Origin of the sequence: Pseudomonas sp. KCJK9016 (assembly GCF_046231795.1) — a bacterium.
Classification (GTDB): domain Bacteria; phylum Pseudomonadota; class Gammaproteobacteria; order Pseudomonadales; family Pseudomonadaceae; genus Aquipseudomonas; species Aquipseudomonas bananamidigenes.
In genome coordinates, this window is sequence record NZ_JBJJMM010000021.1 from 54748 (window position 1) to 102600 (window position 47853).

A 47853-nucleotide genomic window follows, 5' to 3' on the forward strand; every position below is an offset into this window, starting at 1 on the left:
GGCGATTTGCGTCTGGGCACGGCCGAAGGTCCGGCGCTGCACTTGCTCGACCTGCCATACGAACTGGATCGCGACCGCGAAATCCAGCGTTGATCGCAGTTTTGTTGCAACACCCTAGAGAAATGACATGAGTGAGCTGGCGGATAAGGTCCAACAGGATTTGGTTGAGGCCATCGATAACGATGACCTGGTTCTGCCAACGTTACCGGAAGTGGCCCTGCAGATTCGCAAGGCCGCCGAAGACCCGGACATCAGCGTCAGCGACCTGAGCAAAGTGATCGGCCGCGACACGGCACTGTCCGCGCGACTGATCAAAGTGGTCAACAGCCCGTTGCTGCGCGCTACCCAGGAAGTCACTGATCTGCACACCGCGATCACCCGACTGGGTGTCAACTACAGCAGCAACCTGGCGATCGGTCTGGTGATGGAACAGATCTTTCACGCCCGCTCCGAGGTGGTGGAACAGAAGATGCGCGAGGTGTGGCGCAGGAGTCTGGAAATCGCCGGTGTCAGCTACGCCCTGTGCCGCCGTCATACCCAACTCAAACCTGATCAGGCTGCATTGGGCGGGCTGGTGCACCAGATCGGCGTGCTGCCGATCCTGACCTACGCCGAAGATCACTACGAATTGCTGTCCGATCCGGTCAGCCTCAACCACGTGATCGATCACATTCATCCGCTGATCGGCGACAAATTGCTGCAGGTCTGGGAGTTCCCCGAGCGACTCGTGGCGTTGCCGGGGCTGTATCAGGATCTGAAACGCGAATCGCCACAGGTCGACTACGTGGATCTGGTACAGGTGGCCAGCCTGTATTGCCACAAGGACAGCGATCACCCACTCGCCCGGATCGACCCGCTCAGCGTTCCAGCCTTTCGCAAGCTCGGAATCGACATCGACAACAAGGCATTGTGCGCGGATCTGGAAGAGTCGCGGTCGATGTTCTACTGAGTCTCAGCCCGCAATAAAACTCACCCGCACCTTCAGCCCCGCCTGCTCACCATCATGCAGCGTGATCTGCGCCAGATGCGCGCGGCAGATTTCCCCGACGATCGCCAGCCCCAGCCCGGAACCGGCAACCTGCTGATTGCGCCGGTAGAAACGCTCGAACACCCGATCACGTTCATCCTGCGGAATGCCCGGGCCGTCGTCCTCGACTTCAAGCACCGCCGGTGACAACACCCGCAGAATGACGTTGCCCCCCGACGGCGTGTGGGCCAGCGCGTTATCCACCAGGTTGCTCAGCAGCTCGTTGAGCAACGTCGGCTCGCCGCGCAACCACACGGGCTCATCGGCCTCAAGTGCCAGAGCGACACCCCGCGCATGGGCCAGCGGTGCCATGGCCATGCCCAGTTCCCGGGCCAGTTGGCTGAGGTCGAGCAATTGTGCGCCACCCTCGGCAATCGCCCGGGCACCGTTCTCCACCCGGGCCAGCGACAGCAACTGGTTGGCCAGATGGGTCAGGCGATCGGTGCTTTGTGCCGATGATTCCAGTGTCTCGCGCCAGGTCTGTGGCTCGCCGGAGCGCAGCCCCAGTTCAAGACGGGCCTTGAGCGCTGCCAGCGGTGTACGCAGTTCGTGGGCCGCGTCGGCAATGAATTGCGCCTGCCGCTCGAACTGCCCGCGCAGGCGTTCGGTAAAGTGATTGAGCGCCCGCACCAGCGGCCACAATTCGTGCTGCACTTCCACCAGCGGCAAGGGCCGCAGATCATCCGGCTGGCGCTCTTCCACCGCCGTGCGCAGACGCTCGATCGGCCGCAGCGCCGCGCTGACCGCAAACCACACCAGAAGCAACGCACCGATTGCCAGCATGCCGAGCCGCAGCAACGTGTCTGCCGCCAGGCTGCGGGCCATGCTGACGCGCGCTTCATCGGTTTCGGCGACACGGATTTCCGCCATGCCATTCATGTTCGGTTCGGTCACCGCTTTCAACAGGCTGACCACGCGCACGTTCTGACCTTGATAGGTCGCGTTGTAAAACCTTGCCAGCGCCGGGTAACTGTCGGTTCGCGGTGTTCCCGGCGGCGGGCCGGGCAGGTTTTCATAACCGGAAATCAGTTTCTGATGGATGTCGTTGACCTGGTAATAGATGCGCCCGGCGCTGTCGTAGGCGAAGGTGTCCAGCGCCACGTAGGGCACATCGGCACTCAGGCTGCCATCACGTTGAGACAGACCCGCGGCAATGGTTCGGGCCGACGCCAGCAGCGTGCGGTCATAAGCGGTATCAGCGGCTTCGCGACCGTTCCAGTAGGCGCTCAAGCCACTGGCCAGCATCAACACCACCAGCAGCAGCGCGAGGTTCCACAACAATCGCCAGCGCAGGCTGCTGGGCTTATGCATCGCGGCTTTCCAGCAGATACCCCAGGCCCCGGAAAGTTACGATGGCCACCGCATGGCCGTCGAGTTTCTTGCGCAGGCGATGCACGTAGATTTCGATGGCGTCGGGACTGGCTTCCTCGTCGAGACCGAACACCTGCGAGGCCAGTTGCTCCTTGCTCATCACCCGCCCGGGACGGGCAATCAGTGCCTCGAGCACAGCCTGCTCGCGGGACGTCAGGGTGAGTAACTCTTCGCCGAGGGTAAAGCGCCGGGTCTCCAGGTCATAGGCCAGCACACCACAGCGCTGCAAGCGCTCACCGCCGAGCACACTGCGGCGCAGCAGAGCTTTGACCCGAGCCTCGAGTTCCGTCAGTTCGAAAGGTTTGGCCAGATAATCGTCAGCCCCGAGATTGAGCCCGTGGACCCGATCCTTGACGTCGCTGCGAGCGGTCAACATCAGTACCGGCAGGTTTTTGCCCCGGGCCCGCAGGCGCGCCAGCACTTCAAATCCGTCCATGCGCGGCAGGCCGACATCAAGGATCGCCATCGCGTATTCCTCGCTGCCCAGCGCCAGATCGGCGGCCACGCCATCGTGCAACACATCCACGGTCAGCCCCGTGCTCTTGAGCGCCTGGGCAACGCTTTCGGCCAGTGGCAGATGGTCTTCGACGAGCAGAACACGCATGGATCTCTACCTCATTCAGGGATGGCCGGCGCCATTCTTTGCCGCGGAGTTTACAGCCGCAACCGCCGCTGTGAAGCCCGAAAACGCGTTAAAGCCCGCTGAAAGGTTAGCGAAAGGTTTGGCCGATAGAGTCGGGTTACGGAATGTTTCGGCTTCCGTCGCTGCTGCCACACAGCGAGACGCAAAACGCCTCGAAGCGTTTTCGACCAATAAGAACAATAAACGGAGTACCCCTCGCATGCCGTCCTTGCAGACCAAGGCTCATACGCCTGTCCGTCCGTCCCGTTTCAGCCACACCGCCCTTGCCAGCGCCGCCGCCCTCGCCGGTTTTGCACCGATGAGCTACGCCGATTTCATCGAAGACAGTTCCGCCACCTTCGAAACCCGCAACATGTATTTCAACCGCGACTTTCGCGACGGCACCAGCGCCCAGCAGTCCAAGCGCGACGAGTGGGCCCAGGGGTTCATGCTCAACCTGCAATCGGGATACACCGACGGCACCGTAGGCTTTGGTGTCGATGCCCTGGGCATGATGGGCATCAAGCTCGATTCAAGCCCGGACCGTACCGGTACCGGGCTGCTGCCGACCCACGATGACGGGCGCGCAGCGGACGAATACTCCAAGGTCGGCCTGACCGGCAAAGTGAAGATCTCCGCCACCGAACTGAAAATCGGCAGCCTGATTCCGGAACTGCCGATCCTCAAGCCGAACGACGGGCGCATCCTGCCGCAGACCTTCGAAGGTGGTTTGCTGACCTCCAAAGAAATCAAGAACCTGACCTTCACCGGTGGGCGCCTGGAGAAAGCCAAAGACCGTGACAGCACCGATTTCGAGGACATTGCACTCAACAACAAGAACGGCCGTTTCGCCGGCACTGTCGCCGGCAAACACTTCGACTTCGCCGGCGTGGACTACAAGTTCACCGACAAGATCACCGGCAGTTACCACTTCGCCCAGCTCGACGATGTCTACAACCAGCACTTCTTCGGACTGGTCGCCTCACGGCCACTGGGCCCGGGCACCTTTGCCACCGACCTGCGTTTCGCCGTCAGTGACGATCAGGGTGCAGCCCGGGGCGGCAAGATCGACAACCGCGCCCTCAACGGTCTGGTCAGTTACGCACTGAGCGGCCACAAGTTCACTGCCGGCTATCAGCACATGTCCGGCGAAAGCGCCTTCCCCTACGTCGATGGCAGTGATCCGTACCTGGTCAACTTCGTGCAGATCAACGACTTCGCCGGCGCCGAAGAACGCTCCTGGCAAGCGCGCTACGACTTCGATTTCGCCAGGCTCGGCATCCCAGGCCTGAGCTTCATGAGCCGCTACCTGAGCGGTGACAACATCAAGCTCAAGAACGGCGATGAAGGCAAGGAGTGGGAGCGCAACACCGAGATCAAATATGTCGTACAAAGCGGCGCCCTGAAGGACGTTGCCGTGCGCCTGCGCAATGCCACTTACCGTTCCAACTACTCCGCTCGCGATGCCGATGAAGTGCGTCTGCTGGTGAGCTATAGCGTTGCCCTTTGGTAATTCAGTACGTCCATAACAACAACTCCCAAGGAGACATCGATGAACTTATCACTGCGTAAAGTCGCTCTGGCCGCTGGCGTCATGCTGTTCGCCGGTCAACTGATGGCAGAACCGAAACGCCCGGAATGCATCGCCCCGGCCTCCCCCGGCGGCGGTTTCGACCTGACCTGCAAACTGGCGCAAAGCGCGCTGGTCAACGAAAAACTGCTGACCAAACCGATGCGCGTGACCTACATGCCCGGCGGCGTGGGCGCAGTGGCGTACAACGCCGTCGTGGCGCAGCGCCCGGCGGATGCCGGTACGCTGGTAGCCTGGTCCAGCGGTTCGCTGCTGAACCTGGCACAAGGCAAGTTCGGTCGCTTCGATGAAACCAACGTGCGCTGGCTGGCGGCGGTCGGCACCAGCTATGGCGCCATCGCGGTGAAAAGCGATTCGCCCTACAAAACCCTTGATGATCTCGTTCAGGCACTGAAGAAAGATCCGAGCGCCGTGGTCATCGGCTCCGGCGGCACCGTCGGCAGCCAGGACTGGATGCAGACCGCACTGATCGCCAAGGCTGCCGGGATCAACCCGCGCGACCTGCGTTACGTCGCCCTCGAAGGCGGTGGCGAAATCGCCACCGCCCTGCTCGGCGGTCACATCCAGGTCGGCAGCACCGACATCTCCGACTCCATGCCGCACATCCAGAGCGGTGACATGCGCCTGCTGGCCGTTTTCGCCGAGAAACGCCTGGACGAGCCGGAAATGAAGGACATCCCGACTGCCCGCGAACAAGGCTACGACATCGTCTGGCCGGTGGTGCGCGGCTTCTACCTCGGCCCGAAAGTCAGCGACGAGGATTACGCCTGGTGGAAAGGCGCCTTCGACAAACTGCTGGCGTCCGAAGACTTCGCCAAGCTGCGCGATCAGCGTGAACTGTTCCCGTTCGCCATGACCGGCCCGGAGCTGGACACCTACGTGAAGAAGCAAGTCGCGGATTACAAAGTGCTGGCCAAAGAGTTCGGCCTGATCCAGTGATCGTATCTGTCTAGCGGTCACGGCCTCGCGTATCGAGGCCGTGACCCAGGAGTTCCTCATGCTGATTCAACGCATTTTTGCTTCAGTGTTGCTGCTGGCCTGTGCCGGCCTGGCACTGATGGCCTGGCCCTATCAGGCGGCGTTTTCCTACGAACCGGTCGGCCCGCGGGCATTTCCCCTGCTGATGCTCGGCCTGATGAGCCTGGCGCTGCTGTACATGCTGTTTCGCCCGGCACCGATCAAACACAGCGAAGACGAGCCGCCGCTGGACCGTGAAACCCTGACCAAGATCGGTATCTGTGTGCTGTTGCTGCTGGTGTTCGCCGGTCTGTTCGAGCCGCTGGGTTTCATCCTCAGCAGTTGCCTGATCGGCGTCCCGATGGCGCGCCTGTACGGCGGCCGCTGGCTGCCGAGCATCGTGGTGACCACGCTGATGGCCATCGGTCTGTACCTGTTGTTCGACCGTCTGATGGACGTACCGCTGCCCCTCGGCCTGCTCGACGTTCTGGAGAACTGATATGGATACGCTCGGATATTTGGGACAGGGCTTCGGCGTCGCGCTGAGCCCGTATAACCTGGTCACCGCGCTGACCGGTACGCTGATCGGCACCGTCGTCGGCCTGTTGCCGGGCCTGGGCCCGATCAACGGCGTGGCACTGCTGATTCCGATCGCCTTCGCCCTCGGTCTGCCACCGGAGTCGGCGCTGATCCTGCTGGCGGCGGTATACCTGGGCTGTGAATACGGTGGCCGGATCAGTTCGATCCTGCTGAACATTCCCGGCGAAGCTTCCACTGTGATGACCACCCTCGACGGCTACCCGATGGCCCGTCAGGGATTCGCCGGTGTCGCGCTGTCGCTGTCGGCCTGGAGCTCGTTCATCGGTGCGCTCATCGCCACCTGCGGCATGGTGCTGTTCGCCCCGCTGCTGGCGAAATGGGCCATCGCTTTCGGGCCGGCGGAATATTTCGTCCTGATGGTGTTCGCGATTGTCTGCCTGGGCGGCATGGCAGGTGACCGACCGCTGAAGACATTTATTGCAGCGCTGATCGGTCTGTTCCTGTCCAGCGTCGGCATTGACGCCAACAGCGGTGTGTACCGTTTTACCGGCGACAACATTCACCTGACCGACGGCATTCAGTTCGTGGTGCTGGTGCTGGGCCTGTTCTCGATCAGCGAAATCCTGTTGCTGCTGGAGAAAACCCATCGTGGCCAGGAAGCCGTAAAAGCCACCGGACGGATGATGTTCAACCTCAAGGAGGCGGCGTCGGTGTTTGTGGTGAACATCCGCTGCGGCCTGCTCGGCTTCATCATGGGCGTATTGCCGGGTGCCGGCGCGACCCTGGCCAGCGCCGTGGCCTACATGACCGAGAAACGCATCGCCGGTGCCGACGGCAAATTCGGTGAAGGTGACAAGCGCGGTCTCGCCGCCCCGGAAACCGCCATCGGCGCATCCGCCTGCGGCGCGCTGGTGCCGATGCTGACCCTCGGCGTTCCGGGTTCGGGTACCACGGCGGTGATGATCGGCGCGCTGTCGCTGTACAACATCACCCCGGGCCCGCTGCTGTTCCAGCAACAACCGGACATCGTCTGGGGCCTGATCGCTTCACTGTTCATCGCCAACATCATGCTGGTGATCCTGAACATCCCGATGATCCGCATCTTCACCCGCATCCTTGCCGTGCCGAACTGGGCCCTGGTGCCGGTGATCGCGATCATTACCGGGATCGGCGTGTACGCGGTGCATGCCACCACGTTCGACCTGTTCCTGATGGTCGGCATCGGCATCTTCGGTTACATCTTGCGCAAACTGGACTTCCCGCTGTCGCCGGTCCTGCTGGGATTCATCCTCGGTGGTCTGATGGAGCAGAACCTGCGCCGCGCGCTGTCGATCTCCAACGGTGCGCTGGAAATCCTCTGGTCGAGCCCGATCACCTTCGGTGTCTGGATCCTGACCGCAATCATGCTGTTTATGCCGCTGCTGCGTATCTGGCGCAAACGTTCGGTCGCCCGGCGCGCCATCGCCGATGTCTGATCGGTCCTTCAAAACCTGGTGGGGAACCCCGCTGGTCGGTCTGCTTGGCGGTTTCATCGCCAGCCAGATCGGCTGGCCGCTGCCGTGGATGGTCGGCTCGTTGCTGGCGATCATCCTGGTACGCTGCCTGACCCCGTGGCAACTGACGGAAATCCCTGGCGGCCGCAAATGCGGCCAGTGGATCGTCGGGATCGGCATCGGCCTGCACTTCACTCCACTGGTGATGGAACAGGTGCTGAGCCACTTCGGCCTGATTTTCTTCGGGGCGCTGGTCACCAGCCTGTCGGCGGTGGTCGGCGTATGGCTGATGCGCCGTACCGGTGAGGATCGCGCCACAGCGTTTTTCTCCAGCATGCCCGGCGGCTCCGGTGAGATGGTCAACCTCGGCGCCCGCAACGGCGCGATGCTCAGCCATGTCGCGGCCGGGCAAAGCTTGCGGGTGCTGGTGGTGGTGCTGTGTGTGCCGGCGGCGTTCAAGTATTTGCTGGGCGATGGCGCCCCGTTTTCCCACGCCGGCAGCGTCGATTGGCGCTGGCTGGCGATTCTGTTTCCGGCGGGCGGTCTGCTCGCCTGGCTCTGGCAACGTTTGCGCCAGCCCAATCCGTGGCTGTTCGGGCCGTTGCTGGTCAGCGCGGCCGTGAGCATCGGTTGGGATCTGCACATCGGTCTGCCCAATGGCGGCAGCCAGATCGGTCAGTGGTTGATCGGCAGCGGACTGGGCTGTCATTTCAACCGGCAGTTCTTCCGCCGCGCGCCGTCGTTCATGGGACGCACGTTGATCGGCACGGCGCTGACCATGCTGATCGCCACATTGGCGGCGCTGGGCCTGAGTGCAATGACCCAGCTGGATCTGCGCTCGCTGACCCTGGGCATGATGCCCGGCGGAATCGCGGAGATGAGCCTGACGGCGGAAACCCTGCAACTGTCGGTGCCGCTGGTGACGGCGATGCAGGTGATGCGGCTGTTGTTCGTGTTGTTTCTGGCGGAACCATTGTTCAAATACTGGAACCGCCAGCCCTGACGATCAGACGATGGCGGGCAAGCGCCACTCGATCGGCGCTTCGCCGTTCTGCTCCAGGAACTTGTTGGTACGACTGAAGTGCCCGCAGCCAAGGAAGCCGCGATAGGCCGACAGCGGCGATGGGTGCACCGAGGTCAGCACCAGATGCTTGGTGGCGTCGATCAGCTTCTGCTTGCTCTGGGCATGGGAGCCCCAGAGCATGAACACCAGATGCGGCTGCCGCTGGCTGACCACTTCGATGATCCGGTCGGTGAAAAACTGCCAGCCCTTGTCCTTGTGCGCGTTGGCGTTGGCGCGCTCGACGGTCATGGTGGTGTTGAGCATCAACACGCCCTGATCGGCCCAGCTCTGCAGATAGCCATGGTTGGGAATGTCGATGTTCAGGTCGCGCTTCAACTCTTTGTAAATGTTGACCAGCGACGGCGGCGCCGGCACGCCCGGTTGCACCGAGAAGCACAAGCCGTGGGCCTGGCCGGGGCCGTGGTACGGATCCTGACCAAGGATGACCACCTTCACCTTGTCCAGTGGCGTCGAGTTCAGCGCATTGAAAATCAGCGGGCCCGGCGGATAGATTTCCTTGCCGGCCGCCCGCTCCTGCTGCAGAAAAGTGCGCAACTCTGCCATGTAGGGCTGGTCGAATTCGGCACGCAGTGCCTCCTTCCAGCTCGGTTCGAGTTTGATACGGTCGTCAGCAGTCATGGTCATACCCGGCAAAAACAATGGGGCGAACCCTAGGAAAGCCGACCACGCTTGTCAATTGATCTGACGCAGATCCGGCACTTTCCCACACAGCGATCATACTGATCGTTCAAATTCCCGATCGAGGTCACGATGAATCTGCACTTCGAAGAACTGACCGGCACCGACGGTGCGCGCATCGGCGTGGCCACTCTCGATGCCGAAAAGTCACTCAATGCACTGTCCCTGCCAATGATCCACGCCCTGAACGACAAACTGAGCGCCTGGGCCAAGGATCCGCAAATCGTCTGCGTGCTCTTGCGCGGCAACGGTGCCAAGGCTTTCTGTGCCGGTGGCGAAGTGCGCAGTCTGGTGGAAGCCTGTCGTATGCATCCCGGCGAAGTACCGCCGCTGGCTGCGCAGTTTTTCAACGCCGAATACCGCTTGGACCACAGCCTGCACACCTACCCGAAACCGTTGATCTGCTGGGGCCATGGTTATGTGCTCGGTGGCGGCATGGGTCTGTTGCAAGGTGCGAGCATTCGCATCGTCACACCGAGCAGTCGACTGGCGATGCCGGAAATCAGCATCGGTTTGTACCCGGATGTCGGTGCCAGTTGGTTTCTGTCACGTCTGCCGGGCAAGCTCGGTTTGTTCCTCGGCCTGACCGGCGCGCACATGAATGGCCGCGATGCACTCGATCTGGACCTCGCCGACCGTTTCCTGCTCGACGAACAGCAGCAGGAACTGATCGACCGCCTGCTGCAACTGAACTGGCAGGAACAGATCGCCATGCAGCTCAACAGTCTGCTCAAGGCGTTGCAGCAGGAGGCCGTGGCGCAAATGCCGGAAGCGCAATGGCTGCCGCGTCGTCAGGCAATCGATGATCTGCTGGACGTCAGCGATGTGAGCTGTGCCTGGAAAGCCCTCAGCCTGCAACGGGACAGCAACGACCTGCTGGTTGCCCGGGCGGCGAAAACCATGAGTGAAGGTTCGCCACTGACCGCGCATCTTGTCTGGGAACAGATCGTGCGCGCCCGCCACTTGTCGCTGGCTGAAGTCTTTCAGATGGAATACACCCTGAGCCTCAACTGTTGCCGGCATCCGGAATTCAGCGAAGGGGTTCGGGCGCGGCTGATCGACAAGGATCAGAAACCGCACTGGCATTGGCCGGACATCACACGGGTGCCAGAAGCGGTGGTCGAGGCGCACTTTCACAAGGTCTGGGAGGGGCGGCATCCGTTGGCGGATCTCTCCGGTTACTGAAATGCGGGCATAAAAAAAGCGGCGCTCAATGCGCCGCTTTTTGCGGGGGGGCGGTTACCAGCGGTTACCGCGCCAGTGATCGCCACGACCGCGGTGATCATCCCAGCCTCCACGACGATGGCCATCCCAGCGTCCACGATCATCGCCGTGCCAGCGGCGGCTCTCGTAATAGCGCGGAGCCGGTTGGTAGTAACGCGGCGCCGAGTAATAACGTGGCGCCGGCTGGTAATAGCGGGGGGCTGGCTGGTAGTAGCGCGGGGCTGAATAGTAGGTGCTGCCGCCGCTGTAATAGGTGCCACCGCTGTTATAGTACGACGGAGACTGGGAGGTATAGACCTCTGAGGTGTAGTAGCCATCTCCGTAGGAGTAAGGGACACAACCGCCAATCGAAAAAAGCATCACGGCAAGCAGAAGAATTCGGCGATACATGGCGGCCTCCTGGACCGCGGGTAGCCACACCAGCGACGCTGGCAGGCGTCAGTCTTTCATTCGGCGACTGACGAAATATCTGACAGCGTTTTCCTGATCTGGTGCGTTTCTGTAACAAGTTGAAACATGTGCTGGATGAAACCTTGTTCACGTAAACGCCGATTCATTCAGCCACTGATTAATGGTGGTCACCGTGATATCCGCCACCGTGATAACCCCGTCCGTACCCTCCGCGATAGCCATGGCCTCCATAGTAGTAATAGCGCCCACCACCGTAATAGTGCGGGCCATAATACCCACCGTAGTAATAGGGGGAGTAATAGCCGGGGTAATAATAGGTTGCGGGGTAGGCATCGTAGCTGCCGGCGTAGTAATAACAACCGGACAGCCCCAGACCGAGCACTGCTCCCAGCAGCACCCGGCGCAGCAATTTTGCAGTACTCATGACGGCCTCCTGGAAGACCTGTGACAGCAGTCGGAAAAGACCGGCTGACAACAGATTTGACTGGCTGACCGCTACCGAGTGCCCACGCCCCACCGAGCATCGGATCAGCGGCCATCGCGCTGCATCACGGTGCAGGGGCGCACCAACACAAAGCGTCGCCGCCACCTGCCAACCGAATCCCTCCACCCGCAAGCCGCGTCGCAGGAGGCTCGCCGCGACTTGGCACGCCTCTCGCTTTAGCAAACCCGTGCAGGAGTCATCACAGGTTCGCGGCACCACAATTTGCAATGGCTGACTAGGGTTCCGGCTCGCATCTGCGAGTGGCTGGTCCGAGAGTTGGCGACCTCCAGTTGAGGTTACACGGCGGGACAAAAGCCCGGGAGACAAGCCACCGTTCGCGGTGCCGCGTTGCCTTCCTGTCCGCCCTCGATCAACTGGAGAAGCCACCATGTCCCGACTACGTTTGCCCGCCCTTCTCGCCGCCGCGTTCGCCGCGCTCGTCAGCACCCAATCCCCCGCCGCGCAGAAAGACCACTTCAGTGTCTGCTGGACGATCTACGCCGGCTGGATGCCATGGGAATATGCCGGCAGCCAGGGCATCGTCGATAAATGGGCGAAGAAATACGGGATCAAGATCGACGTGGTCCAGCTCAACGATTACGTCGAATCGATCAATCAGTACACCGCCGGTCAGTTCGACGGCTGCACCATGACCAACATGGACGCGTTGACCATCCCGGCCGCCGGCGGCGTCGATAGCACCGCGCTGATCGTCAGCGATTTCTCCAACGGCAACGACGGCATCGTTCTCAAAGGCGAGGGCAAGAAAGTTGCCGACCTCAAGGGCATGGACGTCAACCTGGTCGAACTGTCGGTCTCGCATTACCTGCTGGCCCGCGCGCTGGAGTCCGTCGACCTGACCGAGAAAGACCTGAAAGTGGTCAACACCTCCGATGCCGACATTTCTGCCGCCTTCAACACCGAGCAGGTCAACGCCGTCACCACCTGGAACCCGATGCTCTCGGACATCAAGGCCAAACCCGGCGTGACCGAAGTCTTCAATTCCAGCCAGATCCCCGGCGAAATCATGGACATGATGGTGGTCAACAGCGCCACCCTCAAAGACAACCCGGCCCTGGGCAAGGCGCTGACCGGCGCGTGGTTCGAAGTGGTCGAGCTGATGAACGCGAAAAACGCTGCGAGTAAAGCGGCGCTGGAACATATGGCCAAAGCGTCGGGCACTGATCTCGCCGGATTCCAGGCGCAACTGGACACCACCAAACTGTTCGCCACCCCCAAAGAAGCCCTGGCGTTCGCCACCAGCAAGCAACTGCCGGAAACCATGCGCAGGGTCGCCGAGTTTTCGTTTGAGCACGGTTTGCTCGGCGAAGGCGCGAAAGACACCAGTGCGGTCGGCATGGCGTTCGCCAACGGCGTGACCAGCGGCGACACCGCCAATCTCAAGCTGCGTTTCGATCCGACCTACGTGCAGATGGCCGCCGACGCCAAGCTGTAAGCCACGGAGGATTTGGCCATGCGCCTGATCAATCGCCACCCGGATCGCCCCAGTCGTCTGCTGCTGGTGATCCTGCCGTTCGCCCTGGTGCTGTTCGCCTATTTCACGGGCTCGGCCGAACGTCTGGCGGAGAACCCCAACGACAAACTGCTGCCCAGTGCCGTGCAGATGACCGATGCGGTGAAACGCCTGGCATTCAATGCCGACAGCCGCACCGGTGAATATCTGCTCTGGCAGGACACTGCCGCGAGCCTGCAACGACTGGCCATCGGCCTCGGTATCGCCGCGCTGGCCGGGCTGTGCCTGGGCATCGCGGCTGGAACCCTGCCGCTGTTCGGCGCACCGTTGTCGCCGATGCTGACGGTGTTATCGATGGTGCCACCCCTGGCGATCCTGCCGATTCTGTTCATCGTCTTCGGCCTCGGCGAGCTGTCGAAGGTGATGCTGATCGTGATCGGTATCACCCCGGCTCTCGCCCGTGATCTGGAACAGCGCGCGCGGGACATTCCGGTCGAACTGCTGATCAAGGCGCAGACCCTCGGCGCCTCGACCTGGACCCTGATGCTGCGTGTGGTTCTGCCACAGCTGTTGCCGCGCCTGCTGATTTCACTGCGGCTGATGCTCGGTTCGGCGTGGCTGTTCCTGATCGCCGCCGAAGCCATCGCCTCCACCGACGGTCTGGGCTACCGGATTTTCCTCGTGCGTCGTTACCTGGCGATGGATGTGATTCTGCCGTACGTGGTGTGGATCACCCTGCTCGCCTGGCTGATGGACTGGGGCCTCAAGTACCTGACCCTGCGTGCATTCCCCTGGTATGAGGGGGCAGCCAAATGAGCTTCATCACAGTGAAAAACGTCTGGCAGCAATACGCCGACCAAGTGGTGCTCGAAGGGCTGAACCTCAACGTCAACGAGGGTGAGTTCTGCACGCTGGTCGGAGCTTCGGGCTGCGGTAAATCGACCTTCCTGCGCCTGCTGCTCGCTCAGGAAACCGCCAGTCGCGGCGAGATTCTGCTCGACGGCCAGCCACTGGCCCGCGAACCGGATGCCAGCCGTGGCGTGGTGTTCCAGCGCTACTCGGTGTTCCCGCACTTGAGTGTGCTGGACAACGTCGCCCTCGGCCTCGAACTGCCCCGGGCGCCACTGCTCGGACGGCTTTTCGGCAGCGCCAAACGCGACGCCCGCGAACAGGCCACGGCGCTGCTGCAAAAAGTCGGCCTCGGCCACGCGCTGGACAAGTACCCGGCGCAACTGTCCGGCGGCATGCAACAGCGGTTGGCGATCGCCCAGGCGTTGATCATGAAACCGCGCGTGTTGCTGCTCGACGAACCGTTCGGCGCGCTCGATCCGGGCATTCGCAAGGACATGCACGCTCTGCTGCTGGAGCTGTGGCGCGAGACGCAACTGACCGTGTTCATGGTCACCCACGACCTGTCCGAAGGTTTCAGCCTCGGCACCCGTCTGCTGGTGTTCGACAAGGTCCGCCTCGACCCGCACGCCCCCGGCGCCTATGGCGCCCGCATCACCTACGACATCCCTTTGAACAGCGACCGCCGTGCCCAACGCGCCGCCGTCGACGCCCTGCCGGAGCAACTGGCGGGCGCCCTTCGAACCGCTTGAGAGGAATTTCCCATGACTGATTCAACCCGAATTTTCCCGCCCTTCGCCGAAGAAACCCTGCCCGGCGGCGGCCATCGCTCCTTCGTCTTGAAACGCGGGCAGCTGCTGCGCCTGACGGATCTGCGCGGTGGTGCCAACGTCAGCCTGACCTTGCTCAACGCCAACGAAAAAACCGAGCGCCTGAACCTGCCCGACAGCCTCAAATGTCAACACACCGCCAAGCTGACCGCAGGCCATTGCCTCTACTCGGACATGGGCCGCGTGCTGGCGGCGATCACGGCGGATACCTGCGGTTGGAGTGACAGTCTCGGCGGTGTGCTGTGCGCCGAGGAAGTCGCGGAGAAATACGGCCAGGGTCGCTATCAGGAACTGCGCAACGGCTTCTTTCGCAATGGCACCGACAACCTGCTGGTGGAGCTCGGCAAGTGGGGGCTGGGCCTGTCCGACCTGCTGATGACCCTCAACCTGTTCAGCCGGGTCAACGTCGACGACAGCGGGCGTTTGCACTTTGTCGAAGGCCATTCGCAGGCCGGTGACTACATCGAACTCTATGCACCGATGGACACCCTGATTGTGCTCACAGCCCTGCAACATCCGCTGGATCCGTCGCCGCAATACGCGCCCAAACCGCTGAAGCTGAGCTGGATGAACGCCGACCCGAGCGTCGCCGAGCACTGCCGTACCTCGCGCCCGGAGAACGAGCGCGGCTTCATCAACACCGACCGTTTGTTCGCCTGAGGATCGTCGCCATGTCAGTTGCTATCGCCACTTCGCAAAAACAACCGGACACTGCGGTATACCGCGCCACCATTCCCGCCGGCGAACCCTGGCTGATGGAGGTCAAGGCCGGCCAGACCCTGCGCATCCTCGATCTGGAAGGCAATCAGGCGGTCGACACCTTGTTTTACAGCGCCGCCAATTTCCGTGAGCGCTACGACGTGCAGCGCACATTGCGTCGACAAAACAACGTCTACCTGAGCACCGGCAGCGTTTTGTATTCCAACCTCGGCAAACCGATGCTGACCATCATCGCCGACACCTGCGGCCGCCACGACACCCTCGGCGGCGCCTGCGCGCAAGAGAGCAACACCGTGCGCTACGCCCTGGAAAAACGCTACATGCACAGCTGCCGCGACAACTACCTGCGCGCCTGCGCTCACGACGGGCGCCTGGGCAAAGGTGACATCGGGCCGAACATCAATTTCTTCATGAACGTGCCGGTCACTGCCGAGGGCGGCCTGACCTTCGAAGACGGTATTTCCGCCCCCGGCAAATACGTCGACCTGCGCGCGGAGATGGACGTGATCGTGCTGATTTCCAACTGCCCGCAACTGAACAATCCGTGCAACGCCTACAACCCGACACCTGCGGAGCTACTGGTATGGAACTGAAATTCGTCCGTCTGCGCCGCTGGTTGTTTGCCCTGTGCCAGGCGCGCTCGGGCCAGTGCCTGAAAAAGTGAAGTGATTTCGCCGTCGGGGACGACCCTGGCGCCTGAACAAAAACGGCGGGACGGCCCGCCTCCCAGTCGAGCCCTCCACCTGCGCGGGCTCCGGGGGATTTTCCATGTTCGAAAAAGTCCTGATTGCCAACCGTGGCGCGATTGCCTGCCGCATTCTGCGCACCTTGCGTGAACTGCACGTCGAAGGCGTCGCGGTGTACTCCGAAGCCGATGCCGCCAGCCTGCACATCCTGCAAGCTGAAGAAGCGCACAGCCTCGGCGAAGGCGCAGCGGCCGGCACCTATCTGGCCGTGAACAAGATTCTCGCCATCGCCAAAGCCAGTGGCGCCACAGCAATCCACCCCGGTTACGGCTTCCTTTCGGAAAACGCCGCGTTCGCCGAAGCCTGCGCAAACCATGGCATTGCCTTCATCGGCCCGACACCGGAGCAACTGCGGGTGTTCGGCCTCAAGCACACCGCACGCGCCCTGGCCAAACAGCACGGAGTGCCGATGCTTGAAGGCACCGAACTGCTCGACAGCCTTGAGGCCGCACTGATTGCCGGCGAGCAGGTCGGTTATCCGGTGATGCTCAAAAGTACTGCCGGTGGCGGTGGCATCGGCATGCGCGTGTGCCGCAACGCCAGCGAACTGAGCGAGTCGTTCGACGCGGTGAAGCGCCTCGGGCAGAACAACTTCAGCGACGCCGGGGTGTTCATCGAGAAGTACATCCAGCGTGCGCGGCATCTGGAAGTCCAGGTGTTCGGCGACGGCCACGGCGCAGTGATCGCCCTCGGCGTGCGGGACTGCTCGGTGCAGCGGCGCAATCAGAAAGTCCTCGAGGAAACCCCGGCACCGAACCTGCCCGAAGGCATGGCGGATGAGCTATGCGCAGCGGCGATCAAACTGGCCAAAGCGGTGAATTACCGCAGCGCCGGCACCGTCGAATTCGTTTTCGACAGCGACGCGCAGCGCTTCTATTTTCTGGAAGTGAACACTCGGTTGCAGGTTGAGCACGGCGTTACCGAACAGGTATGGGGCGTCGATCTGGTGCGCTGGATGGTCGAGCTGGCGGCCGGAGACCTGCCACCGCTGGCCGAGCTGTTCGCAGGCCTGCAACCGCAGGGGCATGCGATTCAGGCGCGGCTGTATGCCGAGGATCCGGGCCGCGATTTCCAGCCCAGCCCCGGCTTGCTGACAGCGGTCGATTTCCCGGTCGCCGATGGCCGGCGTCTGCGCATCGACACCTGGGTCGAGGCCGGTTGTGAGATCCCGCCCTACTTCGATCCGATGATCGCCAAAGTCATCAGCTGGGCGCCGACCCGCGAACAGGCCCGCACCGATCTGCATCAGGCCCTCGGCGACAGCCAGCTGTACGGCGTGGAAACCAACCGCGACTACCTGCGGCAGATTCTGCTCGATACGCCGTTCGCCAGCGGCCAGCCCTGGACCCGTTGCCTGGAAGGCCTGGTGTACCGGGCCAACACGTTTGAAGTGCTGAGCGCCGGCACCCAGACCAGCGTCCAGGACTACCCCGGTCGCCTCGGCTACTGGGCGGTCGGCGTGCCACCCTCGGGGCCGATGGACAGCCGCGCGTTGCGTCTGGGCAATCGTCTACTGGGTAACGATGAAGGCCTGGCGGCGCTGGAAATCACCATGAGCGGGCCGTTACTGCGCTTCAATTGCGATGCGGTGGTGGCCGTGACCGGCGCACCGATTGCCCTGACACTCGACGGTCAGCCGCAGGCGATGAATACCGCCCTGCTGATCCCCGCGGGCAGCCAGCTGCATCTGGGCAATCTGTCGGGCGCCGGAGCCCGCAGCTACCTGTGCCTGCGCGGCGGGTTGCAAGTGCCGGATTATCTGGGCAGCAAAAGCACCTTCACCCTCGGTCAGTTCGGTGGTCATGGCGGACGTGCCTTGCGCGCCGGCGACGTACTGCATCTGGCCGCCCTGAGTGAGCGCAGCACCGGGCAGACATTGCCCCCCCATCACGTCAGCGAATTACCTGCCGTGCGCCGGATCCGCGTCATCTACGGCCCCCATGGCGCGCCTGAGTATTTCACTGAAAACTACATCGACACCTTTTTCGCCACGCAATGGGAAGTGCATTTCAACTCCAGCCGCACCGGCGTGCGCCTGATCGGGCCGAAACCGGAGTGGGTGCGCGCCGACGGCGGCGAGGCCGGTCTGCATCCGTCGAACATTCACGACAATCCCTACGCCATCGGTGCGGTGGACTTCACCGGTGACATGCCGGTGATCCTCGGCCCGGACGGCCCGAGCCTTGGCGGTTTCGTGTGCCCGGTGACGGTGATCGAGGCGGATCTCTGGCAACTGGGTCAACTCAAGGCCGGGGACAAAGTGCAGTTTGTGCCCGTCGACCTCAAGACCGCACGCGATCTCGCTCTGAAATGGGATTCCTGTGAAAGCGGGATTGCCAGCGATGAAGTTGACGCGGTGTCTGCTCGGTCCTTATCGCTGGCAAGCCAGCTCCCACAGGGCTTGGTTTCGCCTGTGGTTCTGGAATTGGGTCAGGACGACAAGCGGCTGGTCGGACGTGTGTCCGGCGATACCCATCTGCTGCTGGAAATCGGCGCCCCGGAACTGGATCTGGTCCTGCGCTTCCGGGCCCACGCACTGATGCAGGCGCTGGAAGGCAAAAACCTGCACGGCGTGATCGACCTGACACCCGGCATTCGTTCACTGCAGATCCACTATCAGCCCGAACAACTGCCGCTGGCCGATCTGCTCGGAATCGTCGCGGGCGAGTGGGATTCCGTGTGCGCTGCCGGGGATCTGCAAGTACCGTCGCGCATCGTCCACCTGCCGCTGTCTTGGGACGATCCGGCCTGCCAGTTGGCGATCGAGAAATACATGACCACCGTGCGCAAGGACGCGCCGTGGTGCCCGAGCAATCTGGAGTTCATCCGCCGCATCAATGACCTGCCCAACCTCGACGAGGTGCAACGCACAGTGTTCGATGCGAGCTATCTGGTGATGGGCCTCGGTGATGTCTACCTCGGTGCGCCGGTCGCCACACCGCTCGACCCGCGCCATAGGCTGGTGACCACCAAGTACAACCCGGCGCGCACCTGGACCGCCGAAAACTCGGTGGGCATCGGCGGCGCCTACCTGTGCGTCTACGGCATGGAAGGCCCGGGCGGATACCAGTTCGTCGGGCGTACCTTGCAGATGTGGAACCGCTATCGCGAAGTCGCCGCGTTCGAAGGCAAACCGTGGCTGCTGCGTTTCTTCGACCAGATCCGCTTCTACCCGGTCAGCGCTGACGAACTGCTGCGCATCCGCCGGGATTTTCCCCTCGGACGTTTCGACCTGAACATCGAACAGAGCCAGCTCAACCTCGGCGAATATCAAGCGTTTCTCAACCGCGAGGCCGAGAGCATCCACGCCTTTCGCCTGCAGCAACAAGCCGCGTTCAACGCCGAGCGCGAACGCTGGATCGCCAGCGGCCAGGCGCATTTCGACAGCGAAGAGGCCGTGTCGCAAAGCTGCGAAGAAATGCCACTGGCCTGCGGTCAGCAGAGTGTCGACAGCCATATCGCCGGCAACCTGTGGCAGGTCCAGGTCGAGGTCGGGAGTCGCGTCGCCGCCGGCGATGCGCTGGTGATCCTGGAGTCGATGAAGATGGAAATCCCCGTACTCGCACCGCTGCCCGGCGTGGTCCGGGAGATTCGCGTGCAACCTGGTTCGGCGGTACGCGCCGGTCAACGGGTCGTGGTGCTGGAACTCGACTGAACCCATTTTGCAAAGGATGACCCCATGAAACTGCAACTCGACGCCCTGCGCCAAGCCTACCGGGACGGCCAGACCACACCGCGCAAATTGCTGTTGGCCCTGCGGGAAAAAGCCGCTGCGCTCAATCCCGACTATCACCTGTTTATTCATCTGCTCAGCGTCGAGGAACTGGAGCCGTACCTCGCCAGCCTCGACGGCCGCGATCCAGAGAGCTTGCCGCTGTATGGCGTGCCGTTCGCGATCAAGGACAACATTGACCTGGCCGGTGTCCCGACCACGGCCGCGTGCCCGGCATTCGCCTACGTTCCCGAACGTTCGGCCACCATCGTCGAACAGTTGCTGGCGCTGGGCGCAATTCCGCTTGGCAAGACCAACCTCGACCAGTTCGCCACCGGCCTCAATGGCAGCCGATCACCGTACGGCGCCTGCCCGAACAGCGTGCTGCCGGAATACCCCTCCGGTGGTTCGAGCGCCGGCTCGTCGCTGGCCGTGGCGCTAGGCGTGGCCAGTTTCGCGTTGGGCACCGACACCGCGGGCTCCGGTCGGGTGCCGGCGGCGTTGAACAATCTGGTGGGTCTGAAGGCCAGCAAAGGGCTGATCTCCACCGCCGGCGTGCTGCCGGCCTGTCGCACGCTCGATTGCGTCACCACGTTCACCGCAACGGCGCGGGAAGCCAGTCAGCTACTGGCGCTGACCGCGCGCCTCGATCCGAGGGACGAATACAGCCGCAGTAATCCGTCATGGAATGACGGTTCCGCGTTCGGCGTACCACGGCCGTTCCGCTTCGGTGTACCACGTGCGCAAGACCTGGAATTTTTCGGCTGTGAGGAAGGCCCGCGGCTGTTCGGCGATGCCATTGACCGGCTCAAGGCAGCGGGCGGTGAGGCTGTCGAGCTGGACCTGTCGCCATTCCTCGAAGCGGCGCGGTTGCTCTATGAAGGGCCGTGGGTGGCCGAGCGCTACAGCGTGGCCGGCGAGTTGATGGAAGAAAATCCTGCGGCGGTGCTGTCGGTGATCCGCGCGGTGCTGGCCAAGGCACCAGCCGTCAGCGGCGTGCAGACGTTCCGTGCGCAATATCGCCTGCAAGCACTGAAAGCCGTTTGCGATCAAGCACTGGAAGGACTCGACTGCGTGCTCACGCCCACTATTGGTCGTCCGGTGACGCTGGCGGAGCTCGACGCGGAACCGGTGCTGCGCAATTCCGAACTGGGCTACTACACCAACTTCATGAACCTGCTCGATTACGCCGCCGTCGCCGTACCCGGCGGTTTCATGGCCAACGGGCTGCCGTGGGGTGTGACGCTGTTTGGTCGAGCGTTCACCGATCAGTATCTGCTGGGCGTGGCCGATGCCTTGCAGCGCCAGCAGGATCGCGCGCTGCCGACGCCGAACAACCCGGCGCGCCATGACCGTGCACGACTGGTGGTCTGCGGTGCACATCTGGACGGACTGGCCCTGAACTGGCAACTGCGCCAGCGCGGCGCACGTCTGATCGAAGCCACCTGCAGCTCGAAGGACTACAAACTTTATGCCCTGGCCGGTGGCCCGCCGTTGCGCCCGGGCATGCTGCGCGTGGCCGACGGTGGCGTGGCCATCGCGGTGGAAGTCTGGGAGTTACCGAGCAGTGAGCTGGGCTCATTCCTGACCGGGATCCCGGCGCCGCTGGGCCTGGGTAAGGTGCAACTGGCGGATGGCCGATGGGAAAGCGGATTCATCTGCGAACCTTACGGCCTGGAAGGTGCAACCGATATCAGCCATTTGGGTGGATGGCGAGCGCATCTGCAAACCAGAACCTGATTCGAAAACCGGCCCCCTCTCGTTCCGGGAGAGGGGCTGGATGAGCAAGCCATTCTCCAGACACACCTGCCCGGCTGATCCCCCCGCATTTCAGGCACAAATCCCGCAGTCTTTTCCCCGCCGTGCCACTAGAATGCTGCCCATCGGGTCACTGTCAACGGAATTGCCAATGCCGCTCAGATCTGCGTTTTACTCCCAACGTTCGCTGGTACTGACGCTGGTCGCCCTCCTCGGCGCAGGCTTCCTCGCCACCTCGCTGCTCAGCTACTACGCCTCTCGAGCCTCGATCCGCGACAACATCGTCAATACGGAACTGCCGCTGACCTCCGACACCGTTTACTCGGAAATCCAGAAGGATCTCGTCAGACCGATCCTGATTTCCTCGATGATGTCTCGCGACACTTTCATGCGCGACTGGGTGGTGAACGGCGAAAAAGACAGCGATCAGATGACCCGCTATCTCGACGAGGTCATGACCCACTACGGTGCCTACACCGCATTTTTCGTCTCCAACAGCAGCCACACCTACTACCACGCCAAGGGTGTGCTCAAACAGGTGAAGATCGACGAGCCGCGCGACGCCTGGTACTTCCGCGTGCGCGACATGAAAGATCCCTACGAGATCAACGTCGACCCGGACCTGGCCAACAAAGACAACATGACCTTTTTCATCAACTACAAGGTCTTCGATTACAACGATCGCTTCATCGGTGCCGCCGGTGTGGGGCTGACGGTGGACGCGGTCATCAAGCTGATCGACAAGTATCAACAGCGTTATCAACGCAGCGTTTACTTCGTCGACACCTTTGGCCGACTGGTGCTGACCGGCGCCGAGGGCGGGCCGGAAGGTGCGCGGGCCGGGAAAAGCCTGACGGATCTCGACAGCATGAAAGGCCTGGTCAGCCAGTTGCCCAAACCCCATAGCGGCAGCTACGAATATTCCGCCCACGGTCAGGGACATTTCCTCAATGTGCGGTTCATTCCGGAGCTGAACTGGTATCTGTTCGTTGACAAACGTGAAGACGGCGCGCTGAGTGAAATCCGTCAGTCGCTGTACCTCAATCTGCTGATCTGTCTGCTGGTGACGTTGATCGTGCTGGCGCTGGTCAATCGTTTGATCAAACGCTATCAGGACAAGATCCACGCCCAGGCCACCCTCGACAGCCTCACTGAACTGCCCAACCGCCGCGGCTTCGACCTGCTCGCCGCACACGCCCTGCAGGAAGCGCATCGCGAGCCGAAACCGCTCACGGCACTGCTGCTGGATCTGGACCACTTCAAAGAGCTGAACGACACCTACGGTCACATGGCCGGCGATCAGGTTTTGATCGGCTTTGCCCGGGACCTGCAAAGCTGCCTGCGGCATTCCGACATCGTCTGCCGTTGGGGCGGTGAGGAATTTATCGTTCTGCTGAAGGACACTGACGGCGAGACCGGTCAGAAGATCGCCGAGAAGATCCGTCGACACGTCGAACAGCATCAATATGCCTACAACGATCACACCTTGAATCTGACGGTCAGCATCGGCGCCACCACCCTGCAACCGGATGACACCTTGCACAGCCTGCTGTCCCGGGCCGATCATGCGATGTACCGGGCCAAACAGACCGGTCGCAACCGCACCTGCATGGAAATGCCTCACTCTGCCTATGCCTGACGACCATGAACAAACCTGACCTCTGCCCGGCCTGCGGCGCCCGCAACGACTGCACCCTGGCCGATCCGCGCACCGCCGACCGTGCCTGCTGGTGCTACGGCGTTTCCATTGACCCGGCGGTCCTCGAAGCGCTGCCGCCGGAACTGCGCAATCAATCCTGCCTGTGCCCGCGTTGCGCCCGGGTCGAGGCGCAACTGCAAGCGGCAAAGCGATCGATCCCGTAAGATGCGCGCCCCGCCCCCTGCGATTCCTGATCATGCGTGTCGACCGTTTCCTCAGTAACCTGCCCCGCTACAACCGTAAGCAGGTTCGCCTGTTGCTGGTGGAAAAGCGCGTGCGTATTGACGGAAAAATCGTCAGCGATCCCCACAGCGAAGTCCTGGAATTCAGCCGTGTCGAAGTCGACGATGAAGTGCTGCAAACGGGAAAACCAGCGCGTTACTTCATGCTGCACAAGCCGCAGGGTTGCGTCAGCGCCACGCGCGATTCCGAGCATCCAACCGTGCTTGACCTGATTCATGAGCCGGACAAGGACGACTTGCATATTGCCGGACGCCTCGATTTCAACACCACAGGCCTGATGCTGATCACCAACGATGGCAACTGGTCGCGGCGCCTGACCCAGCCCCAGACCAAACTGCCGAAGGTCTATTACGTCGAGACCGAGCAGGAGATCGGTCCGGAATATGCGATCAAGTTCGCCGAAGGGATCTACTTCGCCTTCGAAGACCTGACCACCCAACCGGCGCAACTGGAAGTGCTCGGCCCACGGACGGCGCGGCTGAGCATCGTCGAGGGGCGCTACCATCAGGTGAAGCGCATGTTCGGTCACTTCAACAACAAGGTGCTGCGCCTGCACCGCGAATCCATGGGTCCGTTGCACTTGGATAACGCGCTAAAACCGGGCAAATACCGCGCCCTGCGCACCGAAGAGATCCATTTGTTCTAAGCCGACGACCGCTCAGCAGAAGTTGTCGAACAATTTGCCAACGGCACTTGCGCGATCCGGATCCCCCTGCTTGAATCAGGACGTCGGCCAAATTGTGACCGATGAGTCACACATAACATCCAAGAAACCTTTTGCCGGTAGAAAGCCCCCAGGGCTTCGCCTCAGCCGGCAGATTGCCCGCCAATAACAATACCCGTCGACCTGCCGTTCCGGATCGACATGGGCTCCAAAATTCCAGGCGTATGCCTACCTGTCACAAAGCTCGTGCAATCTCTATTTGCGCGCATACCCGCTTGCCAGGAGTCTTATGACATGAGGCCAGAAATCGCTGTGCTGGATATACAGGGTCAGTATCGGGTTTACACGGAGTTCTATCGCGCAGACGCCGCGGAAAAGACCATTATTCTGGTCAACGGCTCGATGGCCACGACTGCGTCGTTTGCACAGACCGTGAAAAATCTGCACCCGCAATTCAACGTGGTCTGCTACGACCAGCCCTACGCGGGCAAGTCGAAAGTCCACAACCGTCACGAGAAAATGCTGACGAAGGAAATCGAAGCCCAGATTCTTCTGGAGCTGATCGATCACTTCGCCGCCGAGCATGTGCTGTCGTTTTCCTGGGGCGGTGCCGCGACCATGGTCGCCCTTGCCCACCAGCCACGGCGTATCGAAAAGGCCGTGATCAGTTCGTTCTCACCGGTGATCAACGAACCGATGCGCGACTACCTCGAACGAGGCGTGAATTATTTGAGCAACCTGGATCGCAACCGCGTCGGCCACCTGGTGAACAACACGATCGGCAAGCACCTGCCATCACTGTTCAAGCGTTTCAACTATCGCCATGTCAGCAGCCTCGCCGAGCACGAATACGGGCAGATGCACTTTCACATCAGCAACGTGCTGAACAGTGATCGCCAGTGCTATCTGAATGCGGCGAAAAAGATCAACGTGCCGGTGCTGTTCATGAACGGCGAATGGGACGAGTACACCGCCGCCGAAGACGCCCGGCTGTTCGGCAACCACGTGGCGCAAAGCACCTTCACCACCCTGCAGGCCACGGGACACTTCCTCGACATGGAACACAAAACCGCTTGCCGGGACAGCCAGAACGCCCTGCTCGGTTTCCTGAAACCTGCACAGCAGCCCATGAGCCGAACGCGTCACCCGTTTGTCCAGGATCACCATGCATTGGCCGTCTGAAACAGCGTCGTCGCGAGCGAGCCTGCGGGTCTGAGATAAAGCCGTCCTCCAGCCCGCAGCGCTTGCCCGCGATGACCGATCCGGCCCTGATTCAGGCTTTTGCGCTCGCCGCACGCAAAGAAAACTTCAAATCCGTGGCCGAGTCTGGTACAAAGTCAGCCGCTCTGAGCGGGTGTCGTATAATGGCATTACTCCAGCTTCCCAAGCTGATAACGAGGGTTCGATTCCCTTCACCCGCTCCAATCGAATTCATGTCCTGCGTCGTGGTTTGACGGGGGATGCGCAAACAGAAAAAACCGGTCTTGATGGCCGGTTTTTTTGTGCCTGTGATTTGTAGCGCAAAAGCCCGCTTTTGAACCATTCAGAAACAACACGTTGATTGAATTCAACCCGTCTTCCCTTACGCTCGTGACAATCCGACACTCATTTCGCGAGCGCTCCGAAGCGTTCAGGCAATACATCCCGGTAACCGTGAATTCGCATGGCGAGTTGAGTTGCCAGACCTCCCTGGCTGCTTCTCGACCGGGGACACCCAGGAACAGGCGATTGAGATGGTCTCGAAGGAATGCTCCACGTAAAGCCAGATTGGACTGCTTACAAACTTAAAATTTAATTATGCATTATTGTGGCTTATCGACATAAATCTAGGTTAACCCATATCAAAATGGAGTTAACTGATTTGACGCACTGAAGGTTAACTCTATAATTTTGGGTATCGACTGACCTTTATGCGACATAAGGCACACCATGCTGGAATTAAGCCTCAGCAAACCAAGCGAGATCGTCAAGCGGCTCTGCCAACGCCTGCGCACAGAGCGGATAGCCCTGCAAATGACACAAGCCGATGTGGCTGCTCGCGCCGGTGTCGGCACCAATACGGTGGCCAACCTTGAAGCCGGGCGTAATGTCAGTTTCGAAACCGTGGTCCGTGTAGCCATGGTTGTTGGGCGTGTCCAGGAAGTCGAAGATCTGTTCTTGCCAAAACTGGACAGCCTGGACGACATCCTTCGCTATGAAGACAGTTCCAGGCGTCAGCGCATAAAAAGGAAATCAGGAAATGCTTGAACGAGTGGACGTCTATTACGACGGATGGGGTGAACACTGGCGGTGGGGCACACTCGTTTCCACGACGGCAATCACCGGTCGTCCACTGATCGTGTTCGAGTACAGCGACGAGGCAAAGAGCAGAGGCCTGGAACTGTCGGCGTACAGGCTGCCATTGGAAGGTCCCAAGTTACGGCGTGACTTTCCGTCCCATCAATTGGGTTTGCCTGGACCTGTCTACGATTCGCTGCCGGATGGCTGGGGCATGCTGCTGATGGATCGCTTGTTCAAGCGGCGCGGCCTTAACTCCGCACGCATCGGCCCGCTCGAGCGTCTCGCTTACATTGGCAACAGTGCTATGGGCGCGATGTCATTCGAGCCGGTGGCACCCGAGGCGCTGGAGCCGCAAGTTGAGGTCTCCATCGATCTGTTAGCGGCTGAGGTGCAGGAAGTTCTCAATGGTGAAGGTGGTGAATTCTTGCAACGGCTGTTGCTGGTGGGTGGCTCTCCGCAGGGTGCCAGACCAAAAGCCTTGGTCTATCGCGATCCGCAAACCGACACTTACACCACCATAGCCAGATCAGGCTTCGAAGCCTGGCTGGTCAAGTTTCCCGCGCGGCAGGAGCATCCCGAGGTGTGTGCCATCGAAATGGTCTACGCCGAATGCTTGCGGATGTGTGGAATAAAGACACCTGACACTCAGTACTTCAGCCTGCCAAACGGGCTGGCAGCGTTTGCTACCAAGCGCTTTGATCGCGAAGACGACTTACGCGTGCCTATGCAAAGTCTCGCTGCCTTCACTGCCGCTGATTTCCAGAATGCCGGAGCACTGGACTACGTCAATTTCCTGCGTGCAACTCATCTGTGCACCAATGACGTAAGGGAGAAAGCGCTCGCGTTTGAGCGTGTAGTTTTCAACGTCGCGTTCAATAACCGAGATGACCACCCAAAGAACTTCGCCTACATCATGTCGGAATCCGGCCAATGGAAGCTGGCGCCAGCCTACGATGTGACCTTCTGCGAGGGTCCCGGCGGTTACCACCAGATGGACGTAATGGGCGAGGCATTGGAAATCGGGCGAAAAGCCCTTCTCGATCTTGCAGAAGAAGCAGAGGTTTCGTCTGAAACGGCCGACGCTGTCATCGCCCGATTCTGCGAAGTGGCCGACCAGTTCGCGGCGATGGCCGAAAAGATGTATCCCGGCGTCATCACTCAAGACACGTTGCAAACCATCCAGAAACGAATCGATGAGAACGTAGAGCGGCTACGCTGAGTTGCTTACAGATCCCCGACACTCGTTCGGTTCTCACGCTCGCCCCGACCCGCTAGCATTTCCCCATCACCCACCACCCTCCCCCTGCGCGGCCATCGACGAATACGCGCCATCACCTTTCGAGGGACTTCAAATCGTGGCCGTTGAGCCACTCAACTCAAATTCAAACGAGCACCAATCCATGACCCAGAACATTTACGACAACCCCGAATTCTTTCAGGGTTACAGCCAGTTGAACCGCTCCCTCGGCGGCCTCGATGCCGCGCCGGAATGGCCGGCGCTGAAAGCCTTGTTGCCCTCCCTGCACGGTTTGCAGGTGGTGGATCTGGGCTGCGGTTACGGCTGGTTCTGCCGCTGGGCCAGCGAACAAGGTGCAGCCGACGTGCTGGGGCTGGATGTCTCGGAGAAAATGCTCCAACGGGCGAAGGAAACGACTTCAGCCGCGAACATCCGCTACGAACGTGCCGACCTGGAACGGCTCGATTTGCCTGCGTGCACATTCGATCTGGCCTACAGCTCGCTGGCCCTGCACTACATCAAGGATATCCCGGGGCTGTTCGCCAGGCTGCATACGGCGCTGAAACCCGGTGCGCATTTCGTGTTTTCCATCGAGCATCCGATCTTCATGGCGCCGCGCAATCCGGGCTGGCTGATCGACAGCGAAGGTAACAAGCGCTGGCCGCTGGACAGTTATCAGAGGGAAGGCGAACGGGTGACGAACTGGCTGGCCGACGGTGTGATCAAGCAGCATCGCACGATCGGGACACTGCTCAACGCGTTGATTGGCGCCGGGTTCACGATTCAACACGTCAATGAATGGGGCCCAAGCGATGCAGAGGTGGCCGCGCAGCCGGCCCTCGCCGAAGAACGCGAGCGGCCGATGATGATGCTGGTCGCCGTACAGCGCTGAGTTTTCAGATCATCTGTGGAGAGGGAGCAAGCTCCCTCTCCATGGGTATCTAGCGTGTGGCGACGATGAACAATCGCGGAAACGGCAACAGCACCGAACCATCGGCCAGCGCCGGATAAGCCTTCGCAACCTCCGCCAGATAGTGCGCCAGATACTCCACCCGCTCTGCTTCAGTCAGCGGGCTGAGAAACGGAATCAAACCGCTGCCCTTGAACCATTCGACAACGCCTGAAGCGCCGCCCGCCAGCTGATGGTGATAGGTGGTGCGCCACACATCGACCCGCGCACAATGCGCACGCAGCATCGAGAAATAAGCACTGGCATCCGCCATCTCGGTCCGCTGCCCTGCCGCGCCTGCCAGTTTGCTGGCCCAGGGCCCGTCGGCAGCCACTTCACGCATCAAGCGATGGGACGGCTCGTTGAGGTTGTCCGGCATCTGGATCGCCAGACTGCCGCCCTGCGCCAGCTTGCCCGCCAACGCCGGCAACAACGCCGCGTGATCCGGCACCCACTGCAACACCGCGTTGGCGAAGATCACATCGAATGGCCCTTCATCGGCCCACGTATCAATGTCCGCCACCTTGAACCGCAACTGCGGCAGACGCTTGCGCGCGGCCTCGATCATGTCCTTTGAGCTGTCGAGCCCCTGCACGTCCGCCCCCGGGAAACGCTCCACAAGAAGCTCGGTCGAGTTGCCGGGGCCGCATCCAATATCGACCACGGAGCGTGCTGGCTGCGTGGGAATCGCCGCCAGCAGGTCACGGGCCGGGCGGGTGCGTTCATCTTCGAAAGCGACGTATTGTCTGGCGGACCAGGTCATTGCGTTCTCCTGTCTTGGACGTTTTGGCGAAACATGGAAAAGCGACTGCCGTCACGATACAGCGAACTTGCAGGCCTGCCTTCCCCTACCTACGTCCGATAACGCCGGTCTGGCAGTGAACACCGAGATTTGTAAGTAGAATTTTCGCCACACCTCAGATGTCTGAATTTCAAGCGCCCCTCAATAAGGAACAAGGTCATGAAATTCGCAAAGATTTCACAAACGCTCGCACTCTGGGCCGGCAGCCCCAAGACGTTCATGGGAGCTTTGATTCTGATTGGACTATGGGGACTGAGCGGGCCGATTTTTCATTTCAACGACACCTGGCAACTGATCATCAACACCTCGACCACAATCATCACGTTCCTGATGGTGTTCCTGATCCAGAACACCCAGAACCGCGACACCGACATTCTGCATTTGAAGCTCGACGAACTGTTGCTGGTAACCAAAGAGGCACAGAACGCAATGCTCGGGCTGGAAGCGCTGGATCTCAAACAACTGGAAGCCCTGCGCAAGCACTACCGGACATTGGGCGAAGGCGAAGTTTTCAACCTGGAGGGGTTGGGAGAAAAGAGCAAACCGAAGCAGGACTTGAATGATTGCTGAGCAGAAAAAACGGCGCATCGAGCGCCGTTTTTTGTTTTACCCGGTTTCAGCGACTGGCTTGCAGCGCTCGGGCCATTTCCAGATGGCTTTGCAGCTTCGGCAGGGTCTCGTCGGCGAAGGCCTTGATTTCCGGCACGTCGGTAGTCCGGGCTTCCTGCTGGATCTGGTCGATGGCTTCTTCGGTGGCTTTGACCTGGCTGGCGGCGTAAGCCTGATCGAAAGACGCGCCGTCCTTCACCTCCGGAATCAACGTCTTGGCCTTGTCGGCGAGCTCTTCGCGGGGGGCCACAGGCAGATCGAGTTTTTTGGCGATTTTCGCCAGATGCTGGTTGGCCGTGGTGCGGTCGTTGATGACCACGATGGTGTAATCCTTGACCTCTTTCGATTCGGCCTTGCCGTGCGCCTGACGACTGGCCTCGATGTCGGCCATGCCTTTGGCCGAGGCTTCGTTGATGAAGTCGGCGGGCGACTGGGCAAATGCGCTGCCGGCACACAGGCCCAGCAGGCTGACAAAACTGATGTTGCGTACTCGGGTGGCCATCCGGCTCATGGTCGCGCCCTCCTTCTCGGCAAATTCAAGCGGGAGCTTGCGCCCCCGCCTCTCAATCAAAACAACCTTCGCCGACTACTTCGATTTCTGAGCGGGCTTGCGGCCCATTTCGGTTTTAGGCTCTTTGTCGACAGTCGTGGTGGTGGTTTTCCCACCTTTGCGACCGGCTTCAGAGGCCTTTGTTCGATCGTTGGCGAAGTTTCCCGAGTTCGAGTTTCTTGAGTTAGGCATGATTCTCTACCTCTTGGTATTGATCGTAAGCGAGCTGTTGCCCGCCTAAGTTGAGAAAAACACAGCCCTCAAAGGTTTATAAAAATTGCCGTTGCCGCGACGAACGGCCAGGCCGTCAGATACCCCGGGCCTGATGATTCTGTCTTTTGGCGGCGTACATGGCTTGGTCAGCGTGGCGAAACAGCTGCTGCTCGTGATGGCCGTGTTCGGGGAAACGCGCAACCCCGATGCTCGGCTCGATGCTCAGGTTATGCCCGTCCAGACGCATGGGTTGCACCAGTACCTGTCGGATCTTTTCCGCCACGCTGTCGGCATCGTCAGGGGCGTGGACGCTGTGCAGCAGCACCACGAATTCATCGCCGCCAATCCGTGCCACGGTGTCGGTCTCGCGTACGCAGCCCTTGAGGCGGTTGGCCACGGTCTGCAGCAACATGTCGCCGACGCCGTGGCCGAAGGTGTCGTTGACCTGCTTGAAGCGATCCAGATCGACATACAGCAGCGCCATGTGCCCCGAGGCTTCCCGGGCTGCGGCCAGCGCAGCCTTGAGTCGCTCGCGCAACAGTCCGCGGTTGGGCAGTTGGGTCAACTGATCATATTGCGCCATGCGTCGCAGACGGGCGTGCAATTGCTGGCGCTCGATGGCCGTGGCGACCTGGGCGCAGACGTATTGCAGCAGTTCCTTGTCGCGCTCGGTGTAGCGCTCGCCGCCGGGCAGGCTTTTGACGATCAGGGCGCCGATGGTGCCGTTCTTCGAGTTCAGCGGTACGCCGAGCCAGCACGGTGATTGCTGCCCGGCCACCAGCGCTTCGAAACCCGGCGGTGCCTGCGGGCAATCGGGAGTCAGCAGGATCGGTTGGCCGCTGCGGATCACCTCGGCGCACAGGCGCCCGGTCACCGTGCCCGGTTGCTCCGGTTGCGCCTCGTCATCGTCGACGTGATAGGGGAAATCCAGCTTTGCACAGTGCTCGTCGTACAGCGCCACGGAAAAATTCAGCGCCGGAAGCCACTCGCCGATGATCATGTGGATGCGTTTGAACAGCGCCAGCAGATCTTCCGCCGCATGGGCCGCTTCGGAGATCGCATACAACGCGGCCTGACGGGATTCGGCGAGTTTGCGCTCGGTGATGTCCCGCGCCACGGCAATGCGCAATTGATCGACCTCCGACCAGCGTGCCGACCAGAGGATGTGCACGATGCTGCCGTCCTTGCGCACGTAGCGGTTTTCGAAATTGTGCTTGGGCTCGCCGCCCATGATGTCTCTGGCGGCGGCCAGGGTGCGCTCACGGTCGGCGGGATAGACGTAGTCGATCATCGACTGGCCGATCAGCTCGTCCGGGGTATAACCGAGAATCCGCTCGCAGGCCGCGCTGACAAAAACGAAACGACCTTGTTTGTCGACCGCGCAGACGGCGTCCAGCAACAGATCGATGTAACTCGCCAAAGGCGCAGAATTTCGGCTTTCCATGGTTCAGCGTGGGTGTCCGGCAATGCAGCACTGATCAACCGTCCCTGACCTCGACCTCGCATCCCGGCGATTATTTTCAAGCCTTGTTCGGCATCAGCCCCGGCAGCGCATGCACCAGCGCGTTGATGGCGAAACCGATGAACATTACCCCGCACAACCGGGTGATGGCCAGTTCATGGCGCTGATACAGCGTACGCACCTGACGGGCGCCGACAACGCCAATGAGAATAGCGTAGGCGAGCAATCCGCCGAGGAAACTCAGGGCAATCAGCATCGGCAACATCGACCAGTTAAGCAGTTCGGCACGGCTCGACAGCAGCGCGGTGAACGTTGCCACCGCTACCGGGTAGGCCTTGGGGTTGGTCAGGCCGAACAGGATGCCGTGCCAGAACGGCTGGCGCGCCGCGCCCTGGGGTTGATCGCCGTTGCTGCGTTTGGCCCGCACGGCGCGCCAGCCAAGCCAGAACAGGTACAGACCGCTGAGCACACCGAGCACATCAAACGCGGTGCTACCGATTTCCCGGGCGCCGACAATCGCGATCAGCGCGGTGCTGCACCAGATCACATCGCCCAACAAATGCCCGCACAGAAACCCCGCCCCGGCCCGACGGCCGCGCGCGGCGCCGATGCCGAACACCGCCAGCACACCCGGCCCCGGCGTGATGCCGTAGATGAAACCCGAGGCCAGTACGGCCATAAGCAACGATGGAGTCATGAAATACCTGCAAGCGCCGCAAAACGTGGCCGCCAGTCTAGCCCAGCGGTTTGTGAATATTCACGGCTCGTTGAAAAAACGCATCCCGGCATAGGGCTTTTGCCGACATGCGGCCAGCCGCGAGGCCAGATCGCCGACGTGGGCTTCGAGCTTGTGCCCATCCGGGTCGAGGAAGTAGAACGATGCGCCTTCGCTGCGGTTGTCGCGCCATTCCGGCACGTTCGCGGCACGAAGCTGATACACGAACAGCGGGAAATCCGCAGCGCCGAGGGTGAAGGCGTAATGGGTGTAGTCGGCGGCGGGCTCGGATTGGCGTTGTGCATCGAGGGAGAGACACAACCACAAGCCCGGGAGCGACAAGTAGGCACCGGCGTCCCACGTGGCCTCAACCCCCAAGCCCAGCACGTCGCGGTAGAACACGAGGCTGCGATCCAGGTCGGTGACGGCGAGGGTCAGGTGGTTGAGGCCGGTAAGCATCGGTCAGTAACCTCTGAGGTCTTCGGGGACGGTGTATTGCTTGCCGTCGTAGGTCAGGGTGACTTGGGTGTTTTTCAGGTTGGTGGTTTTGGAAACGCACTCTTTGCCTGACTGGGTCGAGGTGTACACCACACCACTTGAGGAAACAATCAGGTCAGCGAAGCCATTATGGCTGGATGGGCCGATTTCCACGGTCCTAAGGATTTTCGTGTCTTTGGTATCGCACTCACCGCTACCCTCACCAAATTCCTTGCGAATGACCAGGCCTTCCAGCACCGGTCGCAACTTGCTGCCTTCGCGGACATACAGCGCCAGATCGGTTTTCGCATAGGGATTGGCTCTTGAAAGCTGGTCGGCAAAATCCGACCGCAGGCCAAAGGCGCGAACGTCCGACGCCAGACGATATCGAGCGGTATCGATCTTCAAGTCTTCGAAGCTGATCGCGTCGGAGTTGTAGGCACCGGGTTTGACGTAAGTCGCCAGCGGCTTGGCATTGGCGGCGTTAAGAAGCGACAGTTCCAGGTCGAACACGCCGTCGTGGTCACCTTCGGAGTCGGACACGAAGGTGGATTTGGCCGAGATCGCCTTGTCCGGGAAGGCCGGCCACACTTTGCAGCGTGACAGGGAGTGACCGTCGAATTTCTTTATCTCACAGGCGGCGTGGGCCTGAGTGGTAACGGCCAGAAAACCGAGGGCGATGAAAAGTCGGGTCGGGGTGAGCATTGTTCTTCCTTGATAAAAGTCGCGTTGGTTCTGTATCACTCGATGGCTTTGAAACCTTTAGGCAAGACGTAGGATTTTCCGTCGTAGTGAAGGGTTGTCAGTTCAGGGGAGCTGACATTGACCTTGTCTTCGCAAGTATCGCCTTCGACGACATTGGTCGTGTTTGTCTGCCGGGTTTTGATAATCAGATCGGCATAACCATGGGAGCTGGTCTTGGCGATTTCTACTGTTCTGGTCATCTCAAATCGCTCACCAGTGCAATCACCGTCCCATTCGCCGCCGTACTCGTAAACCACTAATTGACTGAGCACAGGGCGTAACTTGTCGCCTTCTTTTACAAAAAGAGAGAGGTGCGTTTCCTCAAGCGGATTGAGGCGAGAGGCATTGGTGAACTGCACGCGAACACCAAACGCCCGTACCTCTGGAGTCAGCTTGTAGCGCGCGGTATCGAGCGAAAGATCTCGCAATGCCACCCCACCCGAGAAGAAAGCGGAGGCTTGGTGATAAGTGGCAACCGGTTCCGTTTGGTCGCTTTTCAAGACAGATAAAGTGAAATCATAGGTGCCGCTCGTATCGGTAGCACCCGGCCCGGAACTGCGCTGAAATTTCGCATTCGCGTTGATATTCAATCCCGGAAAGGCCGGCCACTCCTTGCACACGGAGAAATCCAGGTCACCGTTCACCGGCGCAGGCACACAATCAGCCAACACCTGCCCCGCCATCAACGCCCCGCAAAGCACCAGCCCCACCGTCACCACAGACTTCACTGTCACGCCCCGCTCCTTGATGTTTTTCAGCCGCGCACTATCCCCTGCTCGATCCGCCGATTCAACCAGTTCAACGCCTGATCCCCGCCCCGTCGCTTGTGCCACGCCGTGACAAAGGTAAATGGTGCGATCTGGAACGGTGGCGGCACGACGATCAACGAGTCGTCATCCACATCCTTCAACGCTCGCGAAGCCACGGTCAAAATCAGATCCGTGCCGCTGATGAACTTCGGCGCCACGCTCCAGTGCGGCAGGCTGACGGCGACGCGGCGGCGTTCGCGCAGGGCGGTCAGGGTGCGTTCGATTTCCGGGGTCCCGCTGCCGCGCATTTCCAGCAGGACGTGGGGGCGGGAAAGGTAGGTTGGCAGATCGAGGGTACCTTCGGCTGGAAGGCTCTGGCGATCCAGCAGGCAGACGTAGCGTTCTTCGAACAGCGGCGTGCTGCACAACTCACCGGGCAATTCCGGGAGTACCCCAGCAGCGAGGTCAATGTCGCCGTTGAGCAGCCCCTCGACCATCCCTTCGCGGCTGGCATGGCTGATTTGCAGGTCGATGCCCGGCGCTTCGGTACGCAACGTGCGAATCAGCCCGGGCAGAATGATCGCCGCACCGTAATCCGACATCGCAAGCCGAAAGCTCCGACGGGCACTGGCGGGATCGAAGGTGTTCGGCGCCAGCAGCGATTGCACCTGGGCCAGGACTTCGGACAGCGGCGCAATCAGTTCCAGTGCCCGGGCGGTGGGCACCAGCCCCGAACCGGCACGCACCAGCAAGGGATCACCGAGCAAGTCGCGCAAACGGGCCAGCGCATGGCTGACCGCCGGCTGGCTCAAGTGCAGACGCTCGGCAGCGCGAGTCACATGTTGCTCGGCGAGCAAGGCATCGAGGACCACCAACAGGTTGAGATCGATACGCCGAAGATCATTCATCTGATGCATGTTCCGCATGACAAAACAGAATTTAAATCTGCGCGACGAATACCCTAGAGTCCAGCAAAACCTTGCTGGAGAACGATCATGAGTACGTTGCATTGGGCAGGTCTATTGCTGCTGGCGGCAGTGGCCGGGGCCGTCGTACCGTTTCAAAGTGCGATCAACACCAACCTGGCCCGAGGGCTGGGCCATCCGTTATGGGCGACATTGGCGTCACTGCTGGTCAGTGTGCTGGTGTTGTTGCCGGTCATCGTCGCTCTGCGCTTGCCGCTGCCATCCCTGGCGTTCATCGGCAAGGCGCCGTTGTGGATGTGGGCCGGTGGCGCCTTCGGGGTGTGCTTTGTGGCATTGGCGGTGGTGCTGGTGCCGAAGCTCGGTGCATCGGGGTTTGTCGCGCTGGCCCTGGCCGGGCAGGTGCTGGCGTCGATGGCGCTGGATCACTTCGGGTTATTCGGCCTGCTGGAAAAACAGCTGACCTTGCCACGGGTTTTCGGCGCAATGCTGTTGATCGCCGGTGTGATGTTGATCCAGTTTTCCTCTGCGATAGAAAAAAGCGCTGTGACGACAGGATGATTCATGACATGGGAGTCGTCAGGCGTTTCACGATCTGACGCTCCTGCTTCGCATTGCCCTACAAACAAAACTCCAACGCCCCTCAGCGCTATCGGATATGACCGATTCTGACCCGGTATCGCTCTCTGTAAAGTCTGGCAACACACACAAATTGCAACATCCCATGGATTGCCATGCTCAAGGAGAGCTGCCGTGAATCATCTGTCCGATACCGCCGCCCACACCTTCACTCACTATCGCAAGGTCATCGCTCTGGCGGACCACGACTGGGAAGCTGCCGAAGCCGGAAAAATCGCCGCCCTCAATGTCGAAGTCAAAGGCTGCAACGAACTGGTCGATCAGCACGGGCGCTCCTTCCATCACTTTGGCACCACGTCCTACCTGGGCCTCGATCACCACCCGGCCCTGCTCGAAGGCGCCATCTCGGCACTGCAGGAAACCGGCACGCTACGGATCGCCAACTCTAAAAACCGCTGCAAACTGGCGCTGCTCGATCGTTACGAATGCGAACTGTCTGAACTGTTCGGCGCCGTGTGCCTGAGCAGTCTGTCCTGCAGCGCTGCCAGTGCCGGGATCCTGCCATTGCTGGCCAGTGGGGTGTTCACGCACAACCGCCCGCCGGTGATGGTGTTCGATCGTCTGGCGCACTATTCGATGAATCACCTGAAGGCCAGTTGCGCCGATGAAACCCTCGTATTGACCTGTCCCCATAACGATATGGATTTTCTCGAATCGGTGTGCCAGCGCCACGCCACGGTCGCCTACGTTGCCGACGGTGCCTACAGCATGGGCGGCGTCGCCAATCTGGACGGTCTGCTGTACCTGAAAGAACGCTACGGCCTGTTCCTTTATCTGGACGACTCCCATGCGCTGTCGGCGGTCGGCAGCAACGGGGCCGGACTGGTGCGGCCAAGAATGCCGGCGCTGGATGAGGACTGTCTGATCGTCGCGTCACTGGCCAAATCGTTCGGGGCCAGCGGTGGTCTGGTGATGTTGGGGAATGAGCGGCAGAGGAAGTTGATTCAGCGTTACGGCGGGCCGAGCAACTGGTCGCAAAGCCTCAATTGCGCCGCCATCGGCGCGGGCCTTGCTTCGATCCAGTTGCATCGCAGTGCTGAACTGCGTGCACTGCAGGTTCGGCTCCAGGCCAACATTCGCCTGTTCGACAGTCTTCTGAGCACCGAACAGCATGGCAGCCCCATGGCCATTCGCTTGATCAATTGCGGTGAGGCCACCCTGGCCACGCGTATTGCCATAGAGCTGGCCGAACACGGCTTTTTCACCAGCGCGGTATTTTTTCCGGTGGTGGCTCAAGGTAAAGCCGCGATTCGCGTTACATTGCGCGCCGATATGGAATCGACACTGATCCATCACTTCTGTGATGTGATCATCGGATTGTTTCTGACTCACCGCGGCCATCGCGACCACTGAGCCTGCACGGACGACTCATGAACCCCGGCCTCATCCTGCTTCTTACCTGCGCCACCGTGTTCCTCGCCCAACTGGGCATGAGCATTTATCTGCCGGCGTTGCCGCACATCGCCGGGCACCTGCACGTCGATGCAACGCAGGTGGCCTGGGGCCTGTCGCTGTACCTGATGGGCATGGCGCTGCCGATGCTGCTTTGGGGCAGCCTCGCACAACGCATCGGCCGCAAACCGGTGCTGCTGGCGGCGCTGGGGATTTACGGGCTGGCGAACCTGGGGTTGCCGTTGGGCTCGACACTGGAGTCGTTCCTGCTGCTGCGACTGTTTCAAGGGATCGGCGCCAGCGGTATTTCGGTGATGGCGCGGGTGCTGATCCGAGACAGTTTCCGGGGCGATCTGCTGGCGAAGGCGTTGTCGTGGATTTCGATTTCGTTCGTCGTCGCGCTCGGGATCGGGCAATACGCCGGCTCGCTGATTCAGGTGACGCTGGGCTGGCAGGCGATCTTCTATCTGCTGGGTGCGCTCAGCCTGTCGATGGCCGCGCTTGTCTCGCGTCTGGGTTTTCCGCAACTCGTCGAGACGCCCGCAACCGCATCGTCCTGGGCGGTCTACGGAAGGATTCTGACTCACCGGGCGTTTCTTCTGCCGGCGCTCGCAGGCGGCCTGGGTTATGGCGTGATCATCGCGTTCAACAGCGCTGCGCCGTTGATTCTGCAAGGCCCGTTCGGTTGGTCGACGACCGATTACGGACTGTTGGGCTGGCCGATCAGTGCGGCGTATTTTCTGGGAGCGCTGGCGGTCAATCGCTTTGTGCTGCGTACCGGTCAGCATCGGTTGATGACGTTGGGTGTGGGCCTGGTGATGGCCGGAAGCGGGGTGATGCTGGCGGGCAGCCTGTTGGCCAGCTCCGTTGCCTGGCTGCTTTGGCTGCCTTACTGCGTCGCCGTGTTCGGCCAGTCGCTGAACTATCCGATCAGCCTGTCACGGGCCAACGATGGAGCGCCGATTGCCGGCGCTTACGCAATGGCCCTGAGTGGTTTCATTCATCAATTGATGGCCGCGTTGATCGGCGCCGTGGCCAGCCTGCTGGCCGGTCCACACGCGTGGCCGCTGTCGCTGCTGTGTTGCTTTCTGGCGGCGGGCGCGGTGCTCTGCACGAGGTTCACGCCCGATCGTCAGTCCGCTTAAAACGCGCTGCGGAAAATCTCCTCGATCTGCCGTTGATCGGCCGCCCGTGGGTTGGTGAAGCCGCAGGCGTCCTTCAGAGCATTGGCGGCGAGTATCGGGATGTCAGTGCATTTGGCGCCGAGGTCGCGCAAGCCGCCGGGGATGTCGACGTCCCTGGCCAGGCAGCGGATCGCGTCAATCGCAGCTTTTGCGCCCTCTTCCGGGCTGAAACCACGGATGTCGGCGCCCATGGCGTGGGCCACATCAGTGAGGCGATCGGCGCAGACCAGCGCGTTGAACGTCTGCACGTGGGGCAGCAGCACCGCGTTGCACACCCCGTGCGGCAGGTCGTAGAAACCGCCCAACTGGTGCGCCATCGCATGCACGTAACCGAGTGAGGCATTGTTGAACGCCATGCCGGCGAGGAACTGCGCGTAGGCCATGTTTTCCCGCGCCGCCAGATCGCTGCCGTCACGTACCGCCAGACGCAGGTTATTGCTGATCAGAGTCATCGCTTTCAGCGCGCAGGCGTCGGTGATCGGGTTGGCGGCGGTGGACACATAGGCTTCGATGGCATGGGTCAGCGCGTCCATGCCGGTGGCGGCGGTCAGGCTTTTGGGCATGGCGACCATCAGCGCCGGGTCGTTGACCGACAGCAGCGGCGTGACATTGCGGTCGACGATGGCCATTTTCACGTGCCGGGTTTCGTCGGTGATGATGCAGAAACGGGTCATCTCGCTGGCCGTGCCGGCGGTGGTGTTGATGGCGATCAACGGCAATTGCGGCTTGGCCGACTGATCGACACCTTCGTAATCTCGGATCTGCCCGCCGTTGGTCGCGCACAGCGCGATGCCCTTGGCGCAGTCATGGGGCGAGCCGCCGCCGAGGGAGACAACGAAATCGCAGCGGCTGTCCTTGAGCAGCGCCAGCCCGGCCTCGACGTTGGCGATGCTCGGGTTGGGTCTGGCGCCGTCGAAGATCACCGAATCAATGTCCTGCATCGCCAGTTTCTCGGCGATCATCGTCGCCACGCCAGCCTTGGCCAGACCGGCGTCGGTGACGATCAGCGCCTTGCGAAAACCGTAGTTGCGGATGGCATTCATGGCATCGTCGAGGCAGCCGCTGCCCATGATGTTTACCGCGGGAATGAAAAAGGTGCTGCTCATGGCGCGTCTCCTGACAGGGGCCGGCTCGACTCCTGCGATCCGGCGGATGCATACAGGATCGACCGATCGGTCACGGCGGATGTTGATCTGGCTCAATGCCCGCTCGTGATAAAGTCGCCGTCCATCTGCCCCTTAGTTTTGAGACGTGCCCTGCAATGACCGATTTTCTGGATGTCGACGCCACCCTCGAAGACTGGAACGCGTTGCGCGCCACCACCGACTTCAGTGGTCTGCTGGTGGGCAACGGCGCCAGCCGCGCGGTATGGGACGATTTCGGCTACGACTCGCTGTTCGAAAACGCCCGCACAGTGGAGGAAAAACCGCTGAGCCCATCGGAACTGAGCGTGTTCGACGCCCTGCAGACACGCAGTTTCGAGCAGGTGCTCGGAGCGCTGAAAACCACCAGCCGGGTCAACAAGGCACTGGCCGTCAGCTCCGCTGCCCCGCGCAATCGCTATTACGCGATCAAGGAAGCGCTGATCAACACCGTCCATGCGGTGCATATTCCGTGGCGGCTGATTGAAACCTCGACTCTGGCTACGCTGAACAAAGAACTGGCGAGCTATCGCACGGTGTTCACCACCAATTACGACCTGCTCAACTACTGGGCCCTGCAACACGACAGCGACGCCATCGACGATCTGTTCAACGGCCCCGACGCCAACTTCGATCTGTGCGCAAGCCGCAGCGACAAGCCCCGCCTGCTGTACCTGCACGGCGGCCTGCATCTGGTGCGCAACCTGGACGGCAGCGCCCGCAAGCTGACCGCCACCGAAGGCACGCTGCTGGGCAGCTTTGCGATCAACAACACCCTCAAGACCCTCGACGACGTACCGCTGTTCGTCAACGAAGGGCCGAGCGCAGACAAACTCAAGACCATCCGCAGTTCGGATTACCTGTCGTTCTGCCACGACCAGTTACTCGAGCATGGCGACAGCCTGTGCATCTTCGGCCATGCCCTCGGCGAGCAGGATGCACACATCGTTCGTGCCTTGCGCCTGGCAAAACCGAAAACCGTGGCGATCTCGATCTACCCGCGCAGTGCGGCATTCATCCAGCACCAGAAACGGCATTACGCGAAGGTGTTCGACGGAACCGGCGTGGAACTGCGGTTCTTTGACTCGAAGTCCCATGCCCTGGGCAACCCGAAGCTGTCGGTGCCGGTCGAGGACTGATCATTCCTCGCTGCTGTGCACCACCACCAGCAGCTGCGCCTGCTCCTCGCCCACCGAGCGGATCCGGTGCGGTTTCTGCGCATTGAAGTGCAGCGCATCGCCCCGCTCCAGCAGCACCCGTTCGTTCATGAAATCCACTTCGACCCGGCCTTCATGGACGAACAGAAACTCCTCGCCCAAGTGTTCCTTGAAGGTCTTGTCAGTGAATTCGGTCGGCGGATAGATGATGAACGGCAACAGACTGCGCTCGCTGACCTGGTGAGCCAGCACCGCGTAACCGGGGCTGTGATCGTTGGCCGCCAGTGACTGGCGTTCGTGGCTGCGCACCAGGCTGTAGCTGTCGAGGCTGACGTTGTCTTCGGAGAACAGCTCCTCGACTTTCACGTTCAGCGCTTTCGCCAGTTTCAACGCGGCGGCAATCGACGGCGTGTTCAACCCGCGCTCGACTTTCGACAGGTAACTCTTGGTCATGCCGGATTTCTCGGCCAGCGCCTCAAGGGTTACGCCAAGTTTTTTTCTCAATAATTTCAAACGGATAGACATGCGTAGCGATTATTCCAGCAAAGGAAAGACGATTTGTCCTTGCCAATGACACAAAGTGTCATATAGCCTCTTTAGTGTCATTCATGTGCAACCACCACAGGACACCGATATGGCCAAGACATTAGCACTCCCCAAAGACCAACTGGTCAGGCAAGCGCTGACACAGATGCAAAACACCCTGGCGGATAATACGTGGACGGACCGGCAAAAGCTGGCCCTGACTTGCCGGATCCTCTTCGAGAACGGCCACGATTCGGGCCTTGCCGGGCAGATTACCGCCCGTGGCCCGCAGCCGGGTACTTACTACACCCAGCAACTGGGACTGGGGTTCGATGAAATCACCGCGAGCAATCTGCTGCTGGTCAACGAAGACCTGGAAGTGCTCGAAGGTCACGGCATGGCCAACCCGGCCAACCGTTTCCACAGTTGGGTGTACCGCGCCCGGCCGGATGTGAACTGCATCATTCACACCCACCCGACGCACATTGCCGCGCTGTCGATGCTGGAAGTACCGTTGCAGATTTCCCACATGGACCTGTGCCCGCTGTACGACGACTGCGCGTTCCTTGAAGGCTGGCCCGGCGTGCCGGTCGGCAACGAAGAAGGCGAACTGATTGCCGGCGCGTTGGGCGACAAGCGGGCGATCCTGCTTTCCCATCACGGTCAGCTGTCGACCGGGGCGACCATCGAGGAAGCCTGTGTCATCGCGCAACTGATCGAGCGCGCCGCCAAACTGCAATTGCTGGCGATGGCCGCCGGGACGATCAAACCGATCATTCCCGAACTGGGGCGCGAGGCGCATGACTGGGTGTCGAAACCCAAGCGCCACGCCGCTGCCTTCAACTACTACGCCCGGCAGAACTTGCGTCAACACGCCGATTGCCTGAACTGAATCCCCATCCTTGCGGAGCACTCACATGACCAATATTCACGGCATCATCGGCTACACCATCACCCCGTTCGGCGCCCATGGCGAAGGCCTTGACCTGCCGGCCCTCGGCCGCTCGATCGACCGCCTGATCGCCGGCGGCGTCCACGCTATCGCACCGCTGGGCAGCACCGGTGAAGGCGCCTACCTGAGCGATGCGGAGTGGGACCAGGTCGCCGAGTTCAGCATCAAACACGTCGCCGGACGGGTACCGACCGTGGTCAGCGTCTCCGACCTGACCACTGCCAAAGCCGTGCGTCGCGCACGCTTCGCCGAAGCACACGGCGCCGACGTGGTGATGGTACTGCCGGCGTCCTACTGGAAGCTCACCGAAGCAGAGATCCTTGCGCACTACCGCGCCATCGGCGACAGCATCGGCGTGCCGATCATGCTCTACAACAACCCGGCCACCAGCGGCACCGATATGTCGGTGGAGTTGATTCTGCGCATCGTCAACGGCGTGGAAAACGTGACCATGGTCAAGGAGAGCACCGGCGACATCCAGCGCATGCACAAGCTGCAACTGCTCGGCGAAGGCCGGGTGCCGTTCTACAACGGCTGCAACCCGCTGGCGCTGGAAGCGTTCGCCGCTGGCGCCAAGGGCTGGTGCACGGCGGCGCCGAACCTGATCCCGCAACTCAACCTGGATCTGTACGAAGCCACGCTGGCGGGGGATCTGGGCAAGGCGCGAGAACTGTTCTACCGCCAGTTGCCGCTGCTGGATTTCATCCTCAAGGGCGGCCTGCCGGCGACGATCAAGGCCGGGCTGCGCCTGACCGATCTGGAAGTCGGCGATCCGCGCTTGCCGGTGTTCCCGTTGAGCGAGGCCGGGCGCAGCCAGTTGCAGGGCATTCTCAAAACCCTGAGCTGATCTTCAAACCACACATCAACCCTGTGGGAGCGAGTCTGCTCCCACATTGGGAACTTCAGTGAACTCAGAGGACAGGCAAGGTCTTGTCCTTGATCACCTTCGTCGGCCCGTTGCTCTTCACGGCGGCGATCCCCTTCGCAAACGCCGCGTCCGATGAATAGGACTCGCTGCTGCCGATGATCTGCTGATTGGCAGCCTTGAGATTGAAGTAGGGATGCCCGTCCTTCGTCGTTTTCTTCTCGTAGCGCTCATCCAGCGGACTGTTGCCCTGCACCGCCGCGATACCATTTTCGGCGGCACGGTGAGAGGTGTACAACTCGCTGGTCAGAATGGTTTCGGCATTCGCCGCTTTCAGCACGAACCTGAACTGGCCGTTGCTGCTTTTGCTCAATTCATACCATCCGGACATGCTGCGTCTCCTTATCGATGGGTCACAGGGTGATTTTAGTCCCGAGCAACCCCAGGAACCCGGCCAGCCATTTCGGATGCGCCGGCCAGGCTGGGGCGGTGGCCAGATTGCCCTGGACATGACCGTCCGTAACCGGGATATCGATGTAAGTGCCGCCGGCCAGCCGTACTTCCGGGGCACAGGCCGGATAGGCGCTGCACTCGCGTCCTTCGAGAATCCCCGCCGCCGCCAGCAGTTGCGCGCCGTGACAGACGGCAGCAATCGGCTTGCCGGCCTTGTCGAAGGCTCGCACCAGTTCCAGGACCTTTTCGTTCAGCCGCAGGTATTCCGGCGCACGCCCGCCGGGCACCAGCAACGCGTCGTAGTCCTTGGCATCGACCTTGGCGAAATCGAAGTTTAGGGCGAACTGGTGACCGGGTTTCTCGCTGTAGGTCTGGTCCCCTTCGAAGTCATGGATCGCGGTGCGCACGGTCTTGCCGGCGGCTTTATCGGGGCACACGGCATGCACGGTGTGACCGACCATTTGCAGGGCCTGGAACGGCACCATCACTTCGTAGTCTTCGACGTAATCGCCGACCAGCATCAGAATCTTTTTCGCGGCCATGGACAGGACTCCTCTGGTGAATGCACAGGAGTATTCAAAGTAGCCCAATTCGTGACGAGGGAGCCTGCTCCCGCTCGACTGCACAGCAGACGCGAGTCTGAACGCACATCAAATGTCGCTTTGCGCCCAGCGGGAGCAAGCTCCTTCGCCACGGGCATTACCCTAACTGTACGGCTAACTCTGTGCAGGACTGTAACAGCGCGATACGCAAGGTTTGTGGCTAGATGAAGCCACTTCCCTGCCACCTTCGAATCTGGTTGCCATCATGTCTTCGCGCGAAAACACCGGCATGGCCCTGGGCCTGCTCGGCGTTGTGATTTTCAGCCTCACCCTGCCCTTCACCCGCATCGTGGTGCAGGAACTGCACCCGTTGCTCAACGGCCTGGGCCGTGCGTTGTTCGCGGCGATTCCGGCGGCATTGCTGTTGTTGTGGCGACGGGAAAAGTGGCCCACCTGGAAACAGATCAAAGGTCTGAGCCTTGTCATCGCCGGGGTGATTCTCGGGTTCCCGGTGCTGTCGGCGTGGGCCATGCAGACCTTGCCGGCGTCCCATGGAGCCTTGGTCAACGGTTTGCAACCGCTGTGCGTAGCGCTGTACGCCGCGTGGCTGTCCCATGAGCGTCCGTCGAAAGCCTTCTGGGCCTGCGCCGCGTTGGGCAGCGCACTGGTGCTGGGTTATGCGTTGTACACCGGCGCCGGCAGCATTCAGGCCGGGGATTTGCTGATGTTGGGTGCAATTGCGGTGGGCGGTCTGGGTTATGCCGAGGGCGGGCGCCTGGCCAAGGAAATGGGCGGTTGGCAGGTGATCTGCTGGGCGCTGGTGTTGTCGACACCGTTGCTGATCGGCCCGGTGCTGTATCTGGCGCTCCAGCATCAGGGCGCGGTCTCGGCGAAAACCTGGTGGGCCTTCGGTTACGTCGCGCTGTTTTCGCAGTTTCTGGGCTTCTTCGCCTGGTACGCCGGGCTGGCCATGGGCGGGATTGCCCGGGTCAGTCAGATCCAGCTGTTGCAGATCTTTTTCACCATCGCCTTTTCCGCGCTGTTCTTCGGTGAGCACGTGGAGCCGATCACCTGGCTGTTCGCCTGCGGGGTGATCGCGACCGTGATGCTCGGGCGCAAGACCGCAGTGCGCCCGGCTCAACCGGGCACGTTACCGGCCGGGGTTCAGCTCAAGCCTTGAGCGGCAGCAGGCCATCGGCGAGCAGCAGGGTTTCCAGGCAATGCTCGCTGATGTGGTAGAACGCCTTGAGTTCCTGGATCTTCACCAGCAACCGGGCCGGGTCCACCGGCTCGGCGCGCTTCACGGCGAGGATCATCTTGTTCTTGTTGGTGTGTTCCAGCGAGATGAACTCGAAGACCTTGGTCTCATAACCGCAGGCCTCAAGGAACAGCGCGCGCAGGCTGTCGGTGACCATTTCCGCCTGCTGGCCCAAGTGCAAACCGTATTGCAACATCGGCTTGAGCAGTGCCGGGCTCTGGATCTGCAGGCGGATCTGTTTGTGGCAGCACGGCGAACACATGATGATCGCCGCGCCGGAGCGGATGCCGGTGTGGATCGCGTAGTCGGTGGCGATGTCGCAGGCATGCAGCGCGATCATCACCTCCAGTTCGCTCGGCGCCACGCTGCGCACATCGCCGCACTTGAACACAAGCCCGGGATGTTCGAGTTTCTGCGCGGCGGCGTTGCACAGGTTGACCATCTCTTCGCGCAGTTCGACGCCGGTGACTTCGCCCTCGGCCTTCAGGGTATTGCGCAGATAGTCATGAATGGCGAAGGTCAGGTAACCCTTGCCCGAACCGAAATCCGCCACCCGCACCGGTCTGTCCAGGGCCAGGGGCGATGAAGTCAGCGCGTGGCTGAAGACTTCGATGAACTTGTTGATCTGCTTCCACTTGCGCGACATCGCCGGAATCAGCTCGTGTTGCGCGTTGGTCACGCCCAGATCCTTGAGGAACGGGCGACTCAACTCAAGAAACCGGTTCTTCTCGCGGTTGTGCCCGGCGGACGGCACTTCGCGCAATTGCTGGGGCTTGCTCATGAACAGCGAGCTCTTGCCCTTTTTGCTGTATTCGAGCTGGGCCTCATCCGTCAGCGTCAGCAAATGCGCGTTCTTGAAAGCCGCCGGCAGCAGCCCTGCAATCGTCGCCACCGCCTCGGTCAGCGGCAGGTTTTTGGTGATGTCGCGAGTCTTGTAGCGATAGACGAATGACAGATGAGGCTGCGCCTTGACCGTCACCGGTTTGATGATGATCCGCTGCAGATCCGCTTCTTCGCCGACGTACCTGGCCAGCACCAGTTTGATGAAACCGTTCTGCTCGAGGCTGGTTTGCAGCAACTCGATGAAACGGGTGTGGTGATCGGGGGTGGAAACGGCGGTGGCAGACATGCAGAAAACGGCCTCTGACGGGCAAATCGGGAATGGCCGCTAGTTTAAGGGGGGATGGCGTTCGAGGGCACGGCTATTTTCCCGAACGGCTTATCCCAACACCACCAACCGATTCGGCAATTCATTGCGCACCTGCGTCACCGGCACATGCACCTTGAGCAACTCGCCGCACGCCTCGATACAGGTCACGAAGCCCTGCAACGTCTGGCCCTGGCGCACCTGCTCGGTAAACGCCGCGACGATAGCGTCCCAGCTTTTGTCGTCCAGCCGTCTGGAAATACCTTCGTCCACCAGAATCTCCACATACCGCTCGGCCTCGCAGACAAAAATCAGCATCCCGGTGCTGCCCACCGTGTGATGCAGGTTCTGCTCGAGAAATTGCCGACGTGCCAGGTTCGAGGCGCGCCAGTGCCGGACGTGGCGCGGGACCAGATGAGTGGTGACCCTGGGCAAGCGAAATACCAGGCACAGCACGACAAAACTGATCCACTGCACCAGCAACAGACTGTGCATCGTCAGCCATCCGGTCAGGTAGTGCAGGATGCCCGGCACCACCAGTGCCAGCAGGCTGGCCCACAGCAACGGAATGTACGCGTAGTCGTCGGCGCGGGCCGCCAGCACCGTCACCAGTTCGGCGTCGGTGTCGCGTTCGACCCGGGCGATGGCCTCGGCGACCTTGCGTTGTTCGTGTTCGGTCAGTAATGCCATGTCGTGAAGTGCCTGCTCAT

Annotated in this window: 51 protein-coding genes, 1 tRNA gene and 1 riboswitch (1 of these 53 only partly in view); of the genes, 32 read left to right on the forward strand and 20 right to left on the reverse strand. The window is 61.1% G+C overall.

The window, feature by feature from the left end; genetic code table 11:
• Both ACK6BI_RS20210 and ACK6BI_RS20215 read left to right on the forward strand, forming a co-directional pair.
• A protein-coding gene (locus tag ACK6BI_RS20210; protein ID WP_409318445.1) for a YgfZ/GcvT domain-containing protein crosses the window boundary here: on the forward strand, positions 1-93 show its 3' portion. 849 nt of this gene lie to the left of the window's left edge; only the last 93 of its 942 coding nucleotides appear in the window; the start codon falls outside the window, past its left edge; it ends in the stop codon at positions 91-93.
• 34 nt (positions 94-127) lie between these two features.
• Positions 128-949, forward strand: a complete 822-nt coding sequence (locus ACK6BI_RS20215) for an HDOD domain-containing protein (protein WP_409318446.1) — start codon at positions 128-130, stop codon at positions 947-949.
• 3 nt (positions 950-952) lie between these two features.
• On the opposite strand, the gene ACK6BI_RS20220 is transcribed toward ACK6BI_RS20215, so the two are convergent.
• Together ACK6BI_RS20220 and ACK6BI_RS20225 are read right to left on the reverse strand one after the other, a co-directional pair.
• Positions 953-2338, reverse strand: coding sequence for a sensor histidine kinase (locus ACK6BI_RS20220; RefSeq protein WP_409318447.1), 1386 nt, complete (start codon positions 2336-2338; stop codon positions 953-955).
• Positions 2331-3002, reverse strand: coding sequence for a response regulator (locus ACK6BI_RS20225; RefSeq protein ID WP_065257632.1), 672 nt, complete (start codon positions 3000-3002; stop codon positions 2331-2333). Before ACK6BI_RS20225 ends, ACK6BI_RS20220 begins: the two co-directional genes overlap by 8 nt.
• 238 nt (positions 3003-3240) lie before the next feature.
• On the opposite strand from ACK6BI_RS20225, the gene ACK6BI_RS20230 reads away from it, so the two are divergent.
• The 5 genes from ACK6BI_RS20230 to ACK6BI_RS20250 are packed head-to-tail and all read left to right on the forward strand — an operon-like array spanning position 3241 to position 8604.
• On the forward strand, positions 3241-4533 hold the full coding sequence (locus ACK6BI_RS20230) for an OprD family porin (RefSeq protein ID WP_409318448.1): 1293 nt from the start codon (positions 3241-3243) through the stop codon (positions 4531-4533).
• Positions 4534-4572: 39 nt separating this feature from the next.
• Positions 4573-5550 carry a Bug family tripartite tricarboxylate transporter substrate binding protein gene (locus ACK6BI_RS20235; RefSeq protein ID WP_409318449.1) on the forward strand — a complete coding sequence of 326 codons (978 nt, stop codon included), beginning with the start codon at positions 4573-4575 and terminating at the stop codon, positions 5548-5550.
• Between the two features lie 58 nt (positions 5551-5608).
• Complete coding sequence (locus ACK6BI_RS20240) at positions 5609-6067, forward strand: tripartite tricarboxylate transporter TctB family protein (protein WP_409318450.1); 459 nt, start codon at positions 5609-5611, stop codon at positions 6065-6067.
• A 1-nt stretch (position 6068) separates the two neighbouring features.
• Positions 6069-7583: a tripartite tricarboxylate transporter permease gene (locus tag ACK6BI_RS20245; protein ID WP_260522555.1), complete on the forward strand. Its 1515-nt coding sequence runs from the start codon at positions 6069-6071 to the stop codon at positions 7581-7583.
• The gene (locus tag ACK6BI_RS20250) at positions 7576-8604 is read left to right on the forward strand and encodes an AbrB family transcriptional regulator (RefSeq protein WP_409318451.1); all 1029 of its coding nucleotides are present in this window, start codon (positions 7576-7578) and stop codon (positions 8602-8604) included. Before ACK6BI_RS20245 ends, ACK6BI_RS20250 begins: the two co-directional genes overlap by 8 nt.
• A 3-nt stretch (positions 8605-8607) precedes the next feature.
• On the opposite strand, the gene ung is transcribed toward ACK6BI_RS20250, so the two are convergent.
• Positions 8608-9303: a uracil-DNA glycosylase gene (gene ung, locus ACK6BI_RS20255; protein WP_409318452.1), complete on the reverse strand. Its 696-nt coding sequence runs from the start codon at positions 9301-9303 to the stop codon at positions 8608-8610.
• A gap of 132 nt (positions 9304-9435) precedes the next feature.
• On the opposite strand from ung, the gene ACK6BI_RS20260 reads away from it, so the two are divergent.
• Entirely contained in the window at positions 9436-10548 is a 1113-nt protein-coding gene (locus ACK6BI_RS20260; RefSeq protein WP_409318453.1) for an enoyl-CoA hydratase/isomerase family protein, read from the forward strand.
• A gap of 54 nt (positions 10549-10602) precedes the next feature.
• Here ACK6BI_RS20260 and ACK6BI_RS20265 read toward each other — a convergent pair whose 3' ends face one another.
• Positions 10603-10977, reverse strand: coding sequence for a hypothetical protein (locus tag ACK6BI_RS20265; RefSeq protein ID WP_065257626.1), 375 nt, complete (start codon positions 10975-10977; stop codon positions 10603-10605).
• Positions 10978-11155: 178 nt separating this feature from the next.
• On the reverse strand, positions 11156-11422 hold the full coding sequence (locus ACK6BI_RS20270) for a hypothetical protein (RefSeq protein ID WP_409318454.1): 267 nt from the start codon (positions 11420-11422) through the stop codon (positions 11156-11158).
• Positions 11423-11706: 284 nt separating this feature from the next.
• A riboswitch (guanidine-I (ykkC/yxkD leader) is annotated at positions 11707-11807 on the forward strand.
• 63 nt (positions 11808-11870) lie between these two features.
• Between ACK6BI_RS20270 and ACK6BI_RS20275 the strand changes: the two genes are divergently transcribed.
• The 16 genes from ACK6BI_RS20275 to ACK6BI_RS20350 all read left to right on the forward strand — a co-directional run bounded on the left by ACK6BI_RS20275 (position 11871) and on the right by ACK6BI_RS20350 (position 28586).
• Positions 11871-12938 (forward strand): putative urea ABC transporter substrate-binding protein, encoded by a 1068-nt coding sequence (locus ACK6BI_RS20275; RefSeq protein WP_409318455.1) that lies wholly within the window; start codon positions 11871-11873, stop codon positions 12936-12938.
• An 18-nt stretch (positions 12939-12956) separates the two neighbouring features.
• On the forward strand, positions 12957-13772 hold the full coding sequence (locus tag ACK6BI_RS20280) for an ABC transporter permease (protein WP_409318456.1): 816 nt from the start codon (positions 12957-12959) through the stop codon (positions 13770-13772).
• Entirely contained in the window at positions 13769-14557 is a 789-nt protein-coding gene (locus tag ACK6BI_RS20285) for an ABC transporter ATP-binding protein (protein WP_409318457.1), read from the forward strand. Before ACK6BI_RS20280 ends, ACK6BI_RS20285 begins: the two co-directional genes overlap by 4 nt.
• 12 nt (positions 14558-14569) lie before the next feature.
• Positions 14570-15295: an urea amidolyase associated protein UAAP1 gene (locus tag ACK6BI_RS20290; RefSeq protein WP_409318458.1), complete on the forward strand. Its 726-nt coding sequence runs from the start codon at positions 14570-14572 to the stop codon at positions 15293-15295.
• A gap of 11 nt (positions 15296-15306) precedes the next feature.
• Complete coding sequence (locus ACK6BI_RS20295; protein WP_409318459.1) at positions 15307-15948, forward strand: urea amidolyase associated protein UAAP2; 642 nt, start codon at positions 15307-15309, stop codon at positions 15946-15948.
• A 175-nt stretch (positions 15949-16123) separates the two neighbouring features.
• Positions 16124-19756 (forward strand): urea carboxylase, encoded by a 3633-nt coding sequence (gene uca / locus ACK6BI_RS20300; protein WP_409318460.1) that lies wholly within the window; start codon positions 16124-16126, stop codon positions 19754-19756.
• Between the two features lie 24 nt (positions 19757-19780).
• Positions 19781-21553 (forward strand): allophanate hydrolase, encoded by a 1773-nt coding sequence (gene atzF, locus ACK6BI_RS20305; protein ID WP_409318461.1) that lies wholly within the window; start codon positions 19781-19783, stop codon positions 21551-21553.
• 169 nt (positions 21554-21722) lie between these two features.
• Positions 21723-23210 (forward strand): diguanylate cyclase domain-containing protein, encoded by a 1488-nt coding sequence (locus tag ACK6BI_RS20310; RefSeq protein WP_409318462.1) that lies wholly within the window; start codon positions 21723-21725, stop codon positions 23208-23210.
• Between the two features lie 5 nt (positions 23211-23215).
• Entirely contained in the window at positions 23216-23434 is a 219-nt protein-coding gene (locus tag ACK6BI_RS20315) for a cysteine-rich CWC family protein (RefSeq protein ID WP_409318463.1), read from the forward strand.
• Between the two features lie 32 nt (positions 23435-23466).
• The gene (locus ACK6BI_RS20320) at positions 23467-24159 is read left to right on the forward strand and encodes a pseudouridine synthase (RefSeq protein WP_409318464.1); all 693 of its coding nucleotides are present in this window, start codon (positions 23467-23469) and stop codon (positions 24157-24159) included.
• 312 nt (positions 24160-24471) lie between these two features.
• Positions 24472-25359, forward strand: a complete 888-nt coding sequence (locus tag ACK6BI_RS20325; RefSeq protein WP_409318465.1) for an alpha/beta fold hydrolase — start codon at positions 24472-24474, stop codon at positions 25357-25359.
• Between the two features lie 168 nt (positions 25360-25527).
• Positions 25528-25601: transfer RNA gene (locus tag ACK6BI_RS20330), tRNA-Gly, on the forward strand.
• 213 nt (positions 25602-25814) lie between these two features.
• On the forward strand, positions 25815-25937 hold the full coding sequence (locus ACK6BI_RS20335) for a type II toxin-antitoxin system HicB family antitoxin (protein ID WP_409318485.1): 123 nt from the start codon (positions 25815-25817) through the stop codon (positions 25935-25937).
• 169 nt (positions 25938-26106) lie between these two features.
• Positions 26107-26424, forward strand: coding sequence for a helix-turn-helix transcriptional regulator (locus ACK6BI_RS20340; RefSeq protein WP_248742821.1), 318 nt, complete (start codon positions 26107-26109; stop codon positions 26422-26424).
• Positions 26417-27676: a type II toxin-antitoxin system HipA family toxin gene (locus tag ACK6BI_RS20345; protein ID WP_409318466.1), complete on the forward strand. Its 1260-nt coding sequence runs from the start codon at positions 26417-26419 to the stop codon at positions 27674-27676. Before ACK6BI_RS20340 ends, ACK6BI_RS20345 begins: the two co-directional genes overlap by 8 nt.
• Before the next feature lie 181 nt (positions 27677-27857).
• Positions 27858-28586, forward strand: coding sequence for a class I SAM-dependent methyltransferase (locus ACK6BI_RS20350; protein WP_409318467.1), 729 nt, complete (start codon positions 27858-27860; stop codon positions 28584-28586).
• Between the two features lie 49 nt (positions 28587-28635).
• Here the strand turns inward: ACK6BI_RS20350 and tam are convergent, their stop codons facing one another.
• Positions 28636-29406, reverse strand: a complete 771-nt coding sequence (tam, locus tag ACK6BI_RS20355; RefSeq protein WP_409318468.1) for a trans-aconitate 2-methyltransferase — start codon at positions 29404-29406, stop codon at positions 28636-28638.
• A 198-nt stretch (positions 29407-29604) separates the two neighbouring features.
• Between tam and ACK6BI_RS20360 the strand changes: the two genes are divergently transcribed.
• Positions 29605-30015 (forward strand): low affinity iron permease family protein, encoded by a 411-nt coding sequence (locus ACK6BI_RS20360; RefSeq protein WP_260522540.1) that lies wholly within the window; start codon positions 29605-29607, stop codon positions 30013-30015.
• Positions 30016-30061: 46 nt separating this feature from the next.
• Here the strand turns inward: ACK6BI_RS20360 and ACK6BI_RS20365 are convergent, their stop codons facing one another.
• The 8 genes from ACK6BI_RS20365 to ACK6BI_RS20400 all read right to left on the reverse strand — a co-directional run bounded on the left by ACK6BI_RS20365 (position 30062) and on the right by ACK6BI_RS20400 (position 35881).
• A complete protein-coding gene (locus ACK6BI_RS20365; protein WP_409318469.1) occupies positions 30062-30565 on the reverse strand; it encodes a DUF4142 domain-containing protein in 504 nt (167 codons plus the stop codon).
• 75 nt (positions 30566-30640) lie between these two features.
• Positions 30641-30796: a KGG domain-containing protein gene (locus tag ACK6BI_RS20370; protein WP_082302357.1), complete on the reverse strand. Its 156-nt coding sequence runs from the start codon at positions 30794-30796 to the stop codon at positions 30641-30643.
• Between the two features lie 115 nt (positions 30797-30911).
• Complete coding sequence (locus tag ACK6BI_RS20375; RefSeq protein WP_409318470.1) at positions 30912-32261, reverse strand: diguanylate cyclase domain-containing protein; 1350 nt, start codon at positions 32259-32261, stop codon at positions 30912-30914.
• Between the two features lie 76 nt (positions 32262-32337).
• Entirely contained in the window at positions 32338-32976 is a 639-nt protein-coding gene (locus ACK6BI_RS20380) for a LysE family translocator (RefSeq protein ID WP_260522536.1), read from the reverse strand.
• Between the two features lie 60 nt (positions 32977-33036).
• Complete coding sequence (fos, locus tag ACK6BI_RS20385) at positions 33037-33453, reverse strand: fosfomycin resistance glutathione transferase (RefSeq protein ID WP_409318471.1); 417 nt, start codon at positions 33451-33453, stop codon at positions 33037-33039.
• A gap of 3 nt (positions 33454-33456) precedes the next feature.
• Positions 33457-34176 carry a hypothetical protein gene (locus ACK6BI_RS20390; RefSeq protein WP_409318472.1) on the reverse strand — a complete coding sequence of 240 codons (720 nt, stop codon included), beginning with the start codon at positions 34174-34176 and terminating at the stop codon, positions 33457-33459.
• Positions 34177-34211: 35 nt separating this feature from the next.
• Positions 34212-34949 (reverse strand): hypothetical protein, encoded by a 738-nt coding sequence (locus ACK6BI_RS20395; protein WP_409318473.1) that lies wholly within the window; start codon positions 34947-34949, stop codon positions 34212-34214.
• A gap of 20 nt (positions 34950-34969) precedes the next feature.
• Positions 34970-35881 (reverse strand): LysR family transcriptional regulator, encoded by a 912-nt coding sequence (locus ACK6BI_RS20400; RefSeq protein WP_409318474.1) that lies wholly within the window; start codon positions 35879-35881, stop codon positions 34970-34972.
• A gap of 78 nt (positions 35882-35959) precedes the next feature.
• On the opposite strand from ACK6BI_RS20400, the gene ACK6BI_RS20405 reads away from it, so the two are divergent.
• The 3 genes from ACK6BI_RS20405 (at position 35960) to ACK6BI_RS20415 (ending at position 39063) form a co-directional block, all read left to right on the forward strand.
• Entirely contained in the window at positions 35960-36448 is a 489-nt protein-coding gene (locus tag ACK6BI_RS20405; protein WP_409318475.1) for a DMT family transporter, read from the forward strand.
• A 201-nt stretch (positions 36449-36649) separates the two neighbouring features.
• Positions 36650-37879, forward strand: coding sequence for an aminotransferase class I/II-fold pyridoxal phosphate-dependent enzyme (locus ACK6BI_RS20410; RefSeq protein WP_409318486.1), 1230 nt, complete (start codon positions 36650-36652; stop codon positions 37877-37879).
• A 17-nt stretch (positions 37880-37896) separates the two neighbouring features.
• Positions 37897-39063 carry an MFS transporter gene (locus ACK6BI_RS20415; protein WP_409318476.1) on the forward strand — a complete coding sequence of 389 codons (1167 nt, stop codon included), beginning with the start codon at positions 37897-37899 and terminating at the stop codon, positions 39061-39063.
• Here the strand turns inward: ACK6BI_RS20415 and yiaY are convergent.
• Complete coding sequence (gene yiaY / locus ACK6BI_RS20420; protein WP_409318477.1) at positions 39060-40208, reverse strand: L-threonine dehydrogenase; 1149 nt, start codon at positions 40206-40208, stop codon at positions 39060-39062. The two genes, ACK6BI_RS20415 and yiaY, sit on opposite strands and share 4 nt — an antisense overlap.
• 155 nt (positions 40209-40363) lie before the next feature.
• On the opposite strand from yiaY, the gene ACK6BI_RS20425 reads away from it, so the two are divergent.
• Positions 40364-41383: a DUF4917 family protein gene (locus ACK6BI_RS20425; RefSeq protein ID WP_409318478.1), complete on the forward strand. Its 1020-nt coding sequence runs from the start codon at positions 40364-40366 to the stop codon at positions 41381-41383.
• Here ACK6BI_RS20425 and ACK6BI_RS20430 read toward each other — a convergent pair whose 3' ends face one another.
• Positions 41384-41926 (reverse strand): helix-turn-helix domain-containing protein, encoded by a 543-nt coding sequence (locus ACK6BI_RS20430; RefSeq protein WP_085710196.1) that lies wholly within the window; start codon positions 41924-41926, stop codon positions 41384-41386.
• A 109-nt stretch (positions 41927-42035) separates the two neighbouring features.
• On the opposite strand from ACK6BI_RS20430, the gene ACK6BI_RS20435 reads away from it, so the two are divergent.
• Complete coding sequence (locus tag ACK6BI_RS20435) at positions 42036-42818, forward strand: aldolase (RefSeq protein WP_409318479.1); 783 nt, start codon at positions 42036-42038, stop codon at positions 42816-42818.
• Positions 42819-42843: 25 nt separating this feature from the next.
• On the forward strand, positions 42844-43725 hold the full coding sequence (locus tag ACK6BI_RS20440) for a dihydrodipicolinate synthase family protein (protein WP_409318480.1): 882 nt from the start codon (positions 42844-42846) through the stop codon (positions 43723-43725).
• 64 nt (positions 43726-43789) lie between these two features.
• On the opposite strand, the gene ACK6BI_RS20445 is transcribed toward ACK6BI_RS20440, so the two are convergent.
• Both ACK6BI_RS20445 and ACK6BI_RS20450 read right to left on the reverse strand, forming a co-directional pair.
• Positions 43790-44134 carry a YegP family protein gene (locus ACK6BI_RS20445; protein WP_409318481.1) on the reverse strand — a complete coding sequence of 115 codons (345 nt, stop codon included), beginning with the start codon at positions 44132-44134 and terminating at the stop codon, positions 43790-43792.
• A gap of 22 nt (positions 44135-44156) precedes the next feature.
• Positions 44157-44738: a DJ-1/PfpI family protein gene (locus tag ACK6BI_RS20450; RefSeq protein WP_007957909.1), complete on the reverse strand. Its 582-nt coding sequence runs from the start codon at positions 44736-44738 to the stop codon at positions 44157-44159.
• Positions 44739-45003: 265 nt separating this feature from the next.
• Here ACK6BI_RS20450 and ACK6BI_RS20455 point away from each other — a divergent pair, with 265 nt between their 5' ends.
• Entirely contained in the window at positions 45004-45918 is a 915-nt protein-coding gene (locus tag ACK6BI_RS20455) for a DMT family transporter (RefSeq protein WP_409318482.1), read from the forward strand.
• Here ACK6BI_RS20455 and ACK6BI_RS20460 read toward each other — a convergent pair.
• Positions 45908-47125 carry a class I SAM-dependent methyltransferase gene (locus tag ACK6BI_RS20460; protein WP_409318483.1) on the reverse strand — a complete coding sequence of 406 codons (1218 nt, stop codon included), beginning with the start codon at positions 47123-47125 and terminating at the stop codon, positions 45908-45910. The genes ACK6BI_RS20455 and ACK6BI_RS20460 overlap by 11 nt on opposite strands.
• A 90-nt stretch (positions 47126-47215) precedes the next feature.
• Positions 47216-47833: a TPM domain-containing protein gene (locus ACK6BI_RS20465; protein WP_409318487.1), complete on the reverse strand. Its 618-nt coding sequence runs from the start codon at positions 47831-47833 to the stop codon at positions 47216-47218.
• Between the last annotated feature and the right edge of the window lie 20 nt (positions 47834-47853).

What these genes read in the sequence shown, in the direction of transcription:
- ACK6BI_RS20215 (WP_409318446.1), top strand. Translation starts at nt 128, where the DNA reads ATGAGTGAGCTGGCGGATAAGGTCCAACAGGATTTGGTTGAGGCCATC.
- ACK6BI_RS20220 (WP_409318447.1), bottom strand. Translation starts at nt 2,338, where the DNA reads ATGCATAAGCCCAGCAGCCTGCGCTGGCGATTGTTGTGGAACCTCGCG.
- ACK6BI_RS20225 (WP_065257632.1), bottom strand. Translation starts at nt 3,002, where the DNA reads ATGCGTGTTCTGCTCGTCGAAGACCATCTGCCACTGGCCGAAAGCGTT.
- ACK6BI_RS20230 (WP_409318448.1), top strand. Translation starts at nt 3,241, where the DNA reads ATGCCGTCCTTGCAGACCAAGGCTCATACGCCTGTCCGTCCGTCCCGT.
- ACK6BI_RS20235 (WP_409318449.1), top strand. Translation starts at nt 4,573, where the DNA reads ATGAACTTATCACTGCGTAAAGTCGCTCTGGCCGCTGGCGTCATGCTG.
- ACK6BI_RS20240 (WP_409318450.1), top strand. Translation starts at nt 5,609, where the DNA reads ATGCTGATTCAACGCATTTTTGCTTCAGTGTTGCTGCTGGCCTGTGCC.
- ACK6BI_RS20245 (WP_260522555.1), top strand. Translation starts at nt 6,069, where the DNA reads ATGGATACGCTCGGATATTTGGGACAGGGCTTCGGCGTCGCGCTGAGC.
- ACK6BI_RS20250 (WP_409318451.1), top strand. Translation starts at nt 7,576, where the DNA reads ATGTCTGATCGGTCCTTCAAAACCTGGTGGGGAACCCCGCTGGTCGGT.
- ung (WP_409318452.1), bottom strand. Translation starts at nt 9,303, where the DNA reads ATGACTGCTGACGACCGTATCAAACTCGAACCGAGCTGGAAGGAGGCA.
- ACK6BI_RS20260 (WP_409318453.1), top strand. Translation starts at nt 9,436, where the DNA reads ATGAATCTGCACTTCGAAGAACTGACCGGCACCGACGGTGCGCGCATC.
- ACK6BI_RS20265 (WP_065257626.1), bottom strand. Translation starts at nt 10,977, where the DNA reads ATGTATCGCCGAATTCTTCTGCTTGCCGTGATGCTTTTTTCGATTGGC.
- ACK6BI_RS20270 (WP_409318454.1), bottom strand. Translation starts at nt 11,422, where the DNA reads ATGAGTACTGCAAAATTGCTGCGCCGGGTGCTGCTGGGAGCAGTGCTC.
- ACK6BI_RS20275 (WP_409318455.1), top strand. Translation starts at nt 11,871, where the DNA reads ATGTCCCGACTACGTTTGCCCGCCCTTCTCGCCGCCGCGTTCGCCGCG.
- ACK6BI_RS20280 (WP_409318456.1), top strand. Translation starts at nt 12,957, where the DNA reads ATGCGCCTGATCAATCGCCACCCGGATCGCCCCAGTCGTCTGCTGCTG.
- ACK6BI_RS20285 (WP_409318457.1), top strand. Translation starts at nt 13,769, where the DNA reads ATGAGCTTCATCACAGTGAAAAACGTCTGGCAGCAATACGCCGACCAA.
- ACK6BI_RS20290 (WP_409318458.1), top strand. Translation starts at nt 14,570, where the DNA reads ATGACTGATTCAACCCGAATTTTCCCGCCCTTCGCCGAAGAAACCCTG.
- ACK6BI_RS20295 (WP_409318459.1), top strand. Translation starts at nt 15,307, where the DNA reads ATGTCAGTTGCTATCGCCACTTCGCAAAAACAACCGGACACTGCGGTA.
- uca (WP_409318460.1), top strand. Translation starts at nt 16,124, where the DNA reads ATGTTCGAAAAAGTCCTGATTGCCAACCGTGGCGCGATTGCCTGCCGC.
- atzF (WP_409318461.1), top strand. Translation starts at nt 19,781, where the DNA reads ATGAAACTGCAACTCGACGCCCTGCGCCAAGCCTACCGGGACGGCCAG.
- ACK6BI_RS20310 (WP_409318462.1), top strand. Translation starts at nt 21,723, where the DNA reads ATGCCGCTCAGATCTGCGTTTTACTCCCAACGTTCGCTGGTACTGACG.
- ACK6BI_RS20315 (WP_409318463.1), top strand. Translation starts at nt 23,216, where the DNA reads ATGAACAAACCTGACCTCTGCCCGGCCTGCGGCGCCCGCAACGACTGC.
- ACK6BI_RS20320 (WP_409318464.1), top strand. Translation starts at nt 23,467, where the DNA reads ATGCGTGTCGACCGTTTCCTCAGTAACCTGCCCCGCTACAACCGTAAG.
- ACK6BI_RS20325 (WP_409318465.1), top strand. Translation starts at nt 24,472, where the DNA reads ATGAGGCCAGAAATCGCTGTGCTGGATATACAGGGTCAGTATCGGGTT.
- ACK6BI_RS20340 (WP_248742821.1), top strand. Translation starts at nt 26,107, where the DNA reads ATGCTGGAATTAAGCCTCAGCAAACCAAGCGAGATCGTCAAGCGGCTC.
- ACK6BI_RS20345 (WP_409318466.1), top strand. Translation starts at nt 26,417, where the DNA reads ATGCTTGAACGAGTGGACGTCTATTACGACGGATGGGGTGAACACTGG.
- ACK6BI_RS20350 (WP_409318467.1), top strand. Translation starts at nt 27,858, where the DNA reads ATGACCCAGAACATTTACGACAACCCCGAATTCTTTCAGGGTTACAGC.
- tam (WP_409318468.1), bottom strand. Translation starts at nt 29,406, where the DNA reads ATGACCTGGTCCGCCAGACAATACGTCGCTTTCGAAGATGAACGCACC.
- ACK6BI_RS20360 (WP_260522540.1), top strand. Translation starts at nt 29,605, where the DNA reads ATGAAATTCGCAAAGATTTCACAAACGCTCGCACTCTGGGCCGGCAGC.
- ACK6BI_RS20365 (WP_409318469.1), bottom strand. Translation starts at nt 30,565, where the DNA reads ATGAGCCGGATGGCCACCCGAGTACGCAACATCAGTTTTGTCAGCCTG.
- ACK6BI_RS20370 (WP_082302357.1), bottom strand. Translation starts at nt 30,796, where the DNA reads ATGCCTAACTCAAGAAACTCGAACTCGGGAAACTTCGCCAACGATCGA.
- ACK6BI_RS20375 (WP_409318470.1), bottom strand. Translation starts at nt 32,261, where the DNA reads ATGGAAAGCCGAAATTCTGCGCCTTTGGCGAGTTACATCGATCTGTTG.
- ACK6BI_RS20380 (WP_260522536.1), bottom strand. Translation starts at nt 32,976, where the DNA reads ATGACTCCATCGTTGCTTATGGCCGTACTGGCCTCGGGTTTCATCTAC.
- fos (WP_409318471.1), bottom strand. Translation starts at nt 33,453, where the DNA reads ATGCTTACCGGCCTCAACCACCTGACCCTCGCCGTCACCGACCTGGAT.
- ACK6BI_RS20390 (WP_409318472.1), bottom strand. Translation starts at nt 34,176, where the DNA reads ATGCTCACCCCGACCCGACTTTTCATCGCCCTCGGTTTTCTGGCCGTT.
- ACK6BI_RS20400 (WP_409318474.1), bottom strand. Translation starts at nt 35,881, where the DNA reads ATGCATCAGATGAATGATCTTCGGCGTATCGATCTCAACCTGTTGGTG.
- ACK6BI_RS20405 (WP_409318475.1), top strand. Translation starts at nt 35,960, where the DNA reads ATGAGTACGTTGCATTGGGCAGGTCTATTGCTGCTGGCGGCAGTGGCC.
- ACK6BI_RS20415 (WP_409318476.1), top strand. Translation starts at nt 37,897, where the DNA reads ATGAACCCCGGCCTCATCCTGCTTCTTACCTGCGCCACCGTGTTCCTC.
- yiaY (WP_409318477.1), bottom strand. Translation starts at nt 40,208, where the DNA reads ATGAGCAGCACCTTTTTCATTCCCGCGGTAAACATCATGGGCAGCGGC.
- ACK6BI_RS20425 (WP_409318478.1), top strand. Translation starts at nt 40,364, where the DNA reads ATGACCGATTTTCTGGATGTCGACGCCACCCTCGAAGACTGGAACGCG.
- ACK6BI_RS20430 (WP_085710196.1), bottom strand. Translation starts at nt 41,926, where the DNA reads ATGTCTATCCGTTTGAAATTATTGAGAAAAAAACTTGGCGTAACCCTT.
- ACK6BI_RS20435 (WP_409318479.1), top strand. Translation starts at nt 42,036, where the DNA reads ATGGCCAAGACATTAGCACTCCCCAAAGACCAACTGGTCAGGCAAGCG.
- ACK6BI_RS20440 (WP_409318480.1), top strand. Translation starts at nt 42,844, where the DNA reads ATGACCAATATTCACGGCATCATCGGCTACACCATCACCCCGTTCGGC.
- ACK6BI_RS20445 (WP_409318481.1), bottom strand. Translation starts at nt 44,134, where the DNA reads ATGTCCGGATGGTATGAATTGAGCAAAAGCAGCAACGGCCAGTTCAGG.
- ACK6BI_RS20450 (WP_007957909.1), bottom strand. Translation starts at nt 44,738, where the DNA reads ATGGCCGCGAAAAAGATTCTGATGCTGGTCGGCGATTACGTCGAAGAC.
- ACK6BI_RS20455 (WP_409318482.1), top strand. Translation starts at nt 45,004, where the DNA reads ATGTCTTCGCGCGAAAACACCGGCATGGCCCTGGGCCTGCTCGGCGTT.
- ACK6BI_RS20460 (WP_409318483.1), bottom strand. Translation starts at nt 47,125, where the DNA reads ATGTCTGCCACCGCCGTTTCCACCCCCGATCACCACACCCGTTTCATC.
- ACK6BI_RS20465 (WP_409318487.1), bottom strand. Translation starts at nt 47,833, where the DNA reads ATGGCATTACTGACCGAACACGAACAACGCAAGGTCGCCGAGGCCATC.